At 62.3% G+C, this 57671-nt stretch carries 50 protein-coding genes and 3 pseudogenes (2 of these 53 only partly in view); 23 read left to right on the plus strand and 30 right to left on the minus strand.

Annotated features, from left to right (window positions below):
• From C7H84_RS06255 to C7H84_RS06270, 4 genes are all read right to left on the minus strand, one after another.
• A protein-coding gene (locus tag C7H84_RS06255; RefSeq protein ID WP_121858031.1) for a hypothetical protein crosses the window boundary here: on the minus strand, positions 1–184 show its start. It extends 311 nt beyond the left edge of the window; only the first 184 of its 495 coding nucleotides appear in the window; the start codon lies at positions 182–184; the stop codon falls past the left edge of the window.
• 159 nt (positions 185–343) lie between these two features.
• Positions 344–811 (minus strand): sodium:proline symporter, encoded by a 468-nt coding sequence (locus C7H84_RS06260; RefSeq protein WP_121857982.1) that lies wholly within the window; start codon positions 809–811, stop codon positions 344–346.
• A gap of 36 nt (positions 812–847) precedes the next feature.
• On the minus strand, positions 848–1507 hold the full coding sequence (locus C7H84_RS06265; RefSeq protein WP_121857983.1) for a nitroreductase: 660 nt from the start codon (positions 1505–1507) through the stop codon (positions 848–850).
• 161 nt (positions 1508–1668) lie between these two features.
• On the minus strand, positions 1669–2649 hold the full coding sequence (locus C7H84_RS06270; RefSeq protein ID WP_121857984.1) for a LysR substrate-binding domain-containing protein: 981 nt from the start codon (positions 2647–2649) through the stop codon (positions 1669–1671).
• Positions 2650–2706: 57 nt separating this feature from the next.
• Here C7H84_RS06270 and C7H84_RS06275 point away from each other — a divergent pair, with 57 nt between their 5' ends.
• Together C7H84_RS06275 and C7H84_RS06280 are read left to right on the plus strand one after the other, a co-directional pair.
• Positions 2707–3606, plus strand: coding sequence for an EamA family transporter (locus tag C7H84_RS06275; RefSeq protein WP_121857985.1), 900 nt, complete (start codon positions 2707–2709; stop codon positions 3604–3606).
• 447 nt (positions 3607–4053) lie between these two features.
• Positions 4054–5457, plus strand: a complete 1404-nt coding sequence (locus C7H84_RS06280) for an MBL fold metallo-hydrolase (RefSeq protein ID WP_121857986.1) — start codon at positions 4054–4056, stop codon at positions 5455–5457.
• A gap of 59 nt (positions 5458–5516) precedes the next feature.
• Here the strand turns inward: C7H84_RS06280 and C7H84_RS06285 are convergent, their stop codons facing one another.
• The 3 genes from C7H84_RS06285 to C7H84_RS06295 form a co-directional block, all read right to left on the minus strand.
• On the minus strand, positions 5517–6557 hold the full coding sequence (locus C7H84_RS06285; protein ID WP_121857987.1) for a zinc-dependent alcohol dehydrogenase family protein: 1041 nt from the start codon (positions 6555–6557) through the stop codon (positions 5517–5519).
• Between the two features lie 199 nt (positions 6558–6756).
• The gene (locus C7H84_RS06290; RefSeq protein ID WP_121857988.1) at positions 6757–7503 is read right to left on the minus strand and encodes a beta-ketoacyl-ACP reductase; all 747 of its coding nucleotides are present in this window, start codon (positions 7501–7503) and stop codon (positions 6757–6759) included.
• A complete protein-coding gene (locus C7H84_RS06295; RefSeq protein WP_121857989.1) occupies positions 7493–8032 on the minus strand; it encodes a hypothetical protein in 540 nt (179 codons plus the stop codon). Before C7H84_RS06295 ends, C7H84_RS06290 begins: the two co-directional genes overlap by 11 nt.
• A 189-nt stretch (positions 8033–8221) precedes the next feature.
• On the opposite strand from C7H84_RS06295, the gene C7H84_RS06300 reads away from it, so the two are divergent.
• The 4 genes and pseudogenes from C7H84_RS06300 to C7H84_RS06315 all read left to right on the plus strand — a co-directional run bounded on the left by C7H84_RS06300 (position 8222) and on the right by C7H84_RS06315 (position 10661).
• A complete protein-coding gene (locus C7H84_RS06300) occupies positions 8222–9061 on the plus strand; it encodes a universal stress protein (RefSeq protein WP_121857990.1) in 840 nt (279 codons plus the stop codon).
• Between the two features lie 8 nt (positions 9062–9069).
• Positions 9070–9204: pseudogene (locus C7H84_RS06305) on the plus strand (acetate kinase); the annotation flags it as partial.
• A gap of 120 nt (positions 9205–9324) precedes the next feature.
• Positions 9325–9828 carry a universal stress protein gene (locus tag C7H84_RS06310; protein WP_121857991.1) on the plus strand — a complete coding sequence of 168 codons (504 nt, stop codon included), beginning with the start codon at positions 9325–9327 and terminating at the stop codon, positions 9826–9828.
• Complete coding sequence (locus C7H84_RS06315) at positions 9825–10661, plus strand: universal stress protein (RefSeq protein ID WP_121857992.1); 837 nt, start codon at positions 9825–9827, stop codon at positions 10659–10661. Before C7H84_RS06310 ends, C7H84_RS06315 begins: the two co-directional genes overlap by 4 nt.
• Positions 10662–10711: 50 nt before the next feature.
• Here the strand turns inward: C7H84_RS06315 and C7H84_RS06320 are convergent, their stop codons facing one another.
• Positions 10712–11182 carry a universal stress protein gene (locus C7H84_RS06320; protein WP_121858032.1) on the minus strand — a complete coding sequence of 157 codons (471 nt, stop codon included), beginning with the start codon at positions 11180–11182 and terminating at the stop codon, positions 10712–10714.
• 363 nt (positions 11183–11545) lie between these two features.
• Between C7H84_RS06320 and C7H84_RS06325 the strand changes: the two genes are divergently transcribed.
• The gene (locus C7H84_RS06325) at positions 11546–12193 is read left to right on the plus strand and encodes a response regulator transcription factor (protein ID WP_121857993.1); all 648 of its coding nucleotides are present in this window, start codon (positions 11546–11548) and stop codon (positions 12191–12193) included.
• Between the two features lie 487 nt (positions 12194–12680).
• On the plus strand, positions 12681–13454 hold the full coding sequence (locus tag C7H84_RS06330) for a helix-turn-helix domain-containing protein (RefSeq protein ID WP_121857994.1): 774 nt from the start codon (positions 12681–12683) through the stop codon (positions 13452–13454).
• A 25-nt stretch (positions 13455–13479) separates the two neighbouring features.
• Here the strand turns inward: C7H84_RS06330 and C7H84_RS06335 are convergent, their stop codons facing one another.
• Both C7H84_RS06335 and C7H84_RS06340 read right to left on the minus strand, forming a co-directional pair.
• Positions 13480–14469, minus strand: coding sequence for a zinc-dependent alcohol dehydrogenase family protein (locus C7H84_RS06335; protein ID WP_121857995.1), 990 nt, complete (start codon positions 14467–14469; stop codon positions 13480–13482).
• 203 nt (positions 14470–14672) lie between these two features.
• The gene (locus tag C7H84_RS06340; RefSeq protein ID WP_121858033.1) at positions 14673–15323 is read right to left on the minus strand and encodes a BON domain-containing protein; all 651 of its coding nucleotides are present in this window, start codon (positions 15321–15323) and stop codon (positions 14673–14675) included.
• A gap of 491 nt (positions 15324–15814) precedes the next feature.
• Between C7H84_RS06340 and C7H84_RS06345 the strand changes: the two genes are divergently transcribed.
• Together C7H84_RS06345 and C7H84_RS06350 are read left to right on the plus strand one after the other, a co-directional pair.
• Positions 15815–16969: a branched-chain amino acid ABC transporter substrate-binding protein gene (locus tag C7H84_RS06345; protein WP_121857996.1), complete on the plus strand. Its 1155-nt coding sequence runs from the start codon at positions 15815–15817 to the stop codon at positions 16967–16969.
• An 88-nt stretch (positions 16970–17057) separates the two neighbouring features.
• A complete protein-coding gene (locus C7H84_RS06350; RefSeq protein ID WP_240461981.1) occupies positions 17058–17387 on the plus strand; it encodes an XRE family transcriptional regulator in 330 nt (109 codons plus the stop codon).
• Between the two features lies 1 nt (position 17388).
• Here C7H84_RS06350 and C7H84_RS37660 read toward each other — a convergent pair whose 3' ends face one another.
• The gene (locus C7H84_RS37660) at positions 17389–17766 is read right to left on the minus strand and encodes a LysR family transcriptional regulator (RefSeq protein WP_346428371.1); all 378 of its coding nucleotides are present in this window, start codon (positions 17764–17766) and stop codon (positions 17389–17391) included.
• The gene (locus C7H84_RS06360) at positions 17679–20726 is read right to left on the minus strand and encodes an FAD-binding and (Fe-S)-binding domain-containing protein (protein WP_121857997.1); all 3048 of its coding nucleotides are present in this window, start codon (positions 20724–20726) and stop codon (positions 17679–17681) included. Before C7H84_RS06360 ends, C7H84_RS37660 begins: the two co-directional genes overlap by 88 nt.
• Positions 20727–20879: 153 nt before the next feature.
• On the opposite strand from C7H84_RS06360, the gene C7H84_RS06365 reads away from it, so the two are divergent.
• Positions 20880–21770 (plus strand): LysR substrate-binding domain-containing protein, encoded by an 891-nt coding sequence (locus C7H84_RS06365; protein WP_121857998.1) that lies wholly within the window; start codon positions 20880–20882, stop codon positions 21768–21770.
• 34 nt (positions 21771–21804) lie between these two features.
• On the opposite strand, the gene C7H84_RS06370 is transcribed toward C7H84_RS06365, so the two are convergent.
• Positions 21805–22653: a LysR substrate-binding domain-containing protein gene (locus C7H84_RS06370; protein WP_121857999.1), complete on the minus strand. Its 849-nt coding sequence runs from the start codon at positions 22651–22653 to the stop codon at positions 21805–21807.
• Between the two features lie 110 nt (positions 22654–22763).
• On the opposite strand from C7H84_RS06370, the gene C7H84_RS06375 reads away from it, so the two are divergent.
• A complete protein-coding gene (locus C7H84_RS06375) occupies positions 22764–23411 on the plus strand; it encodes a LysE family translocator (RefSeq protein ID WP_121858034.1) in 648 nt (215 codons plus the stop codon).
• Between the two features lie 32 nt (positions 23412–23443).
• Here C7H84_RS06375 and C7H84_RS06380 read toward each other — a convergent pair whose 3' ends face one another.
• From C7H84_RS06380 to C7H84_RS36250, 5 genes are all read right to left on the minus strand, one after another.
• The gene (locus tag C7H84_RS06380) at positions 23444–24892 is read right to left on the minus strand and encodes an APC family permease (RefSeq protein WP_121858000.1); all 1449 of its coding nucleotides are present in this window, start codon (positions 24890–24892) and stop codon (positions 23444–23446) included.
• Positions 24893–24936: 44 nt separating this feature from the next.
• A complete protein-coding gene (locus C7H84_RS06385) occupies positions 24937–26166 on the minus strand; it encodes an SfnB family sulfur acquisition oxidoreductase (protein WP_121858001.1) in 1230 nt (409 codons plus the stop codon).
• Positions 26167–26343: 177 nt separating this feature from the next.
• Positions 26344–27447 (minus strand): dimethylsulfone monooxygenase SfnG, encoded by a 1104-nt coding sequence (gene sfnG, locus C7H84_RS06390; protein ID WP_121858002.1) that lies wholly within the window; start codon positions 27445–27447, stop codon positions 26344–26346.
• Between the two features lie 36 nt (positions 27448–27483).
• Complete coding sequence (msuE, locus tag C7H84_RS06395; RefSeq protein ID WP_121858003.1) at positions 27484–28044, minus strand: FMN reductase; 561 nt, start codon at positions 28042–28044, stop codon at positions 27484–27486.
• A gap of 107 nt (positions 28045–28151) precedes the next feature.
• A complete protein-coding gene (locus tag C7H84_RS36250; RefSeq protein WP_162999218.1) occupies positions 28152–28394 on the minus strand; it encodes a hypothetical protein in 243 nt (80 codons plus the stop codon).
• Positions 28395–28547: 153 nt separating this feature from the next.
• On the opposite strand from C7H84_RS36250, the gene C7H84_RS06400 reads away from it, so the two are divergent.
• Positions 28548–29672, plus strand: a complete 1125-nt coding sequence (locus C7H84_RS06400) for a sigma 54-interacting transcriptional regulator (RefSeq protein WP_121858004.1) — start codon at positions 28548–28550, stop codon at positions 29670–29672.
• Between the two features lie 212 nt (positions 29673–29884).
• Here the strand turns inward: C7H84_RS06400 and C7H84_RS06405 are convergent, their stop codons facing one another.
• Complete coding sequence (locus C7H84_RS06405) at positions 29885–31099, minus strand: collagen-like triple helix repeat-containing protein (RefSeq protein ID WP_121858005.1); 1215 nt, start codon at positions 31097–31099, stop codon at positions 29885–29887.
• Positions 31100–31438: 339 nt separating this feature from the next.
• On the opposite strand from C7H84_RS06405, the pseudogene C7H84_RS06410 reads away from it, so the two are divergent.
• Positions 31439–31705 (plus strand): annotated as a pseudogene (locus C7H84_RS06410) (dihydroxyacetone kinase subunit DhaK); the annotation flags it as partial.
• Positions 31706–31965: 260 nt separating this feature from the next.
• On the opposite strand, the gene C7H84_RS06415 reads toward C7H84_RS06410, so the two are convergent.
• The 5 genes from C7H84_RS06415 to C7H84_RS06435 all read right to left on the minus strand — a co-directional run bounded on the left by C7H84_RS06415 (position 31966) and on the right by C7H84_RS06435 (position 41344).
• The gene (locus C7H84_RS06415; RefSeq protein ID WP_121858006.1) at positions 31966–33846 is read right to left on the minus strand and encodes a TnsD family Tn7-like transposition protein; all 1881 of its coding nucleotides are present in this window, start codon (positions 33844–33846) and stop codon (positions 31966–31968) included.
• Positions 33847–33929: 83 nt separating this feature from the next.
• Entirely contained in the window at positions 33930–35483 is a 1554-nt protein-coding gene (locus tag C7H84_RS06420; protein WP_121858007.1) for an ATP-binding protein, read from the minus strand.
• A gap of 9 nt (positions 35484–35492) precedes the next feature.
• Positions 35493–37913, minus strand: a complete 2421-nt coding sequence (locus C7H84_RS06425; protein WP_121858008.1) for a DDE-type integrase/transposase/recombinase — start codon at positions 37911–37913, stop codon at positions 35493–35495.
• 27 nt (positions 37914–37940) lie between these two features.
• Complete coding sequence (locus C7H84_RS06430; protein ID WP_121858009.1) at positions 37941–38774, minus strand: TnsA endonuclease C-terminal domain-containing protein; 834 nt, start codon at positions 38772–38774, stop codon at positions 37941–37943.
• Positions 38775–39646: 872 nt separating this feature from the next.
• Positions 39647–41344 carry a site-specific integrase gene (locus C7H84_RS06435; RefSeq protein WP_121858010.1) on the minus strand — a complete coding sequence of 566 codons (1698 nt, stop codon included), beginning with the start codon at positions 41342–41344 and terminating at the stop codon, positions 39647–39649.
• Positions 41345–41705: 361 nt separating this feature from the next.
• Here C7H84_RS06435 and C7H84_RS06440 point away from each other — a divergent pair.
• Positions 41706–41879, plus strand: a pseudogene (locus C7H84_RS06440) (integrase); the annotation flags it as partial.
• Between the two features lie 282 nt (positions 41880–42161).
• Here C7H84_RS06440 and C7H84_RS06445 read toward each other — a convergent pair.
• The 4 genes from C7H84_RS06445 to C7H84_RS06460 all read right to left on the minus strand — a co-directional run bounded on the left by C7H84_RS06445 (position 42162) and on the right by C7H84_RS06460 (position 47907).
• Positions 42162–43193 carry a hypothetical protein gene (locus tag C7H84_RS06445; RefSeq protein WP_162999220.1) on the minus strand — a complete coding sequence of 344 codons (1032 nt, stop codon included), beginning with the start codon at positions 43191–43193 and terminating at the stop codon, positions 42162–42164.
• 607 nt (positions 43194–43800) lie between these two features.
• Positions 43801–44511 (minus strand): hypothetical protein, encoded by a 711-nt coding sequence (locus C7H84_RS06450; protein ID WP_121858012.1) that lies wholly within the window; start codon positions 44509–44511, stop codon positions 43801–43803.
• Between the two features lie 42 nt (positions 44512–44553).
• Positions 44554–46779, minus strand: coding sequence for a Mov34/MPN/PAD-1 family protein (locus C7H84_RS06455; RefSeq protein WP_121858013.1), 2226 nt, complete (start codon positions 46777–46779; stop codon positions 44554–44556).
• A gap of 6 nt (positions 46780–46785) precedes the next feature.
• Complete coding sequence (locus C7H84_RS06460; RefSeq protein WP_240461983.1) at positions 46786–47907, minus strand: metallohydrolase; 1122 nt, start codon at positions 47905–47907, stop codon at positions 46786–46788.
• Between the two features lie 471 nt (positions 47908–48378).
• On the opposite strand from C7H84_RS06460, the gene C7H84_RS06465 reads away from it, so the two are divergent.
• The 4 genes from C7H84_RS06465 to C7H84_RS06480 all read left to right on the plus strand — a co-directional run bounded on the left by C7H84_RS06465 (position 48379) and on the right by C7H84_RS06480 (position 52857).
• A complete protein-coding gene (locus C7H84_RS06465) occupies positions 48379–50145 on the plus strand; it encodes a hypothetical protein (protein ID WP_162999221.1) in 1767 nt (588 codons plus the stop codon).
• Between the two features lie 321 nt (positions 50146–50466).
• Complete coding sequence (locus C7H84_RS06470; RefSeq protein WP_121858016.1) at positions 50467–51471, plus strand: nuclease-related domain-containing protein; 1005 nt, start codon at positions 50467–50469, stop codon at positions 51469–51471.
• Positions 51472–51639: 168 nt separating this feature from the next.
• The gene (locus C7H84_RS06475; RefSeq protein ID WP_121858017.1) at positions 51640–51912 is read left to right on the plus strand and encodes a DUF1488 family protein; all 273 of its coding nucleotides are present in this window, start codon (positions 51640–51642) and stop codon (positions 51910–51912) included.
• Between the two features lie 366 nt (positions 51913–52278).
• Positions 52279–52857, plus strand: a complete 579-nt coding sequence (locus tag C7H84_RS06480; protein ID WP_121858018.1) for a hypothetical protein — start codon at positions 52279–52281, stop codon at positions 52855–52857.
• A 185-nt stretch (positions 52858–53042) separates the two neighbouring features.
• Here C7H84_RS06480 and C7H84_RS06485 read toward each other — a convergent pair whose 3' ends face one another.
• Positions 53043–53672, minus strand: a complete 630-nt coding sequence (locus C7H84_RS06485; RefSeq protein WP_121858035.1) for a WHG domain-containing protein — start codon at positions 53670–53672, stop codon at positions 53043–53045.
• Between the two features lie 96 nt (positions 53673–53768).
• On the opposite strand from C7H84_RS06485, the gene C7H84_RS06490 reads away from it, so the two are divergent.
• The 4 genes from C7H84_RS06490 (at position 53769) to C7H84_RS06505 (ending at position 57230) form a co-directional block, all read left to right on the plus strand.
• The gene (locus C7H84_RS06490) at positions 53769–54689 is read left to right on the plus strand and encodes an alpha/beta hydrolase (RefSeq protein WP_121858019.1); all 921 of its coding nucleotides are present in this window, start codon (positions 53769–53771) and stop codon (positions 54687–54689) included.
• A complete protein-coding gene (locus tag C7H84_RS06495; RefSeq protein ID WP_121858020.1) occupies positions 54676–55545 on the plus strand; it encodes an SDR family NAD(P)-dependent oxidoreductase in 870 nt (289 codons plus the stop codon). The genes C7H84_RS06490 and C7H84_RS06495 overlap by 14 nt, the downstream gene beginning before the upstream one ends.
• A 341-nt stretch (positions 55546–55886) precedes the next feature.
• Positions 55887–56435, plus strand: coding sequence for an OsmC family protein (locus C7H84_RS06500; protein WP_121858021.1), 549 nt, complete (start codon positions 55887–55889; stop codon positions 56433–56435).
• Between the two features lie 84 nt (positions 56436–56519).
• A complete protein-coding gene (locus tag C7H84_RS06505; protein WP_121858022.1) occupies positions 56520–57230 on the plus strand; it encodes a hypothetical protein in 711 nt (236 codons plus the stop codon).
• Between the two features lie 440 nt (positions 57231–57670).
• On the opposite strand, the gene C7H84_RS06510 is transcribed toward C7H84_RS06505, so the two are convergent.
• Position 57671 carries a 1-nt sliver of a TetR/AcrR family transcriptional regulator gene (locus tag C7H84_RS06510; protein WP_240461985.1) on the minus strand. Its footprint extends 647 nt past the window's final position, so just 1 of its 648 coding nucleotides falls inside the window; the start codon falls outside the window, past its right edge; the stop codon is cut by the window's right edge — 1 of its three bases falls inside, at position 57671.

Raw genomic sequence — 57671 nt, forward strand, 5'->3', positions numbered from 1 at the left:
AGCCGTCGCTCTGACGGCACGCGCGCCCGACCATCTGCTGCTCGGCCCCGTCGATTTCCGCCTGCACGACGACTGCCCGGCAACGTGCGCCTTCGTCCACCGAGTCGTCATACATTTGCGCCAGTGCGGCCACGGACGACCCGAGACAGACGACGCCGATTCCGAATCGAAACAAGTTGCACATGATCGGCTCCTGCATGGTTGCCCCCGACCGCTCGACCCTTCGCGCCGTTGACAACGCCCGCTTCGCTTCGTATAGGGTCACCCGACCATTGAACGATAGTGCATGGCCGGTTATTCCAGGGGTCGGGATGCGCGAGCGCGACGCAGGAACCGCCGGCGCTCACGCGCGCGGCGAGCGCCGGACGATGCAGTAGATGCCGGCGGCAGTCATGCCGAAGACGAGATGGGCAACGAGCGTGATCGCGCCGCGCACCGGAACGAACCACGGGAAGAGCGCGGTGAACGCGTGCAGGTTGACGCCATAGAGAACGACCCCGAACACGCCGCCCGCGAGCAGCGCGGCGCCGCATGACAGATTGCGGATCAGCATCGCCAGCACGGCCGTGTACGCGAGCGAAAGCGCGGCATGCACGAGCGTCGCCACGCCCAGGATCGTCGGATCGAAGCTCGCGGGGCCGCCGAGCACCGCGTGCCCCATCACGATGGCGGCCGTCAGGCGTGCGTCGCGCAGCAGATTGTGAAACGCGTCATCGCCGGCGATCGGCCAGAGCAGCAGTTCGATGATCGTCGAGCCGAACGCCGCGCCGAATGCTGCACCGAGAATCGGAACCGGACCGGTCGGCTTCAAGTGCCCGCCTCCGCGATGACAGCCCGCCGTGCGGACTTACAACGGACGTTCGCAGTCCGTCCAGTACGCGAACGGATCGCGATGCTTGGGGTAGTGCTCGTCGAGCCACTTCAGCAACGTCGCCCGCGCGTTGTCCATATCGGCCTTCGACGACGACGTCGTCAGCTCGTGCAGTTCGACGGACTTTTCGCGATCCATCACGTAGCAGTTCCAGTCGGGACCGTCGAGATCCGGATCGTCGGACGCCTTCGACGACTTGCGCCAGCCGAAGCCCTTGCGCGCATCGATGTAGTAACGCGGATGCACCTTCAGATACGACATCTCGCCACCCTGCAGGCTGCTTTCCGCGCGCAGCACGTCACGCTCGTCGACGATCTGCGTGACTTCCGGCAACCGGCGCGCGCGCCAGCCGGGCGGCAGCGTCGCGCTCGCGCGCACCGCGTCGTACGGGCCCCACGTGAGGCCCCAGGCCTCGGCCATGCGCTTCATGAACGCATCCGCGCCCGGATAGCCGCGCAGCTGGATGCGCGTCGACAACGTGACTTCGACCCGGCCATCGGCGCCGGTGGCGTCGCCTGCCGCTTCGAACGGGTTGCCCGGACGCGACGCGCGCTGCTGCGCGTCCGCGGGCGCCATGCCCGAAAACAGCTGGTCGAGCGCCGCACGCGCTTTCGACGACTTGTCTGGTCTATTCATTCCTCATTTCCTTTGCATTCGAACGGCTCTGACGTTCGATTTTCGCTCATCTGCGGATCTCGCGGTTTTCCGCGGACGCATTGTCGACGATCCGTTATCCCAGGTCGAGCCGCGGCGACGTCCATGTGCTGCTCGTCGCGCGTCCCGACACCCGTTGTTGTTTACCCCAGCGCCGCCCGCATGCGCTCCATCAAAGCAAGCACCTCCGGACGATTCTCGCCCTTCGCATGCACGAAGTGATACCGGAGCAGCGACTCGACCTCATGGCGGCTCACGCGCACGAGCGCGCTGCGCTTCAGATAGGCATCCGCAAGCGGCGTGCGCGCGAGCGCCACGCCGAGCCCCGCTTCAGCCGCCGCGAGCACCAGGTTGTAGTCCTCGAAGCGGCGATCCTGCGCACGCGGCTTGAACGCTATGCCGAGCGCGTCGAACCAGGTGCGCCAGCCCGTCACGTCGGAGTCGTGCAGCAGCGGCATCTCGAGCAGCGCGGCATCGCCGCCGCGACGGCGCAGCGCGGCCAGTTGCGCGGCGAGCCGCGGATGCGCGACAGGATAAAGCGTTTCCGGCATGAACTCGCGGGTTTCGAGCTGACGCCAGTTGCCGCGCCCGTAGCGGATCGACAGATCCGCTTCGCCGGCGGCGATATCCACGTTACGCAGTTCGATGCCGAGCTCGATGCGCAGCGCCGGCGCTTCGCTCTCGAGCGCGCTCTGTCGGTCGAACAGCCACAGCTGCGCGAAGGCCGGCACCACGCTCATTTTGACGAGGCGCGGCGTGCGCGGCGAGCGCCACTGGTCGGCCGCGCTGTCGATGATCGCGAACGCCTGCTCGATCCGGCCGACGAAGCGCTGACCGTCCGGCGTCAGGCGCACGCCGCGTGCATGACGCTCGAATAATGCCATGCCCAGCCAGTTCTCGACCGCGGCCACGCGCCGGCTGATCGCGCCGTGCGTGACGCCGGACACCTCGGCCGCCGCCAGAAACGACCCCTCGCGCGCCACCGTGCAGACGGTCTCCAGGCTCGCGAGCGGCGGCCGCGGGCCAGATACCGACGCGATGGCCGACAGCGCGTCCGTCACCCGCCGTTGCGCGCGCGCCGAACCGTCGGGCCGGCGTTGCCCCGAGCTGTGAGCCATATTCATACCCGCATGTTGATCTGTGCGCTAGCTTAACATCTCGCGCCGCCGCACCATGGCCGCATGAACACCCTTTCCTCCCCGTCGCGCAACGCGCGAATGCCGCTCGTCGCGGCCGGTGCGGTGGCCTTCACGATCGTGTCGTGGGCGTCCGCGTTCCCGTTCATCCGGATCGGGCTGCACGGGCTCGCGCCGCTGCAGCTCGCGGCCGCCCGCTTCGCGACCGCGGCCGTGCTGGTGCTCGCATGGCTCGCGTGGCGGCGGCCGCCAAGGCCGTCCGCGCGCGATGCGCTGCGCTTTCTCGTCTGCGGCTTTCTCGGCATCGCGCTCTACAACGCGCTGCTCAATACCGGCGAGCAAACCGTGTCGGCCGGCGCGGCGAGCTTCATCGTCAACACGCTGCCGATCTTCACGGCGGTGCTCGCTGCGGTGTTCCTGCGCGAACGCTTCAATCGCTGGGGCTGGCTCGGTTCGCTGGTCAGCCTGGCCGGCATCGCGGTGATCGCGCACGGGCAGCCGGGCGGCCTCGTGCTCGGCTCCGGCAGCACGCTGATCCTCGGTGCGGCGCTGTGTTCGGCCAGCTATTTCGTGCTGCAGCGGCGGCTGATTCCCGTGTACGGTGCGCTCCCGTGCGCCGCTTATACGCTGCTGGCCGGTGCGGTACTGCTCACACCGTGGCTGCCCGGCGCGATCGCGTCGCTCGGCGGCGACGCTTCGCACGATACGGCGCTCGCCGTGCTGGTGCTCGGTGTGTTTCCCGCCGCGCTCGGGTACGCGACCTGGACCTTCGCACTCGGCTACTTCGGCGCGGCGCGCGCCGCCAATTTCCTGTATCTGACGCCAGCGGTTGCAACCGTGCTGTCGATCGTGCTGACGGGCGAGCGGCCGGGCGTCGAGACGGTGTGCGGCGGCCTGCTGGCGATCGCGGGCGTGATATTCGTCGCGTTGCGTGGACGGACGTAGGCGCGGGGGCGCAGCGGACGGCAAGCCTCAGCAAGCCCCGATTCGAGCGAGCCCGGTAACGTCACGTCCAGCCGGACCCGTATCTCTGCCGAGCCGAACGCGCGCTGGGCCGATTTGTATCGGCCCCATTCGGCGGGGGCCGTCGAACTCGACCGTTAGTTGCGTAATGTAACGGCTCGCCGGTTGCCGAAGGGTATGCACGCCGCTCGACCCGCGACGTACGCCGGCATTCCGCCCACTCGCTCCGGGACGCTGGGTCGGCGCGGCGCTTCCGTCCGGCCCGGCGCGCTGCAGACAGCGCCGCCGCCTCGATCGCTGCGACGAGCGTGCCAGACGTCGTCCCCGCGGGCATGAAGATTGGCCGATTTCTGATTTCGGTCAACCGGCGCGCGCGCGTTCGGAATGTAATCAAGTTACTGCCCTGTCGACTCCCGCTGAGGCGATTCCATGAAACTGACTTTTCTCGGTGCGACGGAAACCGTGACAGGCTCGAAGTACCTGGTGGAGCACGGCGGCCGGCGCGTCCTGGTCGATTGCGGCCTGTTCCAGGGTACGAAGAACCTGCGGCTGCGCAACTGGCAACCGCTGCCGCTCGCGCCCGACACGCTGGATGCGGTCGTGCTCACGCACGCGCATATCGATCACGCCGGCTATCTGCCGGTACTGGCGCGCGGCGGGTATCGCGGGCCCGTGTACTGCACGGCCGCCACGGCCGAACTCTGCGACATCATGCTGCGCGACAGCGCGCGGCTGCAGGAGGAAGAGGCCGATTTCGCGAACCGCCACGGCTACTCGAAGCACCATCCGGCGCAACCGCTTTACACGTTCGATGACGCGCAGCGGGCGACGCGTCTGCTGCAGCACGTCGCATTCGACGAATGCACGGCGCTGGGCGGCGGCCTCGCGTTCCGCCTGCTGCCGGCAGGGCACATCCTCGGCGCGGCGAGCGTCGTGATGCACTGGGATCACAAGGTGCTGGCGTTCTCCGGCGACCTCGGCCGCTACCACGACCCCATCATGCGGCCGCCGCGGCCGCCCGCACATGCGGATGTCCTGGTCGTCGAATCGACGTACGGCGACCGGCTGCACCCCGCGTCGGATCCCGAGAACGAACTGGCCGAGCTGTTCGACAAGACCTTCGCGCGCGGCGGAGTCGTCGTGATGCCCTGCTTCACCGTGGGCCGCGCACAGGAAATCCTGCACTACATCGCGCGGCTGAAGGCGTCGGGCCGCATGGCGCGCGTGCCGGTGTTTCTCGACAGCCCGATGGCGACGGACGTCACCGAGATCTATCGCCACCATATCCTCGAGCACCGGCTGACCGCATCCGAAGCGAACGCGCTCGGCCACGCGGCGACGATGACCCGGTCGGTCGACCAGTCGAAGGCGATCGCCGAGCATCATGGCCCGATGGTCGTGATCGCCGGCAGCGGCATGGCGACCGGCGGGCGCGTGCTGCATCACCTGAGCCGCTATGCGACCGATGCCCGCAACACGATCGCACTGGTCGGCTACCAGGCCGCCGGTACGCGCGGTGCGGCGCTGGCCGCGCACGAGCCGACGCTGAAGATTCACGGCGAATACGTCCGCGTGCGGGCGCAGGTGGAATCGATCACCGCGCTGTCGGCCCATGCGGACTACGAAGAAATTCTCCAGTGGCTCGGCACGATGCAGGGTGCGCCCGCGCGGACGTTCGTCACGCATGGCGAACCGGCCGCCGCGGACGCATTGCGCCGGCGTATTGCGGAGACCCTGCATTGGCCGTGCGAAGTGCCGACTTACGGGCAGCGGGTCGATCTGGACGAGGTCGGAGCAGGCGGCACGCGAGAACCCGCCGCGCTTTCGTCCTGACCGACGGCGATGCCGGCGAGCAGACGCTTGCCGCGTTCCCGTCACGCGCCGCGCGGCAGTCAGCCGACTTCGATGATTACCTTCAACGCGCGGGTTTGCGCGGCGCGCCCGAACGTGTCGTACGCGCGCTCCGCGTCGTCGAGCGAGAACCGGTGCGTGATCAGGCGCTTCGGATCGAGGCGGCCGGCGCGCACGGTCTTGAGCAGCATCGGCGTGCTGACCGTATCGACGAGGCGCGTCGTGATCGAGATGTTGCGATCCCACAGCTTCTCGAGGTGCAGGTCGGCCTTGACGCCATGTACGCCGATGTTCGCGACCACGCCGCCCGGTGCGACGACCGACGTGCACATCTCGAACGTCGCCGGAATGCCGACCGCCTCGATCGCGCAATCCACGCCGACCCCGTCGGTCAGCTTCATCACATCCGCCACCGGATCGCCGCTGCGGCCGTCGACGCAGTCGGTCGCGCCGAAGTGCCGCGCGATCTCGAGCCGGTTGTCGTCCGGGTCGATCATGATGATCCGCGCGGGCGAGTAGAACTGGGCAGTCAGCAACGCGGCCAGCCCGATCGGCCCTGCGCCGACGATCGCGACCGAGCAGCCCGGCTGCACCTTGCCGTTCAGCACGCCGCATTCGAATCCGGTCGGCAGGATGTCGGACAGCATCACGAGTGCGTCCTCGTCCGCATCCGGCGGAATCCGGTACAGGCTGGTCGCCGCATGCGGGATGCGAACGTACTCGGCTTGCGTGCCGTCGATCCGATGCCCGAGGATCCAGCCACCGGTCGTGCAATGCGAATACAGGCCGCGGCGGCAGTAATCGCAGCGGCCGCACGACGAGATGCACGAAATCAGTACGTGATCGCCCGGCTTCAGCGAGTCGACCGCGGCACCGACCTGCTCGACGATGCCCACGCCTTCATGACCGAGAATGCGGCCGGGTTCGCAAGTCGGCACGTCGCCCTTGAGGATGTGCAGGTCGGTGCCGCAGATCGTCGTGCGCGTCACCCTGACGATCGCATCGGTCGGGGACTGCAGTTCCGGTTTGGGCCGCTGTTCGAGCGCCTTGCGCCCGGGGCCGTGGTAAACGAGTGCTTTCATCGCTGTTCCTCCATCGAAAGGCGGGAACGATCAGGATGTCGGCACGGCCGGCAACCGGCGAATCGATTCCCTTGTCGCGCGCGGCGCGACGATCAGCGGCTCGATCGATGCGCCAAGCGGCGACGCGGCGATCGCGGCAAGCGCGACGAGGCTGGCCGTGTCGATTCGCGCCGCATCGGCGCGCGCCTCGCTGATGCTTTCATCTCATGTGCATCCCGCCGTTCACGTCGAATTCCGCGCCGGTCGCGAAAGCGCCCGCGTCGGAACACAGGAACGCGACGAGCGCGGCGATTTCGTCAGGGTCGCCGAGGCGGCCGAGCGGAATCTGCGGCAGGATCTTCGTGTCGAGCACCTCCTTCGGCACCGACGCGAGCATCGCGGTCGCCAGGTAGCCCGGCGCAACCGTGTTGACCGTCACGCCGTGGCGCGCGAGCTCGAGCGCGAGCGCCTTCGTGAAGCCATGGATGCCCGCCTTCGCGGCCGCGTAGTTGGCCTGCCCGTATGCGCCGCGCGAACCGTTCACGGAGCCGATGTTCACGATCCGCCCGAAGCCGGCGTCGATCATCCCCGGCACGAACGGCTTCGTCATGTTGAAGACGCCATCGAGATTGGTGCGCAACACCGCATCCCACATGCCCTTGGTCAGCTTCACGAAGGTGGCGTCGTGCGTGACGCCGGCGTTGTTGACGAGCACGTCGACACGCCCGAACTCGGCCAGCACGTGTGCCGCGCAATGCTGGCACGAATCGTAGTCGGCAACGTCGACCTCGAACGCATGGAACGTCCGGCCCGCGTCGCGTTCGTGCGTGAGCCAGGTTGCGACGTGATCGTTGCGTTCCGTGTGCGACACCGCCACCGTCATGCCGGCATCGTGCAGGCGGCGGCTGATCGCGGCGCCAAGCCCTCCCATGCCGCCCGTGACGAACGCGACCCGCTCAGCGCACATGGACACTCTCCCGCGCGCCGGTCATGTCGTTCGGGTGCCCGGCGAAAACCGGCGATTCGGCATTCGCGCCGGCCGCGTCGTCGATCCCGCGTTCCAGGGCCGACATCCACTCGGCCCACGGCATGCTGGCCTCGTTGACCACGGCCAGTCGTCCCAAATCGGGCAGCCAGTCGGTCTGATAACGCGACAGCACACCCATGCCGTAGTCGCGCAACCAGCTGCGCCATGCACCGGCGCTCTCGTATTGCGCGCGCATGCAAATCTCGGTGGCATCCTGCCAGATCGCGACGCTCGCGATAGCGTAGTCGCGCATCACCTGCTGCGTTGCGTCGCCGAAGGCCGTCCATTCCGGTGTTTCCGCAAGCGCCTGCTGCAGGCGGCGCACCGCGGTACGGTCCCGCTCGATGCGACGCCCTGCCAGTGCATGCCATTCGTGCTGCCAGTCGCGGTTCAGCGCGACCGTCCGCAACGCGAGATCGCAGCCCGCGCGCCAAGCGCCATTCGGTGCCGTCAAAGCGTACGTGCTCATCTGCTCCCTCCTTCGATCCGGTCAATGGGGTGGCATCCCGCCTCGTGCCGTCTGCCCGTGATCGGCATCGCGGCCGCTTCACTGTGCGGGTATCGCGCGCGGCCGCCGTTGATCTGAGTCAAGCGCGAGAAAACCCCGCTCCGTAGACTCGATTGCACTGGCGGATCACCCGTCGATGGAGCGATTCCGATGAGCTACAAGAGCATAGTCGTGCACCTCGATACGAGCCTCCGTGCGCATGCGCGGCTCGAGTTCGCGTTGCGCGTCGCGCGGCGCTTCGGTGCGCACCTGACGGGCCTGTCCGCGGTCTACACGCCGGAAGCGCATTCGTTCTACGTAATGGCCGGATCCGCGGAATACTTCCGCGAGCGCCGGGACCAGCGCGACGACCGGCTTGCCGCGCTGGAACGCCTGTTTCATGCGGAGACGGCGCGCGCGAAAGTGCCGGCCGCCTGGGTGCGTGCCGACGAGCCCGCGAACCTGGCCGTGCCGCGCGCCGCACGCGTTGCCGATCTCGTGATCGCGGGCCAGAGCGACCCGAGCGATCCCGAGACCTATATCGACGACCAGTTTCCGGAGAACCTTGTGTTGTCCGCCGGCCGCCCGGTGTTGTTCGTGCCGCACGCCGGCGAATTCGCGTCGGTCGGTGAGCGGGTGTTCGTCGCGTGGGACGGGAGCCGCGAGGCGGCCCGCGCCGCGCACGATGCGATTCCGTTTCTCGAGCATGCAAAACGCACGACGGTCGCGGCCGTCGTCGACCGCCATTCGGAAGCGGCAACCACGCGCATTCCGGCCGCCGATGCCGCGCTGATGCTGGCACGCCATGCGCGCGACGTGAACGTGCTCGACATCGACGCCGGCGACGGCTCGGCGATCGGCGACACGTTGCTGTCACGCGCGTATGAAACGGGTTCCGACCTGCTCGTGATGGGCGCCTACGGCCATCCGCGCTGGCGCGAACTGATACTGGGCGGCGCGACGCGTACGGTGCTGGCGTCGATGACGCTGCCGGTGCTGATGTCGCACTGAGCCGGCCGATGCGTACGCTCGCGCTGCTCGTCGTCAATGCCGGTTCGTCGAGCGTGAAGTTCGCGGTCTTTGCGTATCCGCTGCACGAGGGCGAAGCGGTCGCCACCGGCAACGGCATGTCGATCCGCTTCGATGCGGAACCCGACGCGGCGCGCGCCGCGATGCGCGTGCTGCGCGGCAACGGCGACGATTGATCCAGATCAGCGCGATCGCCGTGCGTGCGCCGATGATGGTTCCATCGACATCCGTTCAAGGGAAACGCCATGTACTCGAACATTCTGGTTGCGCTCGACGGCAGCGATACGTCGTCCCGCGCACTCGACGCCGCGCTGGACCTCGCGGCGGAAACGGGTGCGCGGCTGACCCCCGTCTACGTCGTCGATTTCATGGTGCCGGCGTACGACACGTTCGGATACGACCCGTCGATCCTGGTCGACGCGTTCCGTGAAGAAGGGCTGCGCGTGACGGACGACGCCGCGACACGCATGAAAGTGCGCGACGTGGCCGGCACGCCGCAGATCTCCAGCGTCGCGCCGGCGGGCGAAGACGTCGCGCAACGGATCGTCGGGCTCGCCGGGGAACTCGGCGCCGACCTGATCGTGATGGGCACGCACGGCCGGCGCGGTTTCCGCCGTCTCATGCTCGGCAGCGTGGCCGAGCGTGTGCTGCGGCATGCGACGCGGCCGGTCCTGATGATTCCGGCGAACTGCGTATCGAAGGCGTCCGCCGAGACTCCCGCTGCATCGACCGAAAAGGAGCTGTCATGAGCTACAAGACCCTGCTCGTCCATCTCGACGATAGCGAACGCTGCGCAACCCGGGTGGAGCTCGCGCTCGAGCTCGCGGGCCGCTGGAACGCGCATCTGATCGGCCTCTACGTGATCTGCCAGGATCTCTTCGAACCGTTGCGACGGCCCGACGAACCGCTGAAGCTGGCCGTCTACGAACGCCTGTGCGAGCAGCGGCGCAAGGAAGCCGAGTCGCGATTCCTCGCGGCCGCCGAGCGCGCCGGACGCAACAACGTGGAGTGGCAGGCGCCGGCCGGCGACGCAACCGAGGCCGCGATCCTGCATGCGCGGCACGCCGATCTGCTCGTGCTCGGCCAGGAAGACCCCGACGATCGCATGACCTACGTCGCGCGCCATTTCATCGAGGATGTCGTGATGAGCAGCGGACGTCCCGCGATCGTCGTGCCCTACGCGGGCAACGTACGAACGCTTGGCGAAAACGTGCTGATCGGCTGGGACGGCGGGCGTGAGGCCGCCCGCGCAGTGGCCGACGCCCTGCCGCTTCTCGCCCGCGCGCGCTTCGTCAACGTCGAGACGGTCGCCCGCCGGCATCCCGATCCGGACGGGACGCCGGCGGGGGTCGACGTCGCCGCGTATCTCGAACGGCACGGCGTGCGTGCGTCGTTCTCGACGACGCCGCGCGAACGGTCGGTGAGCGTGGGCGCGACACTGCTGAACCGGGTCACCGACCTGCATGCGGACCTGCTCGTGATGGGCCTGTACAGCCATGCCCGCATGCACGAACGCGTGCTGGGCGGCGCGACGCGCACGATCCTCGAGACGATGACGGTGCCGGTCCTGCTGTCCCACTGAGCGAACGAAAACGGGCAGCCGCTTGCGGCTGCCCCGCTGGCGTCGGACCGTCACAGCACGCCGGCGCTCGCGCCTGCACCCTCCCGCACCACCAGCACCGGCCGGTCCGCGATGCGCACCAGCGACTCGGCGACGCTGCCGAGCACCGCACGGCGCACGCCGCGACGGCCATGCGTGCCCATCACGATCAGGTCCGCATAGCATCCGGCGGCGGCGCGCGCCAGCACGTCCGATATGTCCATTCCGCGCGCGTCGATCGTCTGCGCGATGCCGCGCACACCGGACAGCTGGAACGCGGTTTCCGCGTCCGAGACCGCAATCGCGGCCCGGTCCGCGTCCAGCCCGGCCGGATCGCGCGAATCGGTATAGCCGCTATCGACGTCAGCCAGCCGACGCGCATCCGACACCACGCACATGGCGATGACCAGGCCGCCTGACTCGCGGGCGAGCGAAATCGCCTCATCGAGCGCGAGCCGCGCACTGCGGCTGCCGTCGATTGCCGCGAAGATCCGGTGGTACATCGCGCATCCCTCCATTCGAGTTCGATCGGTTCGTCCAGCCAGTCTGAGCCTGATGGCCGCCTTTCCGTTGATGCGGGTCAAGCAGGCGCGGCGGCGCCCGTACGCATCGGTCCCGATTGGCGAGCGCCGGTAAAACGCGCACAATTCAGCGCGATATCGCAGTTCCGGCCCACCCCGCTGCCGGTGCGTCGCGCCCGAGGCCGGCCGCGATGCCCGCGACCGTCCATCGTTCGGCCTGATCGTCAGCCGCGAGCGCGCGCACATGCCCGACGGCACCGTGACGATCGACCATCGGCCCGGAACGGGCTTCACGATCACCGTGGCGTTGCCGCTGCACGCCATCCAGCAAGGAGACGTGCCGTCATGATCAGGGTACTCATCGCCGACGACCACGCACTCGTTCGCGACGGCCTGCGGCACATCCTGCAGAGCGCAAGCGGTTTCGACGTGGTCGGCGAAGCGCAGGACAGCACTTCGACGATCGCGCTGGTGCGCAACGCGGACGCGAACGTGCTCGTGCTCGACCTGTCGATGCCCGGCCGAAACGGCATCGAACTCATCAAGCAGATCAGGGACGAGAAGCCGGCATTGCATATCCTCGTGCTGACGATGCATGCAGAACAGCAGTATGCGGTTCGCGCGTTCCGTGCGGGCGCGTCCGGCTACATGACCAAGGAAAGTGCGAGCGCCGAACTGGTCGCCGCGCTGACCAAGATCGCGGCCGGCGGCGTCTACGTGAGCCTGACGATGGCCGAGCAATTCGCGCAGAGCCTGAACGAGCCGACCGATCTGCTGCCGCATCAGCGCCTGTCGGACCGCGAATTCGACGTGTTCCGGCGCGTGACTTCGGGCGAGTCGATCTCCGAAATCGCACAGGCGCTCTGCGTCAGCGTCAAGACCATCAGCACGTACAAGACGCGGATCCTGGAGAAGATGCAGATGCCGAACGACACGGCGCTCGTGCGCTACGCGATGCGCCACAAGCTGTTCGAGGACCCGGACGAACTCTGACGGCCACCGGGCAGCCGGCCGATGCGCGACCGGGCCCCGCTCCGACCGTGCCGGGGGCACCCGCAACCGCGTGAGCTCGCGGGCTAAATAGCATCCGGCATCGCCGCTGGTATTGAGCAGGATCAACGAAATCCGCGATCGACACCGCCAGGTTGCCGTTCGCATGCCCGACGGCCTTCGCCGTCGCGACAAGACGCCGCACGCCTGTAGGAAACGTCCTACAGCACTTCCACGTCGCCTACCGCATCTTCAATTCCGGCTGATTTTCTTGACGCCGCGCAATGTCCATACTGCACAGCAGGAAAGACGATCCAACCCGCGCCCCGGGGCAACGGCAGCATCGCCGTCGAGACTCGCGTATCGGTCTCCCGGCCCGTTCCCGCGCAGCGTTTCCATCAGGAAGGCGGCAGAGACCGGTGCCGCCGGTACAACAGCCAGCGCGACTCCGCCCGACGCCGGACCGTCGCTGCCCCAACTGGAGCCGATCATGCAGAGCAATGCCGATGTCTCGACGACCATGCCGTCACGCCCTTTCATCCCGCTGCATCCCGTCGGGCCGGTCGATCGGCCGAAGCGCGCCGTGTCCCGCTGCTCGACGTGCGCATTGCGTACCGTCTGCATGCCGCCCGAGCTCTCCGCCGACGATTTCGCGCGCGTCGACGCGATGATCTGCACCACGCGCCAGGTCAGGCGCGGCGAAACGCTGTTTCGCGCAGGCGACACGTTCCACAGCATCTACGCCGTGCGAACCGGCTCGTTCAAGACCATCGTGAGGCACCGCGACGGCGACGCGCAGATCACCGGCTTCCAGATCGTCGGCGAGTCGCTTGGGCTCGACGGCGTGCACACCGGGCATCACAACGGCGACGCCGTCGCGCTCGAGGACAGCACGGTCTGCATCATCCCGTTCGGGCAGCTCGAGCAGATGTGCCGCGAAGTCCGGACGATGCAGCATCACGTGTATCAGATGATGGGCGGCGAGATCGTGCGCGAATCCTCGCAGATGCTGCTGCTCGGCACGATGTCCGCCGAACAGCGCGTCGCCGCGTTCCTGCTGAATCTTTCCACGCGCTTCAGGGCGCGCGGCTACTCGGCCGCCGAATTCGTGCTGCGGATGACGCGCGACGAGATCGGCGAATATCTCGGGATGAAGCTCGAAACGGTCAGCCGCATGCTGTCGAAGTTCCAGCAGAAGGGGCTCGTCGCCGCGCAAGGCAAGCAGATCCGGATCGTCGATTCGGAAGGACTCCGGCGCATCTGAGCGGGCCGCGGCAAGGTCGGGCGGATCACGCGCGCATCGCGAGCACGGCGGCGCCCGACACCCGCCCGCCGCGTAGGTCGTCGAGTGCGCGGTTCGCATCGGTCAGCGCGTAGCGCACGACGTCGACCCGCAACGGTGTCGCAGCGGCGATCCGCATGAATTCGACCGCATCCCCGCGCGTCAGGTTGGCCACCGACGCGATACGGCGCTCGCCCCACAGCCATGCGTACGGAAAGCCGGGGATGTCGCTCATGTGAATGCCGCCGCACACCACGATCCCGCCTTTGTCGACCGCGCGCAGCGCGGCCGGCACCAGCGCACCCACCGGCGCGAAAATGAGCGCGGCATCGAGCGGCTCCGGCGGCGCTTCGTCGCTGCCGCCGGCCCATGCCGCGCCCAACGACCGTGCCAGGCGTTGCGCGACCGCGTCGCCCGGTTTCGTCAGCGCGAATACCTTGCGTCCCTCGCGATGCGCGACCTGCGCGACCAGATGAGCCGCGGCACCAAAACCGTAGATGCCGATGCGGCGCGCGTTACCCGCCATGCGCAAGGTTCGATAACCGATCAGGCCGGCGCACAGCAGCGGCGCGGCCTCCAGATCGGCATAACGCCGCGGCAGATGCACGCAATATCGATGGTCGGCGACCGCACACTCGGCATAGCCGCCATCGATCGTATAGCCGGTGAATCGCGGGCTGTCGCACAGGTTTTCGCGGCCGGACGTGCAATATGCGCAATGCCCGCACGTCGAGCCCAGCCACGGAATCCCGACCCGGTCGCCGACGGCGAAGCCCGTCACGCCGTCACCCATTCCGCGCACCGTTCCGACGATTTCGTGCCCCGGAATCAGCGGCAGCTTCGGATGCGCAAGCTCGCCGTCGACGACGTGGAGATCGGTCCGGCATACGCCGCATGCGTGTACGTCGATCAGCAACTGCCCCGCGGCGGGCGACGGATCCGGCACGCGCGCTTCGCGCAGATGCGGTGTCGTGCCGTCAAACATCATCGCAAGCATGCTCGCCTCCCCGCGCGATTGCTTTCGCGCGCGTCGCTTTCCAAGGCTGGCGCCGTGCATCGCGCGCACACCGCCCGATTACAGGCGCGTGATGTGCGTCAACGGGCACCGGACGGTTGCCGACACGATGAAGTGGCATGACGCCGCCGGCGCGGGCCTCGTGGCACTTCCCGGAGCGCCCATCGCACGGCCGCTGCCGGGTGTCATTCGACCACCAGGTCGTCGACGACGGCACGTACCCCTCGTGCGGACCAAGCGGCTCCGCGCACGGCCTTGCGCTCCGAAAACGAGCCGACCTTGCCGGACAACCGCACCGTACCGTCGTGCACGTCGATCGCGATGTGCTTCGCCTCGCGCTCCGCATGACGCATGATCGCGCGCTTGATGTTGCCGCCGACGTCGTCCGCCCCGGCCGTGGCCTGTACCGCGATGTGGTCGGTCACGCCCGTCACGCTGCGCATCTGTGAGATCGAACGCACGGCGAGATGGCTCTGGTACGCCCAGTCGACCCTGCCGGACAACGTGATCCAGCCGCGTTCGACCTGCACCTTGATCGCGTCATCGTGCAGGCCGACCGTCCAGTGCAGAACCGAACGCACCGCTTTCGCGATGTCCTCGTCGGTGCGCACGTCATCGTCCGGCAGATGCACCGTCATGTCGACGACGAGCGCCTTGACGCCGGCGACGCGGTTTGCAGCGCGCTCGATCGCCACCTTCTCCGCATAGCTCGGCGGGTGACCGGAAAGCGTCACGATCCGGTCGGCGACCTCGACACCGATGCGGGTTGCATCGATCGACGGGTCGGACTCCAGTTCGTCCTGAATGTCCTGCTTCAACTGCTTGTCGGTTTTCATCATCTGCTCTCCTGTTCGGGCGATCGGCCTTGCGGAACCCAGCGTACGCGCCGCCACGGGCGCGCGCTTGATGCGCGTCAACGGCCGCGTCTCCCGCTCTCCAACTGTGCAGACAAATCGACCGAACAGTTCTCGACTGATTGCATCGCACTGTCCATGGTCAGCGGCATCCGCGCGGCCGAATAATCGGAGCAATGGGGATACGGCAAGGCCATACAGCCGCTCGACACACCGCGCCACCCGGCCCAACCGCATCACATTTGCGCAAGCCTACGTAATTCGGGGAAGCAGCCGCAAACGCATTCGGATATATTCATACGAATTGCGTGTCGTCAGACGAAAACGAAATCGCCCGCTCGCTCGGGCGCTGCCCGGCGACATGCAAGCCGAACCCGTCATGGGTCATGGAGACTCGTCCGGCACACCGACGCCTCACAAGGGCGCGCGATCGACCGGACGGCATCAGAACTATCAATCAACGGAGATGGCAGATGGAACGAAGCACTGTCGGCATGCGCTGCAAACCCCTGATCACCGTCGCGCTGGCCGCCGCCGCATTCGCGGCCGCGTCGGGCGCGATGGCCGACCAGGTCGTGAAGATCGGCAGCGTCGAACCGACGACGGGTGGCATTTCGCACCTGGGCAAGGACAACGAGAACGGTGCGCGCCTCGCGGTCGAGGAAATCAATGCGAAGGGCCTGACGATCGGCGGCAAGAAGGTCACGCTGCAGCTCGACGCACAGGATGACGCGGCCGACCCGCGCCAGGCCACCCAGGTCGCGCAGAAGCTGGTCGACGACAAGGTCGTCGCCGTCATCGGCCACCTGAACTCGGGCACGTCGATCCCGGCGTCGAAGATCTACAGCGACGCGGGCATCGTGCAGATCTCGCCGTCGGCCACGAACCCGACCTACACGCAGCAGGGCTTCAAGACCACCTATCGCGTGGTCGCGACCGACGCTCAACAAGGCCCGGCACTGGCGAGCTACGCGCAGTCGAAAGGCGTGAAGAGCGTCGCGGTGATCGACGATTCGACCGCGTACGGCCAGGGCCTCGCGAACGAGTTCGAGAAGAAGGCGAAGGCGCTCGGCCTGAAGGTGCTGTCGCACGACGCGACCAACGACAAGGCCGTCGACTTCCGCGCGATTCTGACGAAGGTCAAGGGCGAGAACCCGGACGCGATCATGTACGGCGGCATGGACGCCACCGGCGGCCCGCTCGCGAAGCAGGCGAAGCAGCTCGGCATGCGCGCGAAGATCCTGTCCGGCGACGGCGTGTGCACCGACTCGCTCGCGCAACTGGCCGGCCCGGCGGCCGACAACGTGCTGTGCTCGCAGGCCGGCGCGGCGCTCGAGAAGATGCCGGGCGGCGCGGACTTCCTCGCGAAGTACCAGAAGCGTTTCAACCAGGGCATCAAGTTCGATGCGCCGTTCGCGTACGACGCGGTCTACATCGCGGTCGACGCGATGAAGCGCGCGAATTCGACGGACCCGGCGAAGATCCTCGCCGCGATGCCGTCGACGAAGTATGAAGGCGTGATCGGCACGACCACGTTCGATTCGAAGGGCGACCTGACGCACGGGATCATCTCGATCTACGGCTACAAGAGCGGCAAGAAGACCTTCCTCGACCAGGTGAAGATGTAACACCCCGCGACGCCGGCCCGACGGGAACGCCACCCGTCGGCGCCGGCGCTGCACGGGGCCGATTCAGGTTTTGCGGAGATGAAGCGACATGTGTGCAATGGCGTATGCGGATTTTCAACAGGAGTTGAAGAAGGCGCAGTTGACGGCGCGCGAGTTCGCCCGCCTGATCCGGATGAACGAAAGCTCGATCACGAACTATTCGAGCAAGGGCACCGTCCCTTCCCACCTCGCGGTCATCGCGACCTTGATCGGCGCGCTCGCCGCGCACGAGATCGATTTCCGGCACGTGATCGGCAAGACGGCCATCGAACCGAAACGGCCGCGCGGCGTCGGCGCATTTTCGACGACGGCGGTGGCGGCGGCAGCGGCGGCCAAGCCGCGGCCGCGTGTCACGAAGCGCCGCAACGGCGATTCGTGAACTACCGCGGCCGATCGGCTGCTTCGCGATCCCGCTCGGCGGCGTCGGTGAATTCGACACCCGACGGCGAGCGGATCAGCAACGGAACCCCCATCGCCGCTTCGAGGTCGGCGAGACGCCGGCTGAGCGCCGACGGCGCGTGCATCGAACCTTCCTGAACGACGGAAATGAACAGTTCGAGGCTGTACGGATCGTTACGCGTGCGGGTGAATCCCTGGAGACTTTCGTGACGTGACGTGACATGACGTGTGGCGTCCGATGAACGCGTGCGGACCGGCGCGGCGGTCCTCGTCACGCCGCCATGCGCACGTGATCGAGCAGCGCCTGCAGCGGATGACGCACCTGCCGCGCGGACATGCGCTTCACCTGGCTGCGGCACGAATAGCCGGTCGCCAGCGCCTCGCCTTCGGCCGCCGGACCATCGACGTGCGCGGCCCACGACTGCGCATAGATCGCGCGCGACGTCTGCAGGTTGCGCGCCTCGTGCCCATAAGTACCCGACATCCCGCAACAGCCGGTCGCCCGAACCGCCAGCCGCAGCCCGCGGCGCGCGAACACCTGCGTCCATTGCTTGCCGCTGTCCGGCGCGTTGGTCTTTTCCGTGCAATGCGGGAGCAATCGGTACAACGCCGTCGCACTGCCCGCGCCCGCTTCCGGCAGCGCGTGCAGCAGCCACTCCTGCGGCAGCGCGACCTTCGGCACGTCGGCGAGCCCCGTCACCTTCAGGTATTCCTGCCGATACGTGAGCGTCATCGCCGGATCGAGCCCGACGAGATCGACGCCCGAGCGCGCGAGCGCCGCCAGTTGCGTCGCGTTGCGGATCGCCGCCTGTTCGAACGCGCGCAGAAAGCCCTGCACGTGCAGCGCCTTGCCGTTCGGCGCGAGCGGGGCCAACCACACCTGGAAGCCGATGCGCGCGGCCAGCTCGATCAGCGTGGCCAATTGCTCGGTATCGAAATAGCGCGTGAACGTGTCCTGCACGATGACGACGCTGCGCGCGCGCTGCGCGTCGCTCAGCGCGGCGAGCGCGTGCGGCTCGGCCGGCCGCACGTTCCACTGCCGGACCACGGCCGCGAGATCGAAGCGGCTCAACAGCGGGCTGTCGACCATGCCGACGTGCCGCTCGAGCAGCGTGCGCACCCAGCCGGCGCGCATCAATCCGTTGTACAGCGCGGGCACGCGCGCCATCCACGGCATCGTGAATTCGAGCGAGCCGATCAAATAGTCGCGCAGCGGGCGCAGGTAGCGCTGGTGATACAGCTCGAGAAAGCGCGAGCGGAACTCGGGCACGTTGACCTTGACCGGGCACTGGCCCGCGCACGACTTGCACGCGAGGCAGCCGGCCATCGCGTCGTACACCTCGTGCGAGAAGTCGGCTTCGCCGTTGCGCGCGGCGCGGCTGTTGCGCCAGCGGGTCATGAGCCCGCTCACGAACGGCTGTTTCGCACGCGCCGCCGCGACGACGTCGATGCCTGCCTGTCCTTGCAGACGCAACCATTCGCGCATCAGCGACGCGCGCCCCTTCGGCGACTGCACACGCTCGCGTGTCGCCTTCCACGACGGACACATCGCGTCGTCCGGATCGAAGTTGTAGCACGCGCCGTTGCCGTTGCAGTGCATCGCGGTGCCGTAGCTCTGCCACACGCGCTCGTCGATCTGCCGGTCGTGGTCGCCGCGCGTCGGCACCTCGTCGATCTTCAGCAGCCGCAGCGTGGTGTCCGGGGGCGTCGCGATCTTGCCCGGGTTGAACTGGTTGTGCGGATCGAATGCGGCCTTCAGTTGCTGCAGCGACGGATACAGCTCGCCGAAGAACGCCGGTGCGTATTCCGAGCGCACGCCCTTGCCGTGCTCTCCCCATAACAGGCCACCATGGCGCTGCGTGAGCTCGGCCACCGCGTCCGATACCGGCCGCACCAGCGCTGCCTGCTTCGGATCCTTCATGTCGAGCGCCGGACGCACGTGCAGCACGCCCGCGTCGACGTGGCCGAACATCCCGTACTGCAACCCGTGGCCGTCGAGCAGCGCGCGGAATTCGGCGATGTACGCGGCGAGGTTCTCGGGCGGCACCGCGGTGTCCTCGACGAACGGTTGCGGACGCGCCTCGCCCTGCACGTTGCCGAGCAGGCCGACCGCGCGCTTGCGCATCGCATACACGCGCTTGACCGCGTCGTCGCCGTTCGCCAGCGTGTGTCCCAGCCGTTCGACGCTCGTGTCGGTGCGCAGGTGCTCGACGAACGCGCGCACGCGCGCATCGACGTCGTCGGCATCGTCGCCGCTGAATTCGATCAGGTTGATGCCGCGCGTCGGGCGCCCATCGTCCTGTGGGAAATACTCGGCCACGCTGCTCCACACGAAGTCCTTCATCGCGAGCATCAGCACCTTGGAATCGACCGTCTCGATCGACAGCGGCTCGCGTTCGAGCAGCGCGCGTGCGTCGCGCAGCGCGTCCATGAAGCCGGCGTAGCGCACGTTGACCAGCACCGAATATTTCGGAATCGGCAGCACGTTCAGCTTCGCCTCGACGACGAAGCCGAGCGAGCCTTCCGCGCCGCACAGCACGCTGTTCAGGTTGAAGCGGCCGTCCGGTTCGCGCAGGTGCGCGAGATCGTAGCCCGTCAGGCAGCGGTTGAGCTTCGGAAACTTCGCGTCGATCAGCGCGGCCTTCTCGTCGGCGATGCGGCGCGCGGTGCGATACACCTTGCCGACCCGGTCCTGCCGCGCGCAGCGGCGTTCCAGCTCGTCGTCGTCGAGCGCGTCGCTGTGCAGCGGCTCGCCGCCCATCAGCACGAAGTCGAGCGCGAGCACGTGGTCGCGCGTCTTGCCGTACGTGCAACTACCCTGCCCGCTCGCGTCGGTGTTGATCATCCCGCCGACCGTCGCGCGATTCGACGTCGACAGCTCCGGCGCGAAAAAGAGGCCGTGCGGCTTCAGCGCGGCGTTGAGCTGGTCCTTGACGACGCCGGCCTGCACGCGCACCCAGCGCTCGTCGGCATTGATTTCGAGGATCCGGTTCATGTTGCGCGACAGGTCGACCACCACGCCGTCCGTCAGCGACTGCCCGTTGGTGCCGGTGCCGCCGCCGCGCGCAGTCACCGCGACGTCGCGATGCGCGGGTTCGGCAAGCAGCCGCGCGACAAGCCGCACGTCGTCCGCATGCGCGGGACAGATCACCGCCTGCGGCAGGCGCTGGTAGATCGAGTTGTCGGTCGCCTGCACGGTCCGGTTCGCGTGGTCCGTGCGGATTTCGCCGGCGAACCCGGCAGCCCGGAGCGCGGCGAGAAAATCGCGGTAACGGCCCTCGGGCGGGCTGACGGGACGGAGCAACGGAGCGATCGACATGGGATGAAAGTGCAAGGTGGGTGAAGCCGGTGCGCGGCCTCGATCAGAAATATGAGTTTTGAGCAAGATTCCCCGCAGCCCGGAAATCCAGTATCTTGCGAATCAGCACGAGAAACAAACGAATTCTCTCCCGGCAAAACTTGCATAAAACTCATGAATTACCGTCGCCTGACCCCGTCGATGTCGCTGCTGCTCGTATTCGAGGCGGCCGCACGGCATGAAAGCTACACGCGCGCGGCCGACGAGCTGTCGCTGAGCCAGAGCGCGATCAGCCGGCAGGTGCAGACGCTCGAGGATCAGCTCGGCGTGGCGCTGTTCCGGCGTGAGGGCCGCTCGGTGAAGCTGACCGAAGTCGGGCGGCGCTACTTCGTCGAGCTGAGCGGCGCGCTCGGGCGCATCCGCGGCGCGACGCTGCAGGCGATGTCGCACCAGGCCGGCGCCGGCACGCTGCGGCTCGCGACCTTGCCGACCTTCGGCTCGAAATGGCTGCTGCCGCACCTGCACGGCTTCTACGCCGCGCATCCGGGCGTGACCGTGCACCTGCATTCGCGGATCGGCGCCATCGACTTCCATACCGACGATCTCGACGCGGCCATCACCGTCGGCGCGGGCGACTGGCCCGGCCTGCACGCGCACCGGCTGTACAACGAATTCCTGATCGCGATCGCGAGCCCCGACGCGGCTGGGCGCCGCAAGACCGATGCGCGCGCGCCGGCATGGGCCGCAGGGCAGACGCTGCTCGGCGTGACGAGCAATCAGCACGCGTGGGCCGAATGGTTCGCGCATTTCGGGCTCGATCATCGCGAGATGCGGATCGGGCCGAGCTTCGAGCTGACGTCGCACCTGATCCAGGCCGTGCGGGCCGGGATGGGCATCGGCCTCGTGCCGAAGGTGCTCGTGGAAGACGAACTGAGCCGCAACGAGCTGGTGACGATCGGCGATGCGATCATCAGCCAGCGCAGCTACTACCTCGTGTACCCGCCGGAAAACGACACGCTGCCGTCGCTCGTCGCGTTTCGGGAATGGCTGCTGAAATCGTGCTGACGCGCAGGCGCAGGCGCAAGCGAACGCGACGCGCTCACGCGCGCCATTCGCCGAGAATCTGCTCGGCGAGGTAGTCGCACGGCGGGCGCGCGGACTGCGCGCTGCGCGCGAGCACCACCTCGAGTTCGCCGAGCGACGGCAGCCCGTGGCTCTCCGACAGCTGCAACAGATGTTCGGGCACGCAGCAGCGCGCGAGCGGCGCGATGGCGAGGCCGGCCTCGACCATGCTGAGCAGCCCGAGGAAACTCGGGCTTTCATATGACGTCCGGAACGGAATCTTCTGCCGGTTCAGCGCCTTGATCGCACGGTCGCGCGCCATGCTGCCGTGCGAGAACAGCGCAACCGGCAGCGGCCGCTCTTCCCACACGTTCCGTTTCACCGATCCGGTCCATACGATCGGCTCGAGCCGGATGAGCTCGCCCGACACGCCCTTGACGCGGGTCAGGCACGCAAGGTCGACCGTGTTGTCCTTCAGCATCGGCACGAGCGCGCTGCTCGGCTGGCCGATCACGCGCACTTCGACGCGCGGGTGCATCGCGGCGAACTTGCCGAGCACCTGCGGCAGCAGCGACGAGATGTAGTCGTCGGGCACGCCGATCGTCACGCGGCCGCGGATCTCCGGACGCACGACCGACGCCCACGCCTCGTCGCGCATCGCGAGCATCCGGCGGCCGTAATCGGCAAGCATCCTGCCGTCGTCGGTGGCCGTCACGTTGCGCGTGTCGCGGATGAACAGCGGCTTGCCGAGCGCCTCCTCCAGCGTCTTGATCTGCATGCTCACCGCCGACGGCGACCGATGCACGATCTGCGCGCCCTGCGCGAACGATCCGGATTCCGCAACGGCCACCACCATCGCCAGCACATCGAGGTCGAGCTTTTTCATGGGATTCAGAAAATCTGATCAATCGATTCAGTTTATCCCGTTTTACTGTCTGCTTCCATCGCCGGACAATGAACTCCGTCAGCACTCACTCGATGCAGGAAGCGGAAAACATGCACACATCCGGATCGCTCTACGGGTTTCTCGTCATCGGCGGCATGCTCGCGGTCACGCCGGGGCCGAACATGGTCTACGTGATGTCGCGCTCGATCGCGCAGGGGCGCACCGCCGGGCTGATTTCGCTCGCGGGCGTGATGGTGGGTTACCTGTTCTACATGTTCGGCGCCGCGTTCGGGATCACGACGCTGTTCCTGAGCGTGCCGTACGCGGGCACCGTGCTCGGTGTCGTGGGCGCAGCGTACCTGCTTTACCTCGCATGGCAGGCGGTCCGGCCCGGCGGCCGTTCGCCGTTCGAGGTGAAGGCGCTGCCGACCGAACAGCCGCTGCGGCTGCTCGCGATGGGTGCGACGACCAGCGTGCTGAACCCGAAGCTCGCGATGCTGTTCGTGTCGCTGCTGCCGCAGTTCATCGATTACCGGCAGGGCAGCGTGTTCGGCCAGTCGCTGTTTCTCGGTTCGTTGTTGATTGCGGCGTTCGCGTCGGCGAACGGGCTCGTCGCGATCGGCTCGAGCAGCCTCGCGAAGTTCCTGCACAACCGCCCGGCGCTGCTGCTCGCGCAGCGCTGGGCGATGGGCGCGGTGCTGGGCGGCCTCGGCGTGGAGATGCTCGTCGAGGCGGCGAGAATGGCGGGCGCGGCGTAACGGCGGCGACGCACGTCACGACGCCCGCCGGCTCACTTCGTCAGCAGTTCGGCTTCCAGTTCGCGCAGCCGCTCCGGAAACCGCGCGCGCAATACCACGAACCACGCGACCCCGACCGCCAGCAGCGCGACGAACACGTAAGGCAGCCATGCGTAGACGCCGTCCGGCACCGGATACACGCTGCCGGCGAGCGGAATCGCAAGCAGCACGACCGCGATGGCGCTGATCGCGACGTGCCGCGCGCGCAGCTTGCGTTGCCGGCGCAGATAGAGCGGCGCCCCGATCGCGACCAGCACGTACGCGAGCAGCCAGCCATAGGTGGCGATCGAGCTGAGGTAGCCGTACGAATCGAGCAGCGCCGTGCCGCGTGCAGTCAACACCAGCGCCGTCGCCAGCGCCAGCACCGCGATCAGCGCGACGGCGACGTGCGGCGTCGCATTCGTGTCGTGCGCGCGCCCGGTCGACGCATGCAGCACGCCCTGCCGCCCGAACGTATAGACGATGCGCGCCGCCGCGTTGATCGACGAGAAGAATGCCGCGAAGAAACTGAGCGCCACCCCTGCGTCGATCAGCACGCCGATCCATCCGGCGCCGAGCCGATGCGCGAGCACCGCGAGCGGCCCGTCGACGCGATCGAGCGGCGGCGTCTGCCCGTGGAACGCGCTCACCATCCCGTACGCGCCGACCACGAACAGCAGCGCCGGCCCGACCACGCTGATCAGCACCGCGCGCGGAATCGCGCGGAACGGATCGCGCGCCTCCGCGCCGAGCACGGTCGCGCTCTCGAATCCGGTGAAACTGAAGAACGCGAGCACCATCCCGAGCTGCAGCTGCGTCGGCTTCACGCCTTCGAGCGTCAGTTGCGCGCGATCGACCGGATGACCGCCGAATGCGATCGCTCCGATCACGATGGCGGCGATCAGCAGCAGCGTCACAAGCTCGACGAACAGCGTGAAGCGCGTGGACAGCCGGATGTCGCGAAACGCGATGTACCACGCGGCAAACGCGGTGATGACCGTCAGGCCGAGCACCGTGCCGACGGGCGTCGCGCCGCCGAGCAAGCCGGTTTCGCGGCCGAACACGAGAAACGTGTTGACCGTGCCCTGCAGGATGCCCGCCGCGGCAAGTGCATACGCGATCAGCAGCGACCAGCCGCAGATGGCGCCCCACGTCGGCCCGATGCCGGCCGACACGTATGCATAGAGCGCACCCGGCGATGCCGAATCGCGCGCGAACACGGAAATGCTCCACGACGAGAACAGCAGCGCGACGATCGCGAACAGGTAGGCGAGCCATGTGCCGTTACCCGCTGTCGCGAATACGGCAGGAATCAGCACGCCGATCCCGCCCGACACGCCGACGAGGCCGATCGACTGCGCGATCAGCTCGGGCAGGCTCAGATAGTTGCGCCGCAGGCCGCCTGCGTGCGGCGCGAGGTCCGGCGCGGGTAGCGCTTGCGCGGATGTAACCGGATGATTCATCGATTCACCTTGTGATGATTGAAGCGGCGGCGCGTGCGTGCGGGTCAGTTCCACGAATGGCGCGCGGGCTTCACGCCGTTGAGGTAGTAGTTGCCGATCGCGTGATATTTCCAGCGCACGGGATCGTGCAGCGTATGCACGCGCGCGTTGCGCCAGTGGCGATCGAAGTTGTATTTCGCCAGCGTCGATTTGCTGCCGCCGAGTTCGAACAGCTTGCTTGCGGCGAGCAGCGACACTTCGGTCGTCGCGATCTTCGCCTCGCCGACCGCGATCGCGGCCTGCGCGACCGTCTGTTCGTTCGGCTCGCGCTTCGCGGCGTCGACGAAGCGCCCCGAGCGCGCGAGCAGCGCTTCGGCCGCATGCACGCGATACGCGATGTCGCCGATCTGCGCGATCGTCAACGGATCGTCGCTCGCGCGCTCGACGCCGCTGTCGATCCACGGACGCGCGTGCTGCTGCACGAAGTCGATCGTGTCCTGCAGCGCGGCGCGCGCGATGCCGAGATCGATCGCGGCCGTCGTGATCTGCGCGAACGGCCCCGCGAAGGTCGGACGATCGTAGGAGCGTTGCGTGTGGAAGATCTCGAACGGGCTCACGCGCACGTTCTCGGCGATCACGGTGCCGCTTGCCGTGGTGCGCTGGCCGAAGCCGCTCCAGTCGTCCACCACGGTGAGCCCCGGCGCGCCTTGCTTGACGAATGCGAGCACGGCCTGGTCCGACTCGTCGAGCGCAAGCACCGGAATCCAGTGCGCGAACAGCGTGCCGGTCGAATAGAACTTGCGGCCGTTCAGCACGAAGCCGTCGCCGTCGCGGCGCACGCGCGTACGGATGTCGAGCACGTTCTTGCCGCCCGCTTCGGAAAACGCATTGCCGTAGCGCGCACCCTTCAGCACGAGATCGAAAAAGAAGCGCTTCTGCGCGTCGCTGCCTTCGAGACGGATGTCTTCGATCAGGCAGTAGTGATTCTGCGGAATCTGGCCGATCGACGGGTCCGCCTGCGAAACGATCGCGATCACTTCCGCGAGCGTGACGTTCGATACTTCCGCGCCGCCGTATTCATGCGGCACGGTGATGCCCCACAGGCCGCTCGACGAGAACAGCTCGATCTCGTCGAATGGCAGCCGCCGTTCGCGATCACGCAGCGCGGCATGCTCGGCCAGTTGCACCGCGACGCGGTGCGCGACATCGATGGCTTCGGCATCCGAGCCGATGACCGGTACGGGCACTGCGTCCGCTTGCGGTTGCGTGGTTTCTTCGATGGTTTCCGTAGACATGAAATTTCCGGCAAATGACATGAATCGATCGACAGTGCCGCCCCGGCCTGCGTCGGTCGTCTGTTCTGGAATGCGGGATCATCCGACCGGGTTCGTCCGCAACGGCCGTTGCGGGCCAGCCGTTCACCCGCCCTGCTCGCCGCTTGCGTCAGCGCGCCCGCGCATCGGTGTCGCGCATCACGCGGCCACCGCCTGCCGCTGCGCTTCGAGCTCACGCACGAGCGGCAGCACGCGCTTGCCGAAGTACTCGACTTCCTCGATGAAATGCAGGAACCCGGCGAGCACGAGGTCGACGCCGATCGCCTTCAGCGCGACGATCCGCTCGGCGATCTGTTGCGGCGTGCCAATCAGGTTCGTGCGGAAGCCGTCGTTGTACTGCACGAGATCCTCGAACGTCGATTTCGCCCAGTTGCCCTCGCCTTCGGGCGACGCGCGGCCGGCCTGCTTCACCGCATCGCCGAACGCGTGCACGGCCTCGACGTGCGCGTGCCGGATGATGTCGTCGAGCACGGCTTTCGCCTCTTCCTCGGTGTCGCGCGCGATCACGAACGCGTTGACGCCGATCCGCACGCGATGGTTGTTCGCGGCGGCCTTCGCGCGGATGTCGTCGATTTGCGCCTTCAGGTTCTCCGGCGTATTGCCGTTCGTGAAGTACCAGTCCGACACGCTCGCCGCGTTGTCGCGCGCCGCGCGCGAACTGCCGCCCTGGAAGATTTCCGGATGCGGCTTCTGCACGGGCTTCGGGCTCAGCGTGTAGTCGTTGAAGCGGTAGAAGTCGCCCTTGAACGTGAAGTTGTCCTGCGTCCAGATGCCCTTCAGCGCCTGGATGAATTCCTTCGAGCGCCGATAGCGTTCGTCGTGCTCGAGCCACGGTTCGCCGATCGCGGTGAACTCGCCCTTGAACCAGCCGCTGACCACGTTGATCGCGATGCGGCCGTTCGAAATATGGTCGATCGTCGCGAGCTGCTTCGCGACCACCGCCGGATGCCACGGTCCCGGCAGGATCGCGGCGAGCACCTTGAGCTTCGTCGTCGCGTGCAGCAGCGCCTGGCTGAACGACACCGATTCGTGCTGGTATTCGGCGCCGTAGCCGGCCGTGAAGCGGATCTGGCTCAGCGCGTAGTCGAAGCCGGCCGCCTCGGCCGTGCGCGCGAGCTTCTGGTTGTATTCGAGGCTCCAGTCGGTGCGTTGCTCGATCGTGCTGACGACGAGGCCGCCGCTGACGTTCGGCACCCAGTACGCGAATTTGACGCCGTCGGCCGAAGGTTCGTGAATGCTCATGGAAGGTCCTGATCGAAAGGGAAGACGAAAGGCGCGCTACGCGGCGGCGGCGGCCGGCGCGCGCGGCCGCAGTTGCGGCACCGCGCGGTCGACCGCGAGCGCGATGCGCTCGCGCAGTGCGGGGTTCGCGATCTCGTAGCGATCGAAATCGCTTTCGGCTGCGTACACGCCGATCGGCAGCGTGCGCGCCTGGAAGAAGCTGAACAGCGGCCGCAGCTGATGGTCGATCACGAGCGCATGGCGCTCGCTGCCGCCGGTGGCCGCGAGCAGCACCGGCACATCGATCAGCGACTCGTGATGCACGAGGTCGAACAGGTGCTTGAAGAGCCCGGTGTACGACGCGCGATACACGGGGCTCGCGACGACGAGCGCATCGGCCGTCTCGATCTTGCGGATCAGCGCGTCGAGTTCGGGCGGCACCTGCGCGCGCTTCAGCGCGCCGGCCAGCCGGTTGCCGATCTCGCCGAGTTCGATCGACTGCGTGCGGATCGGCACCGCGTCGCCGAGCGCGGCGACGATCACGTTCGTCAGCGCCAGCGTGCGTGACGGCCGTTGCAGGGCGCCCGAAATGGCGACGACGTTGAGGGTGTTGCTCATGCCATGCGTTCCCGTGGTCGAGCTGCGCGTTGTCGCGCCGATACCGTGTCGGGTTTGCAAGGAGCGTGCCATTGAAGACAGATGAGTGATCGCATCGATCATCTGCATCACGAAGTTTCGTGCGATCGCCCGCCGCTCATGGCTTCCGCGCTCATATGACAGGTGGTGGCAAGCGTTCCGAAAATCACGTCACATCGATATTCCCCGGTACGATGAACCGACGGGAACAGCGTTGCTGATGCGCTGCTGCTCGAGCAGCAGTTTGCGGGCACGCCGTTGGTTCGATCGCAACGATCGGGCACCGGCGCATCGTGCGCGATGGCGTCGAATCCGCCGTCGTGGCCGCGCATGCCCACGTCATTGCATGCTGCGCAGCAATCCCGCTTTCGTTATCAGAAATCGATGCTTCTCGCGCCGCGCAAAACACGGAACACTCTGCTGACCGAGACAGCAAGCGGACCGCGAGTCGGTCCGTTCTTCGATCGACTCACGCCTTCATCGCCATGACCTCCTCGTTTGCCACGTCGCGTCCGGTCAATCTTCGTGTCGTCTCCGCGCAGCCGGACGCATCGCGCGGCGCGCCCGTTCTCACGCTTGCCGCACATCCCGCACCGCAGCGCGCTCGCGCGCACGTGTTCGTCGATCCGCGTTCGCTCGCGCTGCTCGAACGCGTGCGGCGCGTCGCGCCGAGCGACGCGAACGTGCTGATCGTCGGCGAAACCGGTACCGGCAAGGAACTGATCGCGCGTCACGTGCACGACCTCAGCCACCGCGGCGACGGTCCGTTCGTCGCCGTGAACTGCGGTGCGCTGTCCGACACGCTGGTCGACAGCGAACTGTTCGGTCACGAGAAAGGCGCATTCACGGGGGCGGTCGGCGCGAGGCCCGGCTGGTTCGAGGCCGCGAACGGCGGCACGCTGTTTCTCGACGAGATCGGCGATCTGCCGCTGGCGATGCAGGTGAAGCTGCTGCGCGTATTGCAGGAGCGCGAGGTCGTGCGGCTCGGCGCGCGCACGGGCATTCCGATCGACGTGCGCGTGGTGGCCGCGACCAACGTCGACCTGCAGCAGGCAGTGGCGGCCGGGCGATTCCGCGGCGACCTGTTCTACCGGCTCAACGTCGTGCGGCTCGACGTGCCGACATTGCGCGAACGGCCCGCCGACATCCTGCCGCTCGCGCGGCACTTCTTCGATCTATATCGCAGCCGGCTCGGTTACGGGCCGCGCAGCATCGATCCGCGCGCGGCACGCCGGCTCGAAGCACACTCGTGGCCGGGCAATATCCGCGAGCTGGAGAACGTGATGCATCACGCGCTGCTGGTGAGCCGCCACGATGCGCTGCAGGACACCGACCTGAACCTGTCGTCGTCGTGCGTGGCGGTTACGGCTGCGGGAGGGCAGCACGCGGGGCACGGTGCGTCCGCGCAGGAAGCGCTGGAAGAGGCGTTATGCGCGCTGTTCGACGAAGCCCCCGACAATCTGTTCGAACGCATCGAGGACACCGTGATGCGGGTCGCGTTCGACTTCAGTCACCGCAATCAGATCCAGGCCGCGCGATTGCTCGGCATCAGCCGCAATGTGCTGCGCGCACGGCTGATTCGGGCGAAGGCGATCGGGGCGGTCAAGTAGCAGTGTGCGCGGCGGCAGCACGCGTCTGCGATGACGATGGTTGGATCGCGGTCATGCCGGCTCACCGCGATTGGTTCGCGGCGTCGCGTGACGCAGCCGCTACGACGCGTGCCCTGCCGGAGCGCACATCAGGCGACCAATAGCGAACAGCGAGCCGCAAGCGGTGAGCGGCAAACCGCAAGCCGCCCCGCCGCTCACCGCCGCGTGTGCCACTACTTCCCGATACCGCCTGCAACACCACCCAGCAGCGATGTCACCGGCGCGAGCGGACTCGCTCCACCGGCCCCGGCCGCACCGCCAAGCGTGCCCGTCACCGTCGACACGAGGTTCGTCACCGGCGCGAGCGGGCTTGCCGCGCCGCCACCGGCCGCACCGCCCAACGCGCCGGTCAGCGACCCAAGCGGTGTCGATCCGAGGCCCGACAGCACGCCGCCGAGCGGCCCCGACGCCCCGGCGCCGCTCGGCGGCGGGCCATTCTTCACGGTCGCGACCGACGCGCCCGCGAGGCTCACGATCAGGCCGGGAATCGGCGCCGCGCCGTTCGGACCGTTGTAATTCACGAGGCCGCCCGCGTTCGTCACGGTGTTGCCGACCGCGCCGACGACTTCGCCTGCCGCGCCGGCGAGCTGGTTCGCCGGGCCGACGGCCGACTGCGTCGGGACCCCTAGCCGCCAGCCCACCGTCGACAACGCGCCGCCGACCTGCCCGAGCAGCCCGCCCACCGGTTGCCCGAGGCCCGTCGTCGCGCCGATCTGCTGCGTGGTCTGGCCGACCGTGATGACGAGCGGCGTGACAGCCGAGCTGATCTGTTGCGTGACCTGCTGCACGGGGCCCGACGACAGCGTCGAGCCCAGCGTGCCGCCCGCCGTGCCGAGGCCGCCGGCCACGGTATCGAGTGCTGCGCCGACGGGCGTCGTGACCGGCGCGAGCGGCGCCAGCGGGCCCGAGCCGAGTGCGCGCACGGTCTGCGCAAGGCCCGCTACCGGATTCGCGGTCTGGCTGACGACGTCACCGAGGCCGGCGACCGTCGTGCCGACCGGATTGGCGGTCGAGCCGATCTGACCGAGCCCTTCGCTGAGCGCATTGGCAGCCGAGCGCGTGATCGTGCTGACGCTGGCGATCGTGTCGCCGGCGCTGCGCGTCACGCCGTTGCCGAGGCCCGGCAGCGTGATGTCGCCGACGATCGAGCCGGTCGTGATGGCGAGCGCGCCCGCCGTGCTGACCACGCCGCGCGTGCCGGGCGTGCCGCTGGTGCCATAGCCGCCGTCGGTCACGCCATCCGGGCCGGGATTATTGGTGGTGACGGTCGCGCCGCTGGTATTGGCGGCCGCGCTCGACGGCGCGGCGACATCGCTGCCGCCGCAGGCAGTCAGCACGCCGGCGGCGGCCAGCACCGCCGCGGACGTGAAAATGCGGGTTCGATACATGATGGTCTCCTCGCGGTCCGGGCGATGGAATGTTCGATTAAGGACCGGGGAACGATCAGCATTTTCCATGCCATTCGCACGCGAAAACCCGCAGCATGGCCGCCAGGCGGCCCTGCGCGCGTGTACGCACCTCGGCCGGCGATCGCGCGCGTCATGTTTTCAGGCTCATGGGCGGCGCTGTTTTCGTTACATTCGTGCTACGAATGCTCCGATGTTACGTAACGCCGCCTGCGCGGCGCGCCGTTTTCGGACTGCGCCGCCTACCATCCACAGTACGTCGCCCGGCCGGCACCGAACGCGTGCCGCCCGGCTCCGTCCCACCGCCAGGATTCCGTCGCCATGAAAAAACTCGTGAACCGCCCGTCCGATGTCGTGCGTGAAATGCTCGAAGGCATCGCGCGGCAGTCGCCGCATCTCGCGATCCTCGGTGACGAGCACGTGCTCGTCCGCCGGCCGCTGCCCGAGCCGTCGCTGCGCCCGGTCGCGATCCTGTCCGGCGGCGGCAGCGGCCACGAGCCCGCACACGGCGGCTATGTCGGCGAAGGGATGCTCAGCGCGGCCGTGTGCGGCGAAGTATTCACATCACCGTCGACCGACGCCGTGCTCGGTATCGGCGGACAACAAAGTCTGCGGTAAATGCTCGTTGGAACGCTTACGGTGAATAGAGATTGCATCGGCTCAAAGAGCGCAATGTTTGCCGACTACCGTAGCCGGCCACTAAACCCTCTCCTTTCAGAGCCACAAAGTGTGCGCCTGCCGCTACCAGCGCTGCAACCAAAATCCGTGACATATCAAGTTGGACGAAAATAATCATGCAGCGCAGCATTTTCCATACAAAATCCAGCCGACGCAAACCACAAACGCCATTACTTACGCACGTTGACTTGACTACTCAATACGAATCGGCGAATCCGAGCCTTCTGCTCAGCAGAAAAACTTCGCATATTTAATCCAGTTCCCCGGATGATTTCATTGATCGCAATATTGCCCTTTCGCAAACGATAATTTTTTGCAATTGAACCAAACCATGAAATAACTCTTTCACGATGGGCTTCGCGTGTTTCTGCCAATTCAGCCCAAAGCGGAGAACGAGCGTTAGCCTCAGACGCCAAGTGTAGAGGCAGGCCAGCCTTGTCGAGAATAGCAATCCGGGTGGCACGAACTGGGGGTTCCATCTGCATTATTTCCGACCACGCTTTCCTAGCCCTTCCCCCCTCTACATCTATCCCATTTACATGAAATAGAGCCGCAGAACGCCACGATCGATGATGTTTATTGAATTTTGCGAACCACGCGCTGTCATTCTTCCGTAACGCCTCGTACAATTCCGGATTTTCTCGCTGAGCCGATGTAATGCGCATCTCGGGTGGAGCGTCGCCAACGAGACGACGCCATTCCGCACGCTTATTTCTGACCTCAGATACTGACATTGCATTGCGGCCTTGCGACTTGCCTCGATGCGCCCAAGAAATTCCTGCTGTGTCACTTATATGTAGTTCGCGCGCCGCTTTTTTAGGACTAAATCCTCTTGCCAATAATTCATCAAACCGTTCCCGATATCTCGCCCCATAAGCAAAAGGAGTCATTTCCGCCACCAGACCCGGAAGCGTATCGAGCACACGATAGGATATCCCGCACGAACACACCACCTTCCAACCGCCCGATCTTATTAAATGACCCGACACCGCGCAAACGTCATTATTCTCATGAAGAGCTCCAGCGCACGGCGGCAAGTCCAGACATGGAAAAATTGACTCGCCACCTTTCACTGGAATTAATTTCCTTCGAGGCGCCGGGACAAAAGATCCATGCGATGAAATGCGATTCCTTAAAAAGGATTCCGCCGCCACATACATAAACGGGTACACAAAATGATCGCCACGCGCGTGCCATTCAATATTAAACGACCACAGCATTATTCTCCGAGCACTTATTCCAGACAAAAAGCAGTATTCCGGCCCATAGTGTGCCAACCATTCACAAACGAGATAATTTCTATTGATAGTTGAATTCTCCCTCAGAAAATCACCGCGCCGCAATAAATCATAGAACTTCTTCATCAGCGAAACGTCGTCTGCCCCCGTTCGCTCCGCACTCAGCCTCGCGATGTCCATGACTGCGCCCCGCTCCGATTGAGAGACTGATTGGATAATGGGAATATCAAGCGCCCCCCTACTCCACCCAAGAGTTATGTCAAGGCTTTTTTCCGCAATATTCTGAGCCACCACCTTCAAGCTTGTCATGTGCTCTTCGCAAAAATATACCCCTGGCAACTGATGACTCACTTTCCAATATGGTTGAGCACCGTTATCCCGCCATTGCGCCAAGCATTCCTCACAATATCTTAACCCTGTAACGCGATCTCTCCCCATCCCGTAAGCACTCAGCCTACCTGACGAGCCTCGCTCAGGTGGCTGCAACATATTGCGCAAAATCTCATCTCGCATCGCGGACGAGACGACCCTCGTGGCGTAACAGTATTCCGTGTGTTTTTTAACTATCTCCTCCGCACTCAAACCCCAATAGCCTTCCGTTTGCTCGGCCAGTCGAGATATGGAGTTTGGTAATTTTATTCCTGGCCTTCCCACATAACCAAAAAGCTGCCCCCTCAACAACCGGGTGTCTTTTAGACCAAAAAATTTGGCATACCGCCCGATATTACTATCAAGGGATTCATCGTCACAAAGTGGAAATAGCGAAACCGCCATCATGCCCTCCACCAATACGTTGTGGAGATGAGGCAACACATCCCCATCATATTAAGTTCGAGACAATTAAAAGCACCACTGCTGCGCCGCCGGCATCAGCAGCATCGTTGACATACGGGGCATTACATGGCGGCTTCTGCGACCTTTCTTCTACCGCGCTTCAGTGCATCTTGCTGCGGCTGCTGAAGGTAGAAACGTCGCATAGCCTCGGCACACAGCTCTTCTGTCGACGCGGCAGGAAGCTCCTTTTGCACGACGCCAACCAGCTGTGACGCAACTTGCTCTGACATATTGAACAGCAAGAGCCTCGAAACGGCATCAATCGCGGATTCTTCACGATCGTGCTGAATGGCATCCTCTAGGTACATATATCGCTTCGCCTCCCCCTCCATGGTCGCGACGATATCTCTCATAGTATCTCCCAATAAATCCTCATATTGAGCCATTCTTACTTTATTGTTGGATCGAATCGCTTCTAAAATTGGTGGCAGCGACGCCATCCTTTCCTCAGCGACACCACGGATAATGTCTCTCGTAATCTCCTCAATCCCCGTATATATAGCGGCATATTGAGAAAGTTGATACAGAGGGACCGCAATACCTGGCAACCCTTGCGTCCGAAAATAAAATTCCTTTCGCATATCCGAAGAGAGTGGGCCGGCTTTTTTGAGCCACTGGTATTTTTCTAATTTATCGCAAAATCTACTCCAATCTCTATCATCTTGCATTCCACACCACTGAATCACACCATGACTACTGATTCGTCGCGCAGATCGGAGAGTTTTCCTAAACAGTCTTTCAGACTTTGGCGTACCAATTACAATAATTGGTACGCCACCCCCGTTGGTCAATCCAACGAAAAAATCGAATAATGGGTCACTTCTCTCCACGGCCCGAAGAGCATTTTGTATTTCGTCAATAACGATCAGCCCAGTCCGATGTCGCTTAACGATGCGATACAGCAAACTTGCAAGGTCTTCCACAGTTGCTCCGCGCCACACAAGATCCGAGTAATGCGTATTAAGCAACCGATCATATTCACCTATTATTTTTTTGATTATATCCTTTAGGCTAGCACTAGTAGGACAATCAACCTTTATCGATACAACCTGAGTCATTCCGTATTTACTATGGTGTATTGCTCTCGGCATAAGCCTGAGAGCATCCTCAATCGCGTTTGATTTTCCAGCCCCTGACAAGCCAAATATCCCGGCGCAATATGCGTGCGTTGGAGCGTGATCATATATCGAAACCAACCTACCTTCGCGTATGCGCCGATACCTATCATGGGCCCCTTCTGCGCCATCCACGAATATACTTTGCCCGACATAATTTTGACGAACAATCATTTGCACGAGGTGGCAAACCTCCAGACTTGCAGGTACCGGAACGACTAAACTTGATAGTCGACCAATGACATGTAAGCGATATTCCTCTGATCGCGAACGCTCTGAAATAGAATAGATAACTGGTACGGAGAGGGCCTGCATTATCGATTTACTATTCCACAACGGCCCTAACGCCGAGATGAGTGGGTTGTTCCTATACTCTGGAGGCAGATCATCCCCTTGGTAGTATTCCGCCTCGATGATTTTCGGGTGTTTCTCATCTGACATATATATGGAGGCCCTGCTGCGCCTCACAACGGTCTCCTCAGTGACCTCCTCGGTACTCATGTTCCGCTCCTACTCATCAAGCGTATCCAGCAACGCACGGGCACGTTTCTCACGCAATTCCTTGATGCGCTGCCGAGCGTTTCCGCACGTATGCAAGGTACTATCAGTGCTCTGCCCTTTGCTCACGTCGCCTTCACTGTCGTAGCTCTCTCCTCGCATCGTCCTTGACGGCATACCAAGATCATTTTCCTTCGAAACCTCGTTTGACACGTTGCGAGACGCCCGAGGTTGCACTTGCTTTGGTTTGGTTGTCCCAGCTCGACTCTCGATCGAACGTTCGGCCTGACGCATTTCTTCCATATGCGAGATATCCGGGCGCCGTACCCCAGAAGCCTTCAACGCGGCCTTCGTCTGTGCGACTGCATCACGGCCTATCTTCGCAATGTTGTAAGCTGTCATGGCTCTGTCAGGCTCTCCCGCCTCATGAGCCATGGCAACATTTTTTGAGTTCAAGTCTCGGTAGATCTCCAACTCGCGATACGTAAGACCCGCGAATTTGTCTCGCTCGCCCTCTATCAACGGACGTGAAATTGGCGTGCCCAACCCGAGCAGATCGATGCTGCTGTCGTCGGCGGAGTCGAAGCAAATCTCAACGGTCGAATCGGCCTTGCTTCTACCGCGATGCATCGCTTGCCGTTCAACAATCGACAAATCTGAGCATGTGTAGTGCAGCCCCTTGTGATGAATGCCGTATCCGTCGATGGGTACTTTCACGGACTGCATGACCTTTGCGCGGAAATCCGCAACATCTATGTGCCGCCCGTACCCGTTCGTTTCCAGACCGTACGTCCATAGATTCAACGGACTTGGTGCGTGCCCGGCCTCCACCATTTCGGGAGGAGTTGGATATCCGCGAATCGGATGCCGGTTGTAACTCAATACGGCACGAAGAATGACTCGCCGCAGCTCGCGTATATTGAGCGCAGCCTGATAGGCAGGATGTTCCACCCCGCGCTCCAGGGAGTCTTTCTCCACAATCCCGGGTACCAACGAACTCCAAATCGCCGGAATGATGCCAAACCGCCGCTCCATCACGCTGCGCAAGTCCGGGCGGTATGCTGGTGCGTTCGCAAGCTCGACTCGAAAGTGTTTGATCAGCGAACATGCCTTATGGACACTGCTCACCTCCCCTTGGTCTGCATACAATACCTCGCATAGATGATGAGCAGGCCATTGATTCTCCGTGATATCGACACCTAGCGATCGGCAGAACTCCGCCTTCGGTGAAACAGCATTGACGAGCGCCATCATCGCACCGTTCCAGCTCGGTGGATCGAAGGTCACATAAAACCCTACAACGAGCGCGCTGTAGTCGTCAATAACCAAGTAGAGCGTCGGCCTTCCGATAACCGTTGTTCTAAGAGTATTTCCGACGAGATACAGGTCGACGATCGTCGCGTCGATATGAAATTTCTCACCAGGCCCCCGGGAATTTCTTAATTTACCGGTCAGTGGTCGCTCGTGAAGCGTATATCTCTTCTTCCCGACCTGGCGAACTCTCCGAACTTCGTATGGGTAATTTTGCTGGATGTAATACTGTAACTGTCGGCGCGTAAGCACGATCCTTCGACTGAGCGTCAGCTCGATCATCTCCCGTCGCTCGTTATAGACGACTCGGTCACAAAGAAACGTGGCGCGCATCCAGTCCAGAGCCGCTTCCATCGTTTTCTGAGCTCTCTTTCCCTTCGCATATTCAAACGACAAATAGTAGTCGGCCGTCAGTTGAAGCAAGCGCTGAACCTCATCGTTTCTGGCTGAGGCACTAAGCAACCGTTTGGTCGCAGTATGTCCCGGACGTCGCTTCCAGTTGCGCGGCTTGCCCCGCCCTCCGCATAGGTAGTAGTCGTCTGAAGCCGCAGCCGGTGTCATTCCACGCTGAAGATAACGCCTGACAACTCGGTACAGCGTGTCCTGCGAGACGTGCACGACTTCTGCGCAGCGTGAGATACGCTTAGCGCGCGTTTCGCGATGGAGCAGCTCTTCGAAAGCATCACCGTGGATGGAGTACGGCGCGTGCGAGCCATCGTCACGAAGTGGTTGATCGAACGTGAGCAACGCCTCAATCAGCTTCCAGCCCTTCGAGAGAGTTGGATCCTCGACTATCGCGCGATACTTTTCAGACCGCCTTGACTTCACAAAGGGGGGCTCACGTCTTCGTTCGGAGACGATGACAGGCAATCCTGCTAGCTTCACGAGCGCAAGCTCAGCCTCCACGTTTGGAGACAATCTGAGCAGCACCTCGTCAGTCTTAAGTTGGAATGGTTGAGCGTGGTGATTTGCAGCGGACTCCTGTTGATACTCAGTATCGATGAGGTGGGTCCATCGCTGCCCAGCGCCAGTCTTCAAGACAATATATATGTGCTCGCCGTTACGCTCCTTGAGCACGTCCCCGACCGCAATTTCGGTAGGAAATGTTGCTTTCGGTGACATGGCCACATCCTTGCGTATGACGAGGACTCAGCGTCTGCGCGGCATCACTATCGTCGACGTTCGAACCTCTGCAAGCCGAATTCCGAGTGGGTCTACGGTATCCAAGTCGAAGCAAATACGCTTCGTTGCCGCTAGCTGCCGGAATGCCCTTACTCCCGACCCGGCAGGGATAGCAAGCGAGCGGTCAACTTCACGACACGCCTCCATCACCGACATCGATGGGCGACGTCGAACAAGCTGATACAGGGCTCGTTGCGCGGTCGATTCTGCTTCGCTAAGATCGCGCCCCAGCATGTCGTTGGCCGCACGGAAGATCCACGCCAGGTTCTTCGACCTGTCTGCGTGCATGCCATAGACGGCCACCGCCTTGTATCTCGCCCCCTCGTTCTCCCACGTCCTTCGTTCAATTTCCTGAAAGCGTGTCAACGGACGGATTCCCCGCGGCCAAACCCCCTTAACCGAAAGCACCTCACGGTGGTACGAGTTTCCACTTTGGACGAGAAGCACTAGATCGGTACTCAGAACGGCTGGCTCGCCCGTCCGTCGATATGTTGGATGGTCGATGTTGAGCTCAGCAGCAGCCCGCTGCGTCTTGTCCCGATTGAGCGCGTATTGCTCAAGTATTGCAACGACATCGGAGCGCCACCAGGCCTCCAGGAAGACAGCATGCTCGGCCTCAGACATGAGGTGGACTTCGTCTGCTGGCGCCTTCTCACAGAACAGCCGTGTTTTGACACCTGAGCCAGGCATGTCTCTCGTGTGAATCCAGCGCCGGTACTCACCGACCGTGTTCGCACGTGCCTGCTCCGCGAGCTTTCGAGCCAACGTACCCTTTCGCATCGCCAGCGTTCCGGAACTCATGATGACCCTCCTGCGCACATCCGATTCAACCCTATGCTTACAAGCTGCTGGCGATACTATGCCCACTCGTGGCGGATTGGTTGCGTTCTCCGCGGAACCGAGTCTACGTCCCACTTCGCGCATTTCAAGATCGAAAAATGTTGCACATGCTCCCAAGGATAAAGTGGGTCTGACGCATATAACAGATCGATTTCCTCTATCAGATCGGGCCGACAAGGGGACCCAAGCTGCCCGGCTCTTTTCAGATGAGACTCCTTCCGCCTTTGTTAACTAGCGCGGTTTCTCTTTAACGTCAGCGAGTGCAGGTCAACTTCGTCGGATGACAAATTTCGCAGTTTCCTCTAGTCTAAGTGGTATACCGTCGTCGACGTTGAGCCTGCCCACAAAGCTGGGCATCGCGTATCGAGACGTTAACTTTGCGCAACCGCTGACAATATTTAGATGTCACCCAACCTTAACTTCGATCGATGGTTCATTCGAAAAACTTCATGTTGGCGGCCCATTCATCCGGGCAGTCTCCTTCCTCACACTTGCCACAAGTAGAATTTTCTCAATACACTAAAACTCATAAACTTAGCAGTCCATATTTAATACAACCATCAAAAATCTCCGCGACAAACGGGTATGCTGCAGGACGGAAAAAATTCCGCGATGCAAAAAAATATAATTCTCGTTGAGTATGTTTTTTAATAAACAACTGAAAAGACACGCCGCAACTGCGTCTCGCCGTAGAGACTCGAGAGGGCGAGTGCACAAGCGCTCTCGGTGATCGAAGACGGGACGGGTTATAACGCAGGCATCACACAACCTAAGTTGACGTGGCCGCACTCTCTACCGACCCCGGCGAACCTCGGTCGAGATTTACAGAAGGGTTACCGCCTGAGTCTGTCCATAGCGAAAGCCTCATCGAACTGCCGGGCTCGCTGCACCTCGTCACTATGCAGATAGGTTGACGTCGTCGAGATTGACGCGTGTCGCAGGTTGTCGCGGACCATGAGCAACTCAGCCCCACGCGCCAGCGCGTGTGACGCATGCGTGTGGCGCATCCAATGGGGGCTCGCGCGGCGCAGTTTCTCAGCCGTCGCTGGCCGCTCGTCGTGGATCGCGTCGGCGACCAGCACGAAGAACCTGCGCAGCACACGCCAAAGCCTCGTGCTTTCAATGCCAGCGCCGTCCGCATCGAGGCTCGCAACCAACGGCATCACCGGGTTCCAGCGACTCGGTGTGACGGGCAGCCCGCGCTGGACGAGGTATTGGTCGAGCGCGGTCCGGGCGAGCGACGGTAACGCCACCTTGCCCAGCTTGCCGCCCTTGCCGAGCACATGCAGCCAGTGATCACCGTGCTCGTCGCGACGGACGTCCCCGAGCGTTGCGCCAACCAGTTCGCTCGCGCGTAGACCTGTGGCGTAGCCGAAGTCCAGCAGGAACCGCAGGCGCTGCGCGGCCGGTACGCTCCAGCCGTATGACCACTCGAGGCCGTCGGCGAGCGTGCGAATCAGCAGCCACTCGCCTTCCGAGAAGCCGCGGGACACGTCCAATCCCGCACGCTGCGCTTGGCTCTTGACCTTGACGCCCGCGAACGGATTCGCGAGCACGTAGCGCTGTTCGACCAGCCAGCGAAAAAGCGCCGACAGGACGTTCAGTGCGTATGCCGCTGAGCGCGCCGACAGCGGGCCGGTGAACGGTTTCCATTCGACACTGTGCCGTTGCCGAGACGGGCCGACCCAACGCTCGCGCGGTGTCGGCTTTCGCAAGAAGCCCCGGTACGCGATTGCGTCGTCGGTATTGAGCGACGATAGCGCGCTGCCGCGCTCGACGATCGCCCACAGAATCAGCCGCTCCGCCTCCTTGCGATAGGCACGCTGCGTGGCAACCGACTCATGCAGCGCTAGCCAGGACTGGATCGCCTCGTAGTCGTTCGACGCGTTCAACAGGCAAGCGGCCTGCGGTGCCCGGAACTGCCCCTGCGAGCCGTCAACGTCGTGCGGCACGCGCAGTTGCTCCCACGGCACGATATTGCCGGCCGGCGCACCGACAATCAGCGCCCGCGCCCGTTCGGTCAGCGCCGGATGGGCGGCGAAGAACGCCTCGATGCGGCGCGCGCCGGCAATGCCGAGTCCGGTGATGGCGGCCCACCAGCGCCGTCGCCGCAGAATCCGCACCGTCAGGTCGACCAGCGTCCGGATGCCATGGGCCTGCAGCGCCGCGACGATGCGCGGCGGGAACCAGGCTTCGAGCGTGTCGGTGATCACCGGGGTCGGCACGAGTAGATTGCGCAGCGTTTCAATCGCACGGACTACCCCGTCGGCCGACGCTTTCGACGGGCGGTCGATAAAGACGGCAGCCAGGTCCTCGCGGTGACGTTGCACGGCGAACGCGACGAGTTGCCGGCGGATACGGCCGAGGATACCGCGCGACGACACACCGGCTTGCCGGCGGTCGCCCAGGTAGCGGGCAACGGCAGTCCGTGCGTCCAGGCCGGCGTACCAGCCACGCAATGCGGCGAGCTCCGCTTCGTTCGGGAACTCAGGGCCCGTGCCGTCGACGGGAAGAGCCTCGCGCGTTTTCATGATTGCCAGTTTAGAGCAAAAATGATAATGGACCGATAATGTTATTTATCTGCCCATATGCGCCTAAAGTCCAACAAATTCCTTTCAATCGTTTTGGTCAGGCATCCGATGCGGTGGTAGGCTTTTCTATCCGCCCTTCGCTTTCGGCTCCGTAGCACTTTCACTGAGCTATACCCTGGTCTAACATCGAGAGCTGCGGACTGAGCTATCACGTGGTTGACGAAGTCGTGCGGATGCTGCGCGAGGGATGGCCGGTCGTGCAGAAAGAAGCGGAGTATCTGATAAAGACCGCTGCAAACTGACCCGGCGTGGTGTGAGACATGACCCGCGTGCGGCATGTGATGCGGCGATTTTCCGGCTGGCTGCCCATGTGATCGAAGCGGACCATCCCGCGATCGTCGAAAAGTTGCGACGCGCGAGTTCACACCGGACCCGCTACACCCATGAAACAAGCGCTCTCGCTCGCGGAGCCGAACTGACGACCGTACGCGATAACCTGCGCCATGCATCGATCGTGACCACCACTATTTGCCTGCGAGCGACGGACTGGCCAGATAAATCAGGCTTTCGCAGCGCGAAAATTAGCCGGTCCGCATCGACCAAATGGCTCAGTTCGACAGCATTGCCGTCATTTGTCCAAGGCGTGGAAACTCCCGCTTCCATTTACCCGGCCGCCGTTCGTGATTGGGAGGGATCGGTGGCCGACCGCCGGAGCGCCGAGCAACTTCTTGCTGACGAATGGGAGCAAACCGGTATGCGAAAGGTGCGGTGATTTTTGGCGATTGGCGCTCTCGCTCACGTTTCCTCTTCGTGGATTTTAGGCGCCCGCTGCAGTCGTCTTAGACTCTATGAAGGCCACCATGCGATAGCCCTGGCCGTTCTTTATGGTGCTCAAAAAACTATTCCGCTTAGTGGCGAAAGCTGAATTTTCAACGTAGATATCGAGATCGCCATTGTCGGCCACTTCGAGAACGACATTCCCTGCCTGGTTATTCGTAATATATTCGAGCTTACGGTTGTACCACGCCCCATATGCCAAATGTTCGGATTTTGCCGTACCAAAAAGAGTAAGCTTCGGCTTGAGCACATCTAGGAATTTCCACGATCGTCCCGAGCTCCTTCCGTGGTGAGGCGCGATCAGCACATCGCAATTCTCAACCAACTCACGATCATTTGCGAGGATATGATCCCAAGTCTCGTCGTGCGAATCACCACCAAAGATGATTTTGTGATCAGCGGTCCGATAAAGCAGTACATACGAGCAATCATTGAAATCGCCGGTCTTGTGTGCAAGTTCAACTAGTTCCTTCGTGGGTGCGAGAATGGTAATCCCATCGCCACCACTGCGACCTTCGCTATCAAGATTCGCGAACTTAAACCTTTGACCCGCCGTGACGTTAAGTGTCCTTGTTCCCGCCTCTTTACCGTCGCGTACGCTGGCGTAACGATCCCAGTCCTCCTCTTTGTAACGGCCGTAGTTCCTGAAGTCGGGTTTCTCCCGCACGGCACCCATGTGCCAGAAATTGTCGATGGGGAATTCGCTCATTAAAGCACTGAACCCGTCCATGTGATCCATATCAGGATGCGAGAGCACAAACCGCCAAATTCTTTCTATATTGATTTCTCGGAGATAGGTTTGCGGCTTGGTGGTCCATGCCGCCATGTTGAAATTTCCTCCGCCATCTGATTCTGTTGCAGCTCCAGCTATTTTTAACATGCGGTCATAGGCGACAGTATCTTCCGACTTGTTTCCGCCGCAGATGTCGATCATCGTCGCGCGGTTTCCGTTGTTGTGCTGGATAATGCAGCAGTCGCCTTCACCAACATTCAAAAAATGAATCCTTGCCATTCGGAGTCTCGATTTAGTTTTGCGTGGTTTGTGACTGCGAGGAATTTTTTGACGTTCGCGACGGTTCAACTCCCCAAGCTGTAGAGCCGATCTCCTCGATCTTCGTAACGAACCTATCGACGTTGAGACCTGCGATGAATGACAACGTCAAGACTCCGAGCGGAGTACTTGCTGACGACTGCTCTGATCCAAGCAGCAGCAGACCAGACTTGACAAACAGATACTAATTCCGCCAAGCACAAGGCTCACCACAGGACGAATCACATACCACGGGAGCCAGCAGGTATCCCATCGCTTATGGAGACTGGTGTTGATGTAGACGCTCCGCAAGCAATATGTAAGCCCGCCGATGCCCCCGAACAAAATGCACGCCGCGACGTTGAGATATTCGCCGTGCAAAAATTCTGGCGCTTTAATAAATGCAAATGCAAGGCCGGCAGTTTCGACGATCAACGCAATGATCAGCCAAGCGGAAACCGCCCATACAGAAATCGGTGGCATTTCTTGTCCCCGGGAAAGCACCACTACAAGCCGCCAAATTAAGGTGGCGGATCAAGCACTCTGAAACGGATGCCGCATCAGCTCCCGCGCCACTCGTGTCACTCCATCACGCGTCGCCCTCGGTTTTCTTCCTCGGCGAAGCTCGCTTTGCCGAGGCCACCTTTTTCGTCGCATGAATCGCTAGGACATTTTGAACAAATCGTATTCCATTGTTCTTCGCCGCGATGGCTGCAATCAGGTACTGTGCGATAAAGAACACTCCGGACCAAACCATCGTCGCAATCGCACCCCCAAGAACAAAGAGGACGGCAGGAACCAGCGGCGAGAGCAATATCGACATGGATGCAATATCACGGAACATCAGGTAATTTTGGTGGCTCTCCAATACTGCGGTGTCGTTTTCCACCAGCTTGTAAAGTCGGTACCACATCGCGTTCTGAGCACGCTCATCGTCCGGAAATGCCCCGACATTCGTCTTGAGGGCTACCAAGTCGATCCGAGAGTCAGCCGGTGCGTGGATGGAGAATGCGCGCGAGCCTGGCATCGGATTGCGAAATCGCCAGAAGACGATGATCGCCTTCTGCGTGTGCGAGAGCGAGTATGAAAGGAAGAGGATAGGCACGGGCAGCAGCACGGTAAGGCTGCTGCGCAATACCGCCATCTTGTCAGCGCTGAAATCCGCTACTGGTCGATGAAACACCAAGACGAGCAGCGCGATGACGTCCACGATGCCGACAGCGACCAACCACAGCATGTTCCGACGCTTCAGCGATTTCCCAGTTGTTGCGGTCGCAGCGACCGCTTGCAGCGCATCCATGACCGTTCCCCGAAAGAATTTGTTAGTTTGCAAGGACTGCTTCTAGCCTAGCGTGCCGTCTCGGACCAAAGCAGCGTATCCCTCTGGATGCCGGATGAGTAAAACCGCCGCGTATCGCAATGTTCCATCGAGCAACCTCGCAGTATCTCTATCCATTGGAGATGGGCCGCTCACCGCCAGATGGCTGTGCCAAGTACCAAGGCACCAAAGAGTGCGACCACCGAGCGACTCATATTCACGGATCGAATCGACCGTCCCCTGGACTCCCAACACGAAACGGGACGCCGAGCGTATACTGTCCGGCGCCGCTGGGAGGATGTCAGTAATGACTATCTGTCGAGTAAGTGGTGAAATATTTCCGACGATGAGCCCGCCAGTTTCGACGCCTGGGTATTGATCAACATCGTTAAGTATCTTTTCGTGTGCAGCATCAAGAACGCGTACCGCCCACCCTTCGTCGTCGTAAACGCGCGCAATTTGTGTCGGTCCAACATGGTCGACGGACCACGTGATAGACATGCCATCGGATCCGACGGTTGAAACCGCAGTCACACCTTCATCGGGCAATCCGTCCTGGCCAAACTCGAGAAGCTTCTGACCAACGCCCGCAGCTACCAGGGATACACGAGCATCTGACATCGGAATCGTGACGGAATGACAACCAACTCCTATTTCTAAAACCGACTCCTTCGAATCGGTGGGCTGCTTGAGGGCCCCCACGCCGCGCAATCGCTCATATGCGTGATAGATGAGATCCGTCGTCGAAGGGTTCCTCCCGGGGCCCTCCACGGTCATGAGCGCCGCCGTGCCATGATTCATGAGCGCGCTTTCCATGACTCGCGCCTCGAAAGTTGCTTTGGCGAGAAACTCGCGCACCGAGGGCGACCCAGTTGTATTCACGACTAAGCAGCGGCCACCGCCAAAGAATCCGCGAAATTTCGCGCTCAAGAAGTCCAGCTCTCTGATGTCGTCGCCAAACACCTTCGGTCGCGTCGCCCCGAAGCTAGTAACGATATTCGCGAGTCTCTCTGCCTTTCCCTGCAGCCGCCCCACATCCTCTGGCAAAAGGACATGGCGTGCAACGTTGTGCGCGACGAGCCTCTTCTCGTCAACGAGCAATGCTGCTCCACTACCTGCTCGGGCAACATGCATTAAAAGCTTCGATCCGAGGCTTCCGCAACCAACGAAAGTTAACTGCGATTCACCGACATCGTCTCGTAGCGCCGACGTGCGCTGCAACAGTGCTCCCGATACAGGTGAGATAAACGCAACTGGCGTCACGGGCGTAATGTCCGCCGCCGACAGCTTCGCTCCCAACACGAAAGACATTCGGTATGCCATCACCTCAAACTCGCTCTGCGTGCCGATAACGTGCTTCGGTCGTCGGATCGGAAATGCGAGATACAGGATGATTTCGACTCGCGATTTTGAAGCGTCGACGAGCCGATTGAAGTTGCTTACAAAGTCGTCGAGCGCAACGCGACACCTCCATTCTGTCGCCTGCTCGGCCAACTCTGCAAAGGTTGTGACTTTGTCCGCCTTGTACTGCGCGTTCACCTCTGGCAGCCCATTGGTGTCGGCCTGCGGCCAGCAAAACACCAATGGGACGCGCGCCGAGCAAATGACTCCGTCGTCCTTCAGAGTCGTCGGCAAGTCACGCATGAAGCCTGGATCATTCAACGGGGACACGGCTTGAGGGTCACGCGCCAATGACAGCAACCCATTCTTGCTCCATGTTGCCGTACACATGAACATACGCCAGCCACCAAACGGCGGTCTACCGTTTAACCTGTGTATATCCATTTCCAAAAAATTGAACCCGACGTCACGCCGACTGGGCTCCCAGCCATGCTCGTTTTCAGCAAGCTGATCCAGAGCTGCTTTGTCAAGCCAATCCGACATTTGATCGACCAAGCGAATGATTCCGTCGGAATGCATCACATCCCGCTTGTCACCGAAGGTGATGCATGGCGGTACGCGCTCCCCTTTCTTGTGAAGATAGGTATGCGGTAGCGTGTCGGGAAAATCTTCCCGCAGCGTAATCCGCGGCGCGCTTTCCGGGAAGTTAGGAGTGAACTCGAAGAGCACCTCTTCGCGCGATCGCACGCCGTTCGGACTACCGCCAGCGGCAGCCCATCGGGATGGAAGGTTCACCCGAAAAATTGCACGAGCGGTTGCATCACCATCAGCTGCTTCCTCAATGGTGACCGATTCGACCGCAGGATGCGCTTCGAGCGAACGAATCGCTCCCTGCAGAAGAGCGTTCATCGTAGTTCAGCCCTTTCCGTGCGACAGCGGTTGCGAACCCAAAACAGTTGCCGCACCGGCAGCGGCCTTCGCAGCCGAAGCTTTCCACTTCGGTTTGACGCCGCCCGACATGACTTCAAATGTCATCGGCTCCGGATCTTTCTCGGTCGGATGGACTGCGGTATTCAAGAATGTTCCACTCGCATCCTTCACGATACTTTCGTACTCACGTTTTGCACGAATACACGGCGGGTCATTCTTATCGTCAACGATCTTGTTACTGCTGGCCACGATGTATCCACCGGGCCTCGCCTGCGACAAGGCACTTCGAGCGTTCTCGCAAACCTCCGCCTCCTCACGCTTCTCACTCCAACTGTGATACGAAAGCGTGTGCCACGAGCAATGGTGCGGCGTCGACAACAAGTCGTATTCAAGTGCCTTTTTATCGTTTTTATAGCGAGGCCAAAGCTTCTTGTCCCAGATGTACACTTCTGCATCACCGGCAGAGAGGAACTTCACTGCGTCAGGCACCGCACCGGTGCCAATTGAGTAATTGATGATGACGCTCGATTCGTTTTTCGTCAGTTCCTCGGAATCGTCCTCGCTCTCAGCATTCAACGGCGCAAGAAGCAGCGCGCTGAAATTTTCGTACGATTTCCCTGCGACAGCAGTAATGCGCTCCCCTGCCTTGATTACAATGTCCAGAACATCATCGGTCTTACCGCCCGTATCTTCGCCCATAATCAAGATGCGATCACCGTCGTCAAATGCACCTTCGTCCTTGAACACTGCTACACGGCGCTTTGCCTCCTTGTTCCACGCCTTCGCGTCGTCACTTAAAGTGTGGCGCGTCGAGGCGCGACGGTAAACCAGAGGCGAAGACCACATTTCACGGATGACAATCTTCGACGCCTCCCCCTTTACCGGATAGTCCATCAACGGTCCAAGGTGGAAATGCTCGACCAGCCCGCGGCAATGGTCCTGGTCCGGATGGCTCAGCACCATTACGTCAACATACGGCCGCCCCTCTTCATCTTCCGACAGTTTGTCGCGTAAATCCTTTAACACATCTCGCACCCCGTCTCCGGGCTGCCGGATATTGATGTCGATAAGAATCGTCTGTCCGTTCGACAGCTTGATGAGCGTCATATCCCCGTTGCCTACGGGGAAAAATGTAATCTCAGGCGTTGCCATGAAGTGACCGTCCTTAGGAAGCGTGTGGGGATTTGCGCCTCAAAAGAGGCGGTAATTTTTACCTTATTCGTCTACCTGCTCGAAACGCGACACATCGACTAGATATTGATGTGATATCCAATCTATCACAAGATCTAGTGCAACACTATCGAACCTATAAGCATCTTCGAGTCTTGATTGATGTCAATGACAGGTCTTCAAAGTGTGGCGTTTTTACCGAAAATGCTGTTTTCGGTAAGCCAAACGTTTGCGAAGGCGGCGTTGCGCTCGGCAGCCTCGGATACACTCTTTCACAAGCCATCAGCACCAAAACATCTCGTACGCTCTCACATGATTCACGAGTGCAGGCCGGCATGCGCTGATGAACAAAAGAACGTTTTCGTCGTATTGAACCGGCTTCAACACCGCAATATGAGGACGTAGTTCATGAGTTACAGATGGATCAGGCATGCGGTACACACCGACCAGGTTCCGGGAATTCCGAGCGAAAGCTATCCACTGGCAGTCCTCGGGTATGGGGGGATGTACTCAAAACTAGAGGGAAAGACGCGCAAGGTCGCCGTCTCTTTTCAGCGCCTAGATGTCGATGGAGAGCCGCCGTTTCACAGGGAGGTGTCTTTTGCGCACTTACGCGATCTCCAGGTAGGCTCCGTCTGGCAGAACCGTCGCCATGTCGGCGATCTTCGATACGACAGGTTCCGCGCGGTGGTCGACTTCTCGCCTGATAGGTGGCGCATCTTCTCGCCCGTCCAGGAAGTACAGGCTGGCCGCCCAGCGCCCTTCTACGGTAAATATCGGCCGACGCTCAAAGACGAGCGGAAGGAACGCAGCTGGTTCCTCGAGTTCAGCATTCCCGATGGCCGAACCCTTATCGTTCCGTGCCTGGAATTCTTGCTTCGTTGTTACGGCGCCTCTGCAATTATTCCGCGAGCGCTCACATGTAAATCGTGGGAGGACGCCATCAAGATGTTCCTCACGAGCGCAACTCCTGAAACAAACTCTGAGGGAAGATGGGTCATCCGCCCGACAGACCGAATGGTGAAAGCGGACCGATCCTTTCTAGGCCACATTCTTCACTCGCCTGAAGGTCGTCAAGCCGCAAAGTCGATCGTTGACCAATGCGTACAGGCAAGCCAGGGGGAGAAACTATTTTTCCCGCAGGTGACCCCTTGGTTCTCGACAATTGCCCCCGTCTCCGCCGAAGGCATCTGGATCCAGCCGGGCAAAACCTTTCTCGCCCTCCGAATGAAGTTGACGAAGGACCCGGCCGGCCACCCCATCTCAGAGGTGCGAGCCCTGAAAGATGAGACGAGCCGCCACGAAGACGCGCGAAGCTCAAATGATGCCTACGAGGGAAGTCCGCGGTTCACGTTGTCGCCAGAATCTCGATTGAAATTGCGCAGGCTCGATGACGAGCACAATTTCGGTGGAAGTCCTCCCGAAAAAAGGACGACGTCGACTACCTGGTTCCCGTTAGGTTCGGAACGCGACATCACAACCGTCTATGAACGACAGTCGAGCATTATTGTGCCACCGGCCGCCGTGGACAACCCCAGCGTGCGCCCGACGACTGACGACGCTACTGACAAGCCAGAGATGCACCGCGTGGTGGTAGCGCACGGAACACTGCTCGAAATGTGGAATGCGTTGCGAAGCCTCAAAGACAAATACCCTCGCAACCTGCTTAGCGTTGAGTGGCTCGACGCCAAACGCGGCTTCGTGGGTGATGATCTGCCGGAGCTCATCGCATTACAGCCGTTCGCAGATATGGAAGACGTTGCACCGGCCATCCGGCAATGGGTCTCCAAAGACATCAAAATCGAACCGCCACGTGGGATATTGGTGCTCCGTCTACAGACCATTGTTCCCAAGACTTTCGAAGCGAAAACTATCTACATCCTCGAGATCGAGCGTCGCGTGAAGCCGCGGGGAAGCGGAAAGGAGAAGGTCGAGCAGGAAGCTGAACGCTTTCGGGGTTTGGTTGCAGTACTAGCTCAAACGACCGACTTCGACGACTGGCTTCAAAAAACGTTGTCTCAAATCCGGTACACCGAAGGTAAGGTCGTAGAACTGAAATCGTTGCAGCCCGATCTAGTTGATGTGTTCAAGCATAGCCAGTCTCGGGATGCAAAAGCCACGCCGTACCTCACGTCGGCACTACTCGCACTGACGAAAGCCGGCGTCAATCTGTAAGCGACTGCGCATCGATCGCGTGTGCTTCGTGTGGCCTGTCGTGACGAGCTAATCAATGCGCCGCAGCAACATCGCGCGGTCGGACGGTTGAATACCATCCGCGATGCCGTCATTGTGCAGCATTGCTAGGCATATCGCGACGTCGCGATAAAGGAGCACGGGATGCATCGAACGTCTGGATGCCCGATTACTGCCGCGATCAAGTCCATTTGGGGGCGTGGGCCGGCGTATTGCTTCTGTCGGCCAAGCCTGTAGAAGATCGCCTTGCCGCATTTTGCCCAACATGGTGCAATTGCGCTTTCATCTGACTAATTATCGCGCATGACCATTGAGGTTTACTGCGGCGACCCAGAGGCACCGCCCAACGCGGCCGAGCAGCGCGTACTTGCGAGGATTGTCGACATTCTGCAGCGGCGCGAAGAGTCTGCCATCGTGCTATTCAACGTTCGATGTGAGGAGCGCGAATGCGACATTCTGGTCAGCACATTGGTTACGACGCTCGTCATTGAAGTGAAGCACTACCTGCAGCCCGTGGCGGGCGGCCTGACCGACGCACACTGGACTGCACGACGCACTGGCGAGCGCTGGAAAAATCCTTGCCTTCAGGTGCGTCATACGATGCATGCGCTGAAGGACGCGTTGCGCCGCTATGCCGGTCAGGATCCTGGATATCCGCGTTGCGCGGTTCTGTTCGACGGCGGCATCCCGCCCGGTTCAGAGGTGCCGCGTAGCACGGACCGCATCGCGATCGCTGACGATAGCGATCTCGAGAACTTGCTCGCTTGGCCGCTTATCGAGCGGAATGAAACCCGCCGATGGCCCCTCGCACTCTTACGGGCGTGGGCTCTCGAACGTGGCATGGTCCCGGTCGGCGAGTCGTTGCCGGACTCGCCTGCCCCACGTGACGTTCAACCGGTCGTGATCGAGCTAACGCCATCTTTCCAGCAGGCACCGGCTTCGCTGGTTGTTCAGGCACGACCGGAGCCCCAACCGAGCCGGCGCTTCAAGCTGACAGTTGCGGCCCTGCTGGCGATTAGTGTTATCGGCCCGTGGTGCTGGTCACGCCTACATCCCGCCGCAACCACGCAGACCGCGCAGCGCCCCAGTAAACGTGGAGCGTCGCCGCAGCGCCATTATCGACATTCGGTCGCAGCAGTGAAAGCGCCCACCGCCCCGAGCCCCTCAGCGCCTCCGATTGCCCGGCCGGTTACCACAACCGAATCACCGCCCCCCAGTGTAGGGCCTCTGCCCCCATGCCCGACGGGCATTGACCGGCTTGGATGCGTACCAGATAGCGCAACGCTACGGCAACTCCGTGGTGGTTAAGGCGCGCCGAGATAGCCTGGCCCCACAGCGCGTGGGGCAAATCCGCCGCCTCTACGGTGCCGACATCCGCTCCGTCCGACTACCCCGAGCTTCCAGGGGTTGAGAAAATCGTTGTCTCGCCCGTACGATGCAAGGCGTTACAGTTGAATCAGCAGGTAGCCCATAACCATGGATGCAGCGCAGCTTCAACCCCGTGTCGCGCCGGACGGCCAAAGCATCACTTTCGTGCTGTCGAGCCGCGGTCGGAACATCGATTGCCAAGTGACGCGCGAGGTGTTGGAGCAGCACTTCTGGGTGCCATCCGGCGCCACCGAGACGCGGATTCTACGAGCGTTTGCCGACGGGCGCGGACGCATTGTGGCCGTGGCAGAGCGCAAGATGCTCTCGCACGGTGGTGAACGGGTTGTGCTGACGATGGATGACTTCAGCAACCGCCAATAAGCGGGACGAAACTGGATTGCGCGGACCAGTACCTCCTTCATGGAGAAGATATATAGCAGCCAAGCTGCCTCACTCCAGGCCGTCGTTGCCGGCGCCCTTTCGTTCCACCGCGAAGGGGCCAAGATAGCGCACGTCATTTTCCCGTCGCCCGGGCGGGCCATAACATCAGGCTGCTCCAGGACTCCAGCAAAGTGACGTCGCGGGTGCGAAATAATGCTGCGGTGCGCTACGACGGCCTATAGATATGGGTGGCAATCCGTGGAGGACCAACTTGGCGGGGGGGGGGCGACTACAAGCGAATATTTGCGCCGTCATGCCCACGCAACGCAGCTATACGAGCCAAGCCCCCGCTCATCTGCGTTGCCCATGCCCTCCAAAACAACTCGAGAAGCTCACGCCGGAACCGTCGGCGCACTGATTTCTTTCATGTATGACTGCCGGTTCGGCGCCTCCGACCTGACGGCCGCGACCGTTTCGCTCGCGCTCGAATACGTCTATCAACCCCACCCGCGCTTCTGGCGGGACTTCAACGTGGCATTCCTCGTCCGGGCGCTCACGCTGTGTGTTCCCGATTGGCGCGCCGCCATCAATAGCGCCGGTCATGCCTCAGGAGGCGCGACAAGGCTGCTTGCAGACATCGAGGAATACGTGCGCGTCAACGCGTTCGACGAAGCGAATGCCGAGATGCTGAGGTCGTTGCCGGTCCACACGCGACCGACGGACGGAGCCACTGCGTTCGAGTGGCTTTCCGCTCAACTGGCCAGGAAAGGAATGATGGAGGAACTCGAGCTGGCACGCCGAGACGGCGACGTCTGCGGCGAAGGTGCGCTCGATGTGTTGCACTGCCTTGAGGAAGCGGCAGCTGGTCGACCCATCGAGAGGACCGGGACGCTCGTTGCTCGAGTGTATCGCGACGCAGTGGTGAAGGGGCATGCGGCTCACTGAGTGACCATGACACCGGGCTCAACGCATTCTTCGGGAAGCTCCGCAAGCACAAGGCGCGGCAGTATCAGAAGCTCTCTGTTCATCGAGCGAAGCCGAAGCCGCAACGCCCGGCCCAAGGTGCGCCGCCTCGAGTTGCGCGGCGAGCCAAAACAGCGGCTGGTAAGGCCTGCCGGCCGGCTCGTTCATCAAGACGGGTTCGCTAACCGTACGTTTCGCCGCTTAATGCCGTCGATAAGTAATGAGATCGCGGTCCCAAGCAGTTCGTCTATGTGATCGATATCTAAGCGAAGACTGTCAGCGCGCCACATTAGACTGATAACGCCATTCATCATTGCCCATAGCGCTGTCGCCGCCTGGTCCGGTACAACAGCCGCATGCGCCCATCCCTCCTTGATGCCCCGGTCGATCAACGCAGCCAGCTTGGCGTTCTGCTGTCGAATCAAAGCAGCGATGCGGATTAGGGCTTCCGGTTCGTCAGGTGGCTCAACAAGAATGCGAAATTGATGCGGGCGTTCCTTGGCAAAACTCGCATAGGCGGCCGCAACGCAGCGTAGCTTCTCCTCCACATCGCCATCGGCCGCATACGCCGCATCCATATATTGGCGATTCTCGTCCAGCGCGCGCTCCGCGACGGCAATGAGCAGCGCGGAGCGCCCCCCCACCCGGTTGTAGACCGTCTGCATCGCGACATCCGCACGAGTCGCGACTGCTTCCGGTGTGACGGCGTTCGGGCCGCCCTCCATAAGCAACGCCTCGGCACCTTGCAGGATGGCCAGCCGCGTAGCGGCTGCCCGACGCTGAGTTCTCGACTCCATCTGGGGCTTTCCCGTATTAACTAGATTCCACTCCAAACTTAGAATGGACTCCAACATTGGATGAAAACCCATTCTCTCACACCCTCGAGGGCGCGTATGGCGAGCCGGACAAGCGTGGAGTTTCTAGTCGGCGACCGCGGACAGCGGTGTCGTGGGTGGCTGTACGAGCCCCATGGAGAAGGACCGTTTCCGGTCATCGTGATGGCGCATGGCATCGGCGGAATCAAGGAGATGCGGCTGGATGCCTTTGCGCAACGCTTTTGCGCGAGTGGGTACGCATGCCTCGTATTCGACTATCGCCATTTCGGTGATAGTGACGGCTGGCCTCGGCAATTGCTCGATATCAATAGGCAGCTGGAGGACTGGTCGAGCGCGATCGCTTTCGTTCGTGGAAATTGCAAGTTCCGTCAGGACCAAGTGGTGCTGTGGGGGACCTCGTTTGGAGGCGGCCATGTGATTTTCTCCGCTGCCCGCGACCGCGCTGTCGCCGCCGCGATCGCGCAATGCCCGTTCACCGACGGTGTCGCGTCGCTGTTCGCATTGAACTGGCGTACCGCGGTCAAGGTATCGGGGCTCGCTCTATGGGACGTACTGCGATCCCTCTTCGGCATGTCACCCGTGATGCTGGCAACAGCTGGCCCACCGGGTTCTGCCGCACTGATGACTGCCAGAGACGCATTGGATGGCTATCTCGCCCTAGTGCCCGCCGGCACTCCATTTCGCAATCAAGTCGCAGCGCGCATCGGCCTAAACATCGTTCGGCACAGACCCGGACGCAAAGCGGGAAATATCTCGTGCCCGGTGCTGTTTTGCGTTTGCGAAACCGACTCGGTCGCCCCACCCGGACCGACGAAACGATACGCCAAGCTCGCCCCTCGGGGCGAGGTACGCTCATATCAGGCAGGCCACTTTGACATCTATGTGGGAAAAGACTTCGAGCAGGTTGTCTCCGATCAACTCGAGTTTCTGCGACGCCACATTCCAACGAAGCAAGAGGGTGCACATGTCGAACTATAAATTGACGAACAAAGTGGTGGCCATTACCGGCTCTACCGGTGGCTTGGGGTCTGCCTTGGCGGAGGCCCTGCACGTGCGGGGGGCGCGCCTCGCACTTTTCGATCTCGAGGCTGACAAGCTTGCAGCACAGATTCGCCGCTTCGGCCACCCATCCGTCGCTGTTGGCTGGACCGCCGACGTTCGACGCTTCGATAGCCTCACCGAGGCAATGACCAAGGCCGCAGACCACTTCGGTCAAGTCGATGTCGTTATCGCAAATGCAGGCATCGATACCATGGCTCCAATGGCCACCATCGAACCGGCGGCGTTCGATCGCGTGATCGACGTGAACCTCAATGGCGTGTGGCGAACGTTTCGAGCCGGCCTGCCGCATGTGCAGCAACAGCGAGGGTACCTATTGGCAATTTCGTCGATGGCCGCGTTCGTGCATTCGCCATTGCAGGCGTCGTATACGGCCAGCAAAGCAGGGGTCTGGGCGATGTGCGACAGTATCCGCCTCGAACTCCGCCATTTAGGCGTAGGTGTCGGCAGCGCACATCCGACGTTCTTCCCCACTCCCATGATGGACGATGTCGTCGCCGATCCAGCAGGCCGGGCATTGTGGGGGGGCAATGATCGAGGTCTCTGGAAAATGATCCCGCGCGAGCGCGTCGTGCAAGACATCGTGGCTGGAATCGAGAGACGCGCAGAAATGATTGTCATCCCGAAGGCAAATTCCGTCGTAGCCAGGGCGCCCGGCGTCTTCAAACGCATCATCGAACGTGCCGCCTTTCGGGGTAAGGATATCGAACAAGCAGTCCACCTGGCATCAGCCACAGGCTGGAACGAATCCGCCATACGCTCCGCAAGGAAGTAAAGCACTGCACCGTCACTGCGAAATCGGTCTGCATCGTGACCTACGAAATCAAAAGGTCACCGTGGTCGTCACGACGTTACATGCAACATCGGGCAGCGCCGGGAACGGCGCTGCGGGACTGTACAGAAGGCGGCTCGGCAAGGACTTGACGCAGCATTGTCGGACCACCAGCACGATCGCCTCATCGAGCTCACTTGCAACTGACCAACTAGTTGGTATACTGCGTTCGTACGATCAGTGTCCGAGGAAGTAATCAGATCAATCGAGCTTTGGGGCAATGTCCCTCAATTCAGACTGTTTCACCTCGAGATAATTTTTAGGCATTCAAATTAGGTGCTTCTATGAATCTAAACGGAATTGATGTTTCAGCTCTCAACGCAATCGTGGAAGGCGTCGCGAGCAATCCCGGCTCAGCAACCGCTGCATTTAGGGTCAAGACTGAATGGCAAGGCCAAACCAATACGGTTGCCACCGTGTCCGAGTACACCCTCTTTGACAAGAAATATTCTCGTCATTTCGAGATCGCCGCAGACGAACCGCGCGAGCTCCTCGGCAATAATAGCGCGCCGAATCCGCAAGAGCTTTTGATGGCGGCCCTCAATGCCTGTATGTCGGTCGGCTTCGCGGCGAATGCGGCCGCGATGGGCATCAAGCTAGAAAAACTGGAAATAGAAACGGAAGGTCAATTGGATCTCCGCGGCTTTTTGGGGCTTGATCCGACAATCAAACCGGGATACGAGGAAGTGCGCTATACGGTCCGCATCAAGTCCGACGCGTCGCGCGAGCAAATAGAGCAGTTGCACCAAGTAGTAGTGAATACATCCCCGAATTTTTCAAACTTTGCGACGCCGATTCGAATGATCTCGAGCCTCGTCATTGACAATACTTAAGCGCCCCAACTGATAATGGCGAGGGGATCGTATGTCGCACGATTTACAGCGGGCCGCGTAGGCCGTTAATGAACATCATCTGCCATGTCGAAACCCAAGCTTATTTATGCCACAGATTTTTATTGTGTCTGGTGCTATGCCTTCTCGCCTGTCGTGCAAAAAATAGCCAAGCACTTCGGCGATGACCTAGATATTCAGATCATCGTCGGCGACATGCTGTCAAAACCGACGCCGATAACAGACCTATTCTCCGGCGCCGGCGACCCGATGGAGGTTCATAGTCGGATAACTGCCGTTACCGGCGAGAGCTTTGGCAACGCATATCTCAGCAAAATAAAGATAATGAAAAGAGAGCCGTGGAAGATCGAATCCGCAGTGCCAGCCAAGGCAATGCTGGCGATGCGACGAATCAAGCCCGGGTGGGATTTCATTATCCATGAAAGAATCTTAAGCGCTTACTATCAGCTCGGGAAAAACATAAGCCATATTGAGACCTACGAATTCATTACCGATGGATTGTCGATCGACTTCAAGGACTTTACCGCTGCGCTCGATAGCCCAGAAATTGAGTCTGACTTTCGCTTAGGGCGCGAACATCTTGAAGGAAAATCGATACATGATTTTCCAACATTAGCCGTCGAATTTGAGCATGGTCGCACAATACCACTATCGATAGGATTCAATCTGTTCCTGAAGGTGTCGTCCGGTCTGAGAGACTTATTGAGAGTAAGTGGTCGACCAGCCAATGTAACGAGTACGTCGCACTGTTTGGATGGCCCGAAAAGCCGAGCTTGAACCTCGGTTTAGCGTGTGGCTAGTCGCGACAAGCACCGCTCGCGTATGCGCAACACCGGATTCGTCAATATGTAATCGCCCTCCGCGATTGCGCTCGAACCGATGACAGCGAGAAGATTGCATTCCATGCAGCCGACGTTGCCAGAACCGTATTGCGCGCAGTAGACGCAGCGCGCTTGATAAATCCGTGGCGAGCAAATTGTGCTGGCGTCTTCGCCGAGAACTCTATGTACGAGTCAAATGCGTCGATTTGATGCCCAGCTCGACTCTCTACTGCGCGCGGCCGGTCGACACAAGAGCCATGCTACCTCCGGATGCCCGCATCCCCGCCTGCCTCATCGGCCCGGTGACGGCTATGGTCGCCAACAACGCACCGGCGCCGCCCCGTATCCGGAAACGATGCGAACGCGGTCAGCGACGCGACCGCGAAGATGCGGACCT

The organism is Burkholderia sp. Nafp2/4-1b (assembly GCF_003635165.1).
GTDB lineage: Bacteria > Pseudomonadota > Gammaproteobacteria > Burkholderiales > Burkholderiaceae > Burkholderia.

What these genes read in the sequence shown, in the direction of transcription:
- C7H84_RS06265 (WP_121857983.1), bottom strand. Translation starts at nt 1,507, where the DNA reads ATGAATAGACCAGACAAGTCGTCGAAAGCGCGTGCGGCGCTCGACCAG.
- C7H84_RS06270 (WP_121857984.1), bottom strand. Translation starts at nt 2,649, where the DNA reads ATGAATATGGCTCACAGCTCGGGGCAACGCCGGCCCGACGGTTCGGCG.
- C7H84_RS06275 (WP_121857985.1), top strand. Translation starts at nt 2,707, where the DNA reads ATGAACACCCTTTCCTCCCCGTCGCGCAACGCGCGAATGCCGCTCGTC.
- C7H84_RS06280 (WP_121857986.1), top strand. Translation starts at nt 4,054, where the DNA reads ATGAAACTGACTTTTCTCGGTGCGACGGAAACCGTGACAGGCTCGAAG.
- C7H84_RS06285 (WP_121857987.1), bottom strand. Translation starts at nt 6,557, where the DNA reads ATGAAAGCACTCGTTTACCACGGCCCCGGGCGCAAGGCGCTCGAACAG.
- C7H84_RS06290 (WP_121857988.1), bottom strand. Translation starts at nt 7,503, where the DNA reads ATGTGCGCTGAGCGGGTCGCGTTCGTCACGGGCGGCATGGGAGGGCTT.
- C7H84_RS06295 (WP_121857989.1), bottom strand. Translation starts at nt 8,032, where the DNA reads ATGAGCACGTACGCTTTGACGGCACCGAATGGCGCTTGGCGCGCGGGC.
- C7H84_RS06300 (WP_121857990.1), top strand. Translation starts at nt 8,222, where the DNA reads ATGAGCTACAAGAGCATAGTCGTGCACCTCGATACGAGCCTCCGTGCG.
- C7H84_RS06310 (WP_121857991.1), top strand. Translation starts at nt 9,325, where the DNA reads ATGTACTCGAACATTCTGGTTGCGCTCGACGGCAGCGATACGTCGTCC.
- C7H84_RS06315 (WP_121857992.1), top strand. Translation starts at nt 9,825, where the DNA reads ATGAGCTACAAGACCCTGCTCGTCCATCTCGACGATAGCGAACGCTGC.
- C7H84_RS06320 (WP_121858032.1), bottom strand. Translation starts at nt 11,182, where the DNA reads ATGTACCACCGGATCTTCGCGGCAATCGACGGCAGCCGCAGTGCGCGG.
- C7H84_RS06325 (WP_121857993.1), top strand. Translation starts at nt 11,546, where the DNA reads ATGATCAGGGTACTCATCGCCGACGACCACGCACTCGTTCGCGACGGC.
- C7H84_RS06330 (WP_121857994.1), top strand. Translation starts at nt 12,681, where the DNA reads ATGCAGAGCAATGCCGATGTCTCGACGACCATGCCGTCACGCCCTTTC.
- C7H84_RS06335 (WP_121857995.1), bottom strand. Translation starts at nt 14,469, where the DNA reads ATGCTTGCGATGATGTTTGACGGCACGACACCGCATCTGCGCGAAGCG.
- C7H84_RS06340 (WP_121858033.1), bottom strand. Translation starts at nt 15,323, where the DNA reads ATGAAAACCGACAAGCAGTTGAAGCAGGACATTCAGGACGAACTGGAG.
- C7H84_RS06345 (WP_121857996.1), top strand. Translation starts at nt 15,815, where the DNA reads ATGGAACGAAGCACTGTCGGCATGCGCTGCAAACCCCTGATCACCGTC.
- C7H84_RS06350 (WP_240461981.1), top strand. Translation starts at nt 17,058, where the DNA reads ATGTGTGCAATGGCGTATGCGGATTTTCAACAGGAGTTGAAGAAGGCG.
- C7H84_RS06360 (WP_121857997.1), bottom strand. Translation starts at nt 20,726, where the DNA reads ATGTCGATCGCTCCGTTGCTCCGTCCCGTCAGCCCGCCCGAGGGCCGT.
- C7H84_RS06365 (WP_121857998.1), top strand. Translation starts at nt 20,880, where the DNA reads ATGAATTACCGTCGCCTGACCCCGTCGATGTCGCTGCTGCTCGTATTC.
- C7H84_RS06370 (WP_121857999.1), bottom strand. Translation starts at nt 22,653, where the DNA reads ATGAAAAAGCTCGACCTCGATGTGCTGGCGATGGTGGTGGCCGTTGCG.
- C7H84_RS06375 (WP_121858034.1), top strand. Translation starts at nt 22,764, where the DNA reads ATGCACACATCCGGATCGCTCTACGGGTTTCTCGTCATCGGCGGCATG.
- C7H84_RS06380 (WP_121858000.1), bottom strand. Translation starts at nt 24,892, where the DNA reads ATGAATCATCCGGTTACATCCGCGCAAGCGCTACCCGCGCCGGACCTC.
- C7H84_RS06385 (WP_121858001.1), bottom strand. Translation starts at nt 26,166, where the DNA reads ATGTCTACGGAAACCATCGAAGAAACCACGCAACCGCAAGCGGACGCA.
- sfnG (WP_121858002.1), bottom strand. Translation starts at nt 27,447, where the DNA reads ATGAGCATTCACGAACCTTCGGCCGACGGCGTCAAATTCGCGTACTGG.
- msuE (WP_121858003.1), bottom strand. Translation starts at nt 28,044, where the DNA reads ATGAGCAACACCCTCAACGTCGTCGCCATTTCGGGCGCCCTGCAACGG.
- C7H84_RS36250 (WP_162999218.1), bottom strand. Translation starts at nt 28,394, where the DNA reads ATGCGCGGCCACGACGGCGGATTCGACGCCATCGCGCACGATGCGCCG.
- C7H84_RS06400 (WP_121858004.1), top strand. Translation starts at nt 28,548, where the DNA reads ATGACCTCCTCGTTTGCCACGTCGCGTCCGGTCAATCTTCGTGTCGTC.
- C7H84_RS06405 (WP_121858005.1), bottom strand. Translation starts at nt 31,099, where the DNA reads ATGTATCGAACCCGCATTTTCACGTCCGCGGCGGTGCTGGCCGCCGCC.
- C7H84_RS06420 (WP_121858007.1), bottom strand. Translation starts at nt 35,483, where the DNA reads ATGAGTACCGAGGAGGTCACTGAGGAGACCGTTGTGAGGCGCAGCAGG.
- C7H84_RS06425 (WP_121858008.1), bottom strand. Translation starts at nt 37,913, where the DNA reads ATGTCACCGAAAGCAACATTTCCTACCGAAATTGCGGTCGGGGACGTG.
- C7H84_RS06430 (WP_121858009.1), bottom strand. Translation starts at nt 38,774, where the DNA reads ATGAGTTCCGGAACGCTGGCGATGCGAAAGGGTACGTTGGCTCGAAAG.
- C7H84_RS06435 (WP_121858010.1), bottom strand. Translation starts at nt 41,344, where the DNA reads ATGAAAACGCGCGAGGCTCTTCCCGTCGACGGCACGGGCCCTGAGTTC.
- C7H84_RS06445 (WP_162999220.1), bottom strand. Translation starts at nt 43,193, where the DNA reads ATGGCAAGGATTCATTTTTTGAATGTTGGTGAAGGCGACTGCTGCATT.
- C7H84_RS06450 (WP_121858012.1), bottom strand. Translation starts at nt 44,511, where the DNA reads ATGGATGCGCTGCAAGCGGTCGCTGCGACCGCAACAACTGGGAAATCG.
- C7H84_RS06455 (WP_121858013.1), bottom strand. Translation starts at nt 46,779, where the DNA reads ATGAACGCTCTTCTGCAGGGAGCGATTCGTTCGCTCGAAGCGCATCCT.
- C7H84_RS06460 (WP_240461983.1), bottom strand. Translation starts at nt 47,907, where the DNA reads ATGACGCTCATCAAGCTGTCGAACGGACAGACGATTCTTATCGACATC.
- C7H84_RS06465 (WP_162999221.1), top strand. Translation starts at nt 48,379, where the DNA reads ATGAGTTACAGATGGATCAGGCATGCGGTACACACCGACCAGGTTCCG.
- C7H84_RS06470 (WP_121858016.1), top strand. Translation starts at nt 50,467, where the DNA reads ATGACCATTGAGGTTTACTGCGGCGACCCAGAGGCACCGCCCAACGCG.
- C7H84_RS06475 (WP_121858017.1), top strand. Translation starts at nt 51,640, where the DNA reads ATGGATGCAGCGCAGCTTCAACCCCGTGTCGCGCCGGACGGCCAAAGC.
- C7H84_RS06480 (WP_121858018.1), top strand. Translation starts at nt 52,279, where the DNA reads ATGCCCTCCAAAACAACTCGAGAAGCTCACGCCGGAACCGTCGGCGCA.
- C7H84_RS06485 (WP_121858035.1), bottom strand. Translation starts at nt 53,672, where the DNA reads ATGGAGTCGAGAACTCAGCGTCGGGCAGCCGCTACGCGGCTGGCCATC.
- C7H84_RS06490 (WP_121858019.1), top strand. Translation starts at nt 53,769, where the DNA reads ATGGCGAGCCGGACAAGCGTGGAGTTTCTAGTCGGCGACCGCGGACAG.
- C7H84_RS06495 (WP_121858020.1), top strand. Translation starts at nt 54,676, where the DNA reads ATGTCGAACTATAAATTGACGAACAAAGTGGTGGCCATTACCGGCTCT.
- C7H84_RS06500 (WP_121858021.1), top strand. Translation starts at nt 55,887, where the DNA reads ATGAATCTAAACGGAATTGATGTTTCAGCTCTCAACGCAATCGTGGAA.
- C7H84_RS06505 (WP_121858022.1), top strand. Translation starts at nt 56,520, where the DNA reads ATGTCGAAACCCAAGCTTATTTATGCCACAGATTTTTATTGTGTCTGG.